Raw genomic sequence first — 56890 nt, forward strand, 5'->3', positions numbered from 1 at the left:
CACCGCGCGGAGCCGGAGGGTGCGTCGGTGGCGAGGGGGCGAGCGCGCGGAGGCCCGAAGGGCTGAGCACGGTCGTCTCCTCGCCACCGGCCTAGGCACCCGGAGGCGGAGCGCCGACGAAGCGCCGACCGAACCGGGTGGGGGACGATGGTGCGCATGCCCTCCGGAAAGACCCCCGCCAGGCCCTTCACCCCGCTGGACTTCCAACTGGTGCTGCTGCGCCGCATGGCCGACCACCAGCCCGGCCTGGTGGAGGACGCCCGCCACGAGCTGGGCGTCTCGGTCGCGGACATGCGCGAGGCCAACCGGCGCTGGCAGGCGATGGTCCGCTCCCCGCGCTCCCGCACCGCCGCCGCCCGCTACCGCTCGGTCCTGGGGCCGCCCGAGTCGGTCCTCAGCCGCAGGATCGGCGACCTGGAGTGCGAGGCCCGCCTGTGGCCGCTCCCGCTCTGGCCGGATCTCCGCTTCGAGGTCCTCCTCGCCCCGAACGGGGCCGTCTGGAACGAATGGCTGATCCGCGCTCCGGGTGCGGCGGGCCCCTCGCTCCGGACCCTCGACGACCTCATGCCCTGGTCCTGCACGGTCGACGAGGCGGCCCGCGCCTTCGCCCCCGCCCGCCCGCTCCAGGGGTCGGCCCCGACCCGATGGGGCCTGGCCTTCACGGCCCCGGACGGTCAGGGGGTGCGGCGGGAGGTCGTCGCCGAGTTCACCTGGGGGTTGCTGCAGCGGGTGGCGGTCAGCGGGTAGCCGCCGCCAGCACGGCCTCGACGACGGCCGGCACCGACCCGGGATGCAGGAACAGGAACAGGTTCGGCTCCACCAGTTCCAGCTCCATCACGAGGGGCTCGCCGTCCTCCCCGTCCACCAGGTCGACCCGGGCGTACAACACCTCCCGCGCGTCCGGTACGGCGGCCAGGGCACGCTCGGCGACGGAGCGTTCGGCCGGGGTCGGGGTCCAGGGCTCCAGTCCCGGGTGGGCGACCTTGTCCGCGTCGAAGGCGGTGCCGGGGGCGAGGACGGCCCGCTTGCGGCTGGCGTGCAGCAGGCGGCCGCCGAAGAACTGGAGCGCGCGTTCACCGCCCGCGTCGATGCCACGCATGTAGGGCTGCACCATCGCCGTGAGCCCTTCTTGGTGCATGTGCGCGAGGTGTCGTACGGCCGTCTCGTGCTGCTCGGGCGCGTAGCGGGCTGCGTACCGGGCGCCCGCGCCGGAGGCCGGCTTGATGACGTACTCGCGGTCGTCGGGGAGGTCGGCCGGGTCGCCGGGCGCGAGATAGCCGGTGGGGACGACGGGCACTCCGGCCGCCGCCAGGTCGCCGAGGTAGCGCTTGTCGGTGTTCCACCGCACGACGTCCGCCGGGTTCGCCAGGCGGGTGAGCTTGGCGCAGCGCTCCGCCCACGCCACGAACTCGGCGGCCCGCCAGCTGTAGTCCCAGGTGGACCGGATGACGGCGATGTCGTAGCCCGCCCAGTCCACGCCGGCGTCGTCCCAGAACACGATGTCGGTCTCGGCGCCGGCCGCGCGCAGCGCCGCCCGCAGCACGGGCAGATCGGCGTCCTTGCCGGGCTGCGGCCCGGGGTCGTAGGTGACGAGGGCGACTCGGGGCACGGTGGGCTCCCTTTCTCGTACGGCTCGGCTGGCAGGCTAACCGCCCGGCCCGCAACCACGGCAACCCGTTTGACCTTCCCCTTCGGTGAAGCCCCAGCATCGGTGGCGGGAACGGACGAACCCGGGGGTACACATGCGCACGGACCTGCTGACGATCGGCGCCTTCGCGAAGGCCTCCCGGCTGTCGCCCAAGGCGCTGCGACTCTACGACGAGCTGGAGTTGCTGCGCCCGGCGCGGGTCGACCCCGACACGGGATACCGGTACTACGCGGTCGAGCAGCTGGAGCGGGCGCGGCTGGTCGCGTGGCTGCGGCGGATCGGGATGCCGCTGGCCCTGATCCGGGAGGTGTGCGCCCTCGGGCCGCCGGCCGCCGCCCGGGAGATCCGCGCGTACTGGGCGCGGGTCGAGGCTCAGACGGCCGTGCGGCGGGATCTCGTCGCGTTCCTCGTGGACCACCTGACCAAGACACCGAGGAAGGACACCGACATGCTGGAACTGCGCTACTTCGCCCACTCGGACCGGGGGCGGGTCCGCCCCGAGAACCAGGACACGGCCTACGCGGGCACCCGACTGCTCGCGGTCGCCGACGGCTTCGGCCCGGCCGGCGCGCCCGCGAGCAGCGCCGCCGTGGAGGCGCTGAGGTTCCTGGACACCCAGGAGGTGCCGGCGGGCAACGTCCTCAACCTGTTGGAGGACGCGGTGCGGGGCGCGACGGAGGCCGTTCGGGACGTCGCCGGGGGCGCGGACGACATCGGCACCACCCTGACGGCCGTGCTGTGGACGGGATCCCGGCTGGCCCTGGTCCACATCGGCGACTCCCGTGTCTATCTGCTGCGCGACGGCGGCCTCTTCCGCATCACCCACGACCACACGCTGGTCCAGTCGCTGGTCGACGAGGGCCGGCTCACCCCCGAGGAGGCCACGGCCCACCCGCAGCGCTCCCTGCTCCTGAAGGCCCTGCCGCCCACCGCTCCGGCGGCCCCGGACCTGCGACTGCACGACGCCCTCGCCGGGGACCGCTACCTCCTGTGCTCGGACGGCCTCCCCACCGTCGTCCCCGACGCCCGCGTCCGCGCCCTCCTCGCCGCCGCCCCGACCCCGGAGGAGGCCGTCCTCACGCTTGTCCGGGAGGCGAACGAGAACGGCGGCCCGGACAACGTGAGCTGCGTGGTGGCGGACGTGGTGGAGGGGGTGGTGGAGGGGGTGGCCTGAGCCTCGGCGGGCGGCACGAGCGCCGCCGCCGGCATCGGCCTCGTGGACCGGCGGGTCACGCCGCGCGCCGACCGAGGGCGTTTCGTCAGGCAGTTGATGGTGTACGGAGGCATCGTGGTGGCGGTGGTACCCGCGGTGGCGTGGCTGGTGATGGTCGTGCCCGGCTGAGGGTAGGCCGTGCCCGGCTGAGGGTAGGCCGTGCCCGGCTGAGGGTAGGCCGTGCCCGGCTGGGCGTAGGCCGCGCTCGGTGACAGTTGGCTCGGTGACAGTTAAGGAGTACGACGCGTGTCCTCTCTCTTCCCGGCCCTGACGGTCGGCCCGGCGGGGCGCGATGCCCTGCGGTTCGGCGACCGTTCCCTGACGTACGGCGAGCTCGGCGCCACCACCGGTGCCCTCGCGGCACGGATCGGCGGGGCGGGCAGGGTGGCCGTGTGGGCCACCCCCACCCTGGAGACCGCCGTGGCGGTGCCTGCGGCGCTGGAGGCCGGCGTCGCCGCCGTCCCGCTCAACCCGAAGTCCGGGGAGAAGGAGCTCGGGCACATCCTGGCCGACAGCGCGCCCGAGCTGGTGCTGGCCGCCCCCGGTGACGAACTCCCGCCCGCGCTGGCCCACCTGGAGCGCGTCGACGTCGACGTCCGGGCCACCGGCCCCGCCCTCACCCCGGACCCCGCCCCCGGCGCGCGGGCGTCCGACGAGCACCCCGCCCTCGTCGTCTACACCTCCGGCACCACCGGCCCGCCCAAGGGCGCCGTCATCCCGCGCCGGGCGATCGCCGCCACCCTGGACGCGCTCGCCGACGCCTGGCAGTGGACCGGCGACGACGTGCTCGTGCACGGGCTCCCGCTGTTCCACGTGCACGGCCTGGTCCTGGGCGTCCTCGGCCCGCTGCGGCGCGGCGGTTCGGTCCGTCATCTGGGCCGGTTCAGCACGGAGGGCGTCACGCGGGAGCTGCACGACGGCGCGACCATGCTGTTCGGCGTGCCGACGATGTACCACCGCATCGCCCAGACCCTGCCCGACGACCCGGGGCTGGCGAAGGCGCTGGGCCGCGCCCGGCTGCTCGTCTCCGGCTCGGCCGCCCTGCCCGTGCACGACCACGAGCGCATCACGGCCGCCACCGGCCGCCGGGTGATCGAGCGGTACGGCATGACGGAGACGCTCATGAACACGAGCGTGCGGGCGGACGGTGAGCCGCGCGCCGGAACCGTCGGCGTCCCGCTCCCGGGCGTGGAGCTGCGGCTCGTGGAGGAGGACGGTTCGCCGATCACGCCGTACGACGGCGAGACCGTGGGCGAGATCCAGGTGCGCGGCCCCAACCTGTTCACCGAGTACCTCAACCGGCCGGACGCCACGGCCGCCGCCTTCACCGACGACGGCTGGTTCCGCACCGGCGACATGGCGGTGCGCGACCCCGACGGCTATGTCCGCATCGTCGGCCGCAAGGCCACGGACCTGATCAAGAGCGGGGGCTACAAGATCGGGGCGGGTGAGATCGAGAACGCGCTGCTGGAGTACCCGGGGGTGCGGGAGGCCGCGGTGACCGGCGAACCGGACCCGGACCTGGGCGAGCGGATCGTGGCGTGGATCGTGCCTGCGGACCCCCAGTCGCCGCCGACGGCACAGGAGTTGGCCGACCATGTGGCGAGCCGTCTCGCCCCGCACAAGCGACCGCGGATCGTCCACTACCTCGGTGGCCTGCCCCGCAACGACATGGGGAAGATCATGAAGCGGGCACTGACCCGTGACTGACCGCGCCACGGCTCGCGAGATCCTCGCCGCCGTCACCGACGACTTCTCCGAACTTCCCCACCCGGCCCGGGAGTCCACGCCGGACGGCCCGCTCGCCTGGCGGGGATACGACGCCTCGCACGCCCGCGCCGCCGAACGCACCGGCGAGACGGAGTCCGTCGTGTGCGGCACCGCGCACGTCGAGGGCACCCCTGCCGTCCTGATCGCCTTCGAGTTCGGCTTCCTCGGCGGCTCGCTCGGCGAACGCACCGGCGACCGGCTGGAGGCGGCGTACCGCCACGCCCGCGAACACCGCCTGCCGGTCGTGCCGTTGGTCGCCACCGGCGGCAGCCGCATGCAGGAGGGCATGCTCGCGCTGACCCAACTCCAGCGCGTGGCACGGCAGTCGGCCCTGACCCGGGAGGCCGGCCTGCCGCAGATCGCCGTCCTGCGGGACCCGACCACCGGTGGCGGCTGGGCCACCCTCGGTGCGGGCGCCGACGTGATCCTCGCGCTGCCCGGCGCCCAGGTCGGTTTCGCGGGCTCCCGGGTCCGGCCGCCGGACGCCGACCCGGCGGCGTACACGGCCGAGGCCCAGGTGGCGGCGGGCGCGGCCGACACGGTGGTGCCTTTGGCGGAGCTGCGGGAGACGCTGGGACGGTGGCTGCGGCTGCTGACGGGCGGGACGGCGGGGACGACTCCGGCGCCCTCGGGACCAGGCGCCGCGGCTCCCGGCTCTCCCTTGGAGATCGCCCTCGGCTCTCCCTCGGAGGTCGCCCCCGCCCCGGTCCCGGCCGCCCTCGGGGCCACCGGTCTTCCCGCCACCGGCTGGGAGGCGGTCCAACGGGCCCGTGCCGCCGAACGTCCGCGTGCCGAGGCCTACTTGGACGCGTACTTCGCCCACCGCCTTCCGATCAGCGGCGATCGTTGCGGCGGCACCGACCCCGACGGCATGCTGTGCGGCTTCGGCGAGCGCGAGGGCCGTACGGTCGCGTACGCCGCCCAGACCGGCACGGCGACCCGCCCCGCCGGCTACCGCACCGCCGCCCGCCTGATCCGCCTCGCGGGCCGGCTCGGCGTCCCGGTCCTCACCCTGGTGGACACGCCCGGCGCGGCCAACGACGCGGACGCGGAGCGGCAGGGCGCGGGCGCCGCCATCGCGGACGTGTTCGACGCGGTGGCCACGGCCCGCACGCCGGTCACCACGCTGGTCATCGGCGAGGGCGGCTCGGGTGGTGCCCTGGCCCTCGCCGCGCCCGGCAACACCTGGGCCACGCCGGACAGCTACTTCTCGGTCATCGCACCCGAACTCGCGGCGGCGATCCTGAAGCGCCCACCGACGGAGGTCGAGACCACGGCCGACCAACTGCGCATTCGTCCGCAGGACTTGGCCGATCTGGGGGTGATCCAGCGTCCGAGAGGACGGTGAGCGGATACGGTACGGCGGCCGGGCGGACCGGGCCGGAGTCGCTGGTTGGTGGACCGGTGGGCCGGTGGGCCGGTCGGCCGGTCGGCCGGTCGGCCGGTGGGCCGGTGGGCCCGTGAACCGGTGGACGCTACGCCTGGTCGGCCGGTGGTCGCTACGGCTGGTCGGTCGCGTGGGCCTGGCCGGCGTATGCGGGAAGCCGTGAATGTGCGGACCGCGGAGCGGAGCCGTACCGCCTCCCCTGGCGGGTGGGCGCGGACGCAGCGACGATCTCACCCTGCTGACACCGCGGCACCCCGCCTGCCCGCCGCGCGCCCGGCGCTCTCCCGCCGCGCCCGGCACTCTCCCGCCGCGCCCGCCTCCACTTCGCGAGATCACCGTGCCGTCGCTCACCCCACCTGCCGGGGTCCGCCCGGGCTATCTGACGACCCCTCATTCCCCCGGCTTCCCACGCCGGTATTCGACCTGACGGAGAGAAACCCCCATTCAGCGGCACCCCGCCCGGCCCACCACAAGGCGCGCCCGCTCCCCCGCCCCCCGCACGATGCCTAAGAGGCCGGCCAGCCGGCGGCCGCCACGGTCTGTGCTCTCGGGAGGACCTGCCATGACCGCCAGTCTGGAGCAGCTGCGCCGCTGCCACTTCGCCGTCGACCTGGGGGCGGCGCGGACCCGGGTGTACGTCAAGGGGGCAGGGCTCGTCGTGGACCAGCCGTCCGCCGCCGCCGTGAACACCCGTACCGGCGCGCTGATCGCGGTCGGCGAGTTCGCGGAGAAGATGACGGGTCGTACGCCCGACTACATCCGTGTGGTCAGGCCCGTCTCCGGCGGCACGGTCGTCGACATCGAGATGGCGCAGCGCATGCTGCGGCACCTGCTCGGTGACAAGATCCGCCGCGCGCTGCGCCGCAAGCCCCGTCTGCGGGCCGCCGCCTGCACCCCGCACGACGCCGACCCGCTGGCCCAGCGGGCGGCCATCGAGACCCTCGTCGGGCTCGGGGCCCGCCGGGTGGAACTGGTCGACACGCTCATCGCCGCCGCCGTCGGCTGCGGACTGCCCGTCGAGCGGCCCGAGGCCACCATGATCATGGTGTGCGGGGCCGCCGCCACCCAGGTCGCCGTGCTCTCCCTCGGCTCGATCGTCACCGCCGAGCGCATCCCGGTCGGCGGCGAGGCCGTGGACCACGCGATCGTGCAGCACCTGCGTCACGAGCACGAGCTGATGCTGCCCAGCCAGTCGGTACGGCCCCTGCAGCTCGCCCTCTCCGGCAACGGCCTCACCCCGCAGGGCCCGGCGTCCACCGAGATCCACGGCCGGGACGTGGCCACCGGCCTCGCCCGCTCCGTGCAGGTCGACACCGCCGCCGTACGGGACGCCATCGAGACCCCGCTGACCGCCGTGCTGGACGGCATCGGCCGGGTGCTGCGCAACTGCCCGCCCGACCTGGTGGCCGACCTCGCCGACCGCGGGATCATGATGGTCGGCGGCAGCGCCCTGCTGCCCGGCTTCGACCAGATGCTGCGACAGGCGACCGGCATGCCGGTGCACATCGCGGAACGGCCGGACGTGTGTGCCGCCCAGGGTCTCGGCTACATGCTGGAGGGCAAGATCGAGCCGCTGGTCCTGGACCCGCTGGCCACCTGAACCCGGCGGCGCCGGTCACGCCCGGTCACGCCCGGTCGCGCTGTCAGCGTGCCGAGCCGCGTCCCGGGCGAAAGCCCGCTGCCGGCCGGCTCACCGCACGAACCAGCACCGCACCGTCGTCCCGTCCTCGTCCGTGTGCACCCGCACCAGGTCCGCGACGAGGTTGACCATGAGCAGGCCCCGGCCGCCGCGCTGGTCGCGGGCCGCGGGGCGGCGGCCCGCCAGGGGGTCGACGAGGCGGCCCTTGTCGTGGACCTCGCAGACCACGTAGGTGTCGTCGGCCCAGATCCGCAGCGAGCCCGAACCGCCGCCGTGCACCACGCTGTTGGTGGTCAGTTCGGCGGTGACCAGGGCGAGGTCCTGCAGCCGGACGCCTTCGAGGCCGAGCCGCGCGGCCACCTCCGTAGCCATGTGCCGGGTCTGGGAGAGCGACTCCGCGTCGAAGTCGCAGGGCGGGACGTCGGCGACGGGCGGGAGCGGCTCGTTGTAGCGGGCGACGATCTGGTCGGGGTCGTAGGCCCCGCTGTCCAGTTCGGGGCCGGAGCCGGCGTGGATGACGGTGGGGTGGGTGACGTACGCGTCGGCGATGACCTGCGGGGCCAGGGCCCGGACGTCGTAGGGGCACAGGATGCTCACCGTGCGGCCCTGGAAGGCCGCGTTGATCAGCGCCTCGTGCTGGACGCAGGCGGGGTACTCGGTCTCCGAGCGGCCCGCCCAGATCGGCTCGCCGATGATCCGCACGCGGCGGCCGGGCGGCTGGGCGTCGGCGAAGGCGCGCAGCACACCGGGGATGATCCGGCCGGGGTTGCGCCCGGCCTCCTCCATGTTCAGCAGCCGTACGGCGTCGGCGTCCGCGCCGAGCCCGTCCCGGATGAGGGCGAGGTTCGCCGCGGGCACGGCGACCGCGACGGGGTCCCCGGCCTCGAGCCCGGCGCGCACGAAGGACACCGTGCCGGCGAGGTACTCGCGCTCGTCGCCGTAGAAGAGGGCGGGGTGGACGAAGGGTTCGTGGAGTTCGGCCGCGGCACTCATGACATCGACACCTCGATCGACGAAAGGTCGGGCCAGAACATCTCCAGCACGCGTCGCAGTGCGTGAGGCGGCCGGTTCAGCACGATCCGGCGGCCGTCGCCCATCCGCTGGGCGGCCGCGGCGAGCGCACCGGTGCCGGCGACGTCGACGAAGGTCACGGACGACAGCTCCAGGTGGTAGACGTCCCCGTCGCCGCGTACAGCCTGTTCCAGCGCACCTTCCCACACCTCGTACGTCGCAAGACCGACCTCCCCCACCACCCGCAGGCCGCTGCGTTCGGCCAGCGGGGACACTTTCAGCTCCGGGACCGTGCCCGCGGTCCCGGTAGGCGCCAGGTACCGGATGGCCACGCCGTCTCCCCATTCTTCCCGGACGGGATCGCACATACCCCGCACCGCATCCGGCATACGTGTGGACAGTGTGTAGTACGCCGCACGGCGGGCAGGCGCTCAGTCAGCACCGCCGGGTCCCAACCTACCGGTCCGGCGGACGGGGGCGCGCAATGTCATGAAGACGGGGTTCGACAAGGCGGGGACATGACCTCAGCGGCACACACACCTCTCGCGGGGCGGCTCAACGCCCTGGTCATCGAGAGCCGGGTGGACGCGGACCGAGCCGTGCTCGCTCCGCGCGGTGAGCTCATCCACGGAAGCGCGGCCGTTCTGGCCGAGGCGCTGGCCGGGCTGCCGGCCGGGACCGGCCGGGTGGAGCTGGACATGACCGCCGTGACCTTCATGGACACGGCGGGACTGCAGTTCCTGGAGACCCTCGGCGACTACGGTCACCGGCACGGGATACCGGTCACGACCGTGAACTGGGACGTCCAGCCGCGCCGGATCCTGCGCCTGGCCGGTCTGGACACCACCGATCCGCTGCACGCCCGGGACGCCCGGGACGGCGCGTCCGCCCCCGAGCCGCACGACCCGCCCGTCCCCTTCGTGCCGACGGCCCTGGAACGCGCGGAGCAGGTGCGCCGACTCCAGCAGGAGGTCGACCAGCTCCGCCAGGCGATCGTCTCCCGGCCCGTGATCGACCAGGCGCGCGGCGTCATCATGGCCACCCACTCCTGCACCTCCGACGAGGCCTGGATCATCCTGCGCGAGGCCTCCCAGCTCTCCAACACCAAGCTGCGCACGGTCGCCGCGGCGATCACGACCAGCACCGGCACCAACGGCCCGCCGCCCCCGGAGGAGGTCCGCACGGCCCTGCGCACTGCGGTCACCCGTCGAGGACGCTGACCCCCGTTCCGGGCGATGTGTGGCGGCGCCGATCGGGGTGACTCGGGCGGTGCCCGACCCGAGACCCGGGCGGTGCCCGACCCGTGACCGGGCGGTGCCCCACCCGTGAAGTGACCGTCCGCCCCGAAGGGAGACCCGATGGAGAACCAAACGGCCGACCTCGACGAAACCCGTGAGGAAACCCACGAAGACACCCGCGAGGACCTGCTCGGGATCTACCTCAACGACCACCTCGCCGGCGCCACCGCCGGCGTCGAACGGGCCCGGTATCTCGCCGAGGCCGAGCAGGACCCGGTGATCTCGGCCGCCGTGCGCCCGCTCGCCGTCGAGATCACCCAGGACCGCGCAAGTCTCCTGGAGATCATGCGACAGCTGGACGTCCCGGTGCACCGGTACAAGCTCGCAGCGGGCCGCCTGGCCGAGAAGGCGGGCCGCCTCAAGACCAACGGTCGTCTGGTACGCCGTTCCCCGCTCACCTCGCTGGTCGAGCTGGAGGCACTGCGGCTGGGCGTCTCGGCCAAGGCCGCCGGATGGGAGACGCTGCGCCGCCTGGCCGACGAGGACGAGCGCCTCGACGCCGCCCGGCTGGACGCCCTGCTGGGGCGCGCCCGCACGCAGCTGCGCACGCTGGAGGATCTGCACGAGACGCAGACCGCTGAGACCTTCCGGACGGCCGCCGCCTGACCCATCGACCGTCACCCCCGCCACCGGAGCCGTCGGCCCCCCGGTTCGAGGCCGTCGTCCCACGGTCCGAGGCCGTCGGCCCGCAGTCCGAATACGCCGTTGATCGACACCCGGCCGGACCATAGGTTCAACAACCATGACGAACCTTCGGATCGGTGTGATGTACGACCGCGACTGGGCTCCCGAGGGGCTGCCCGGCTTCGCACGGCAGGCCGAGGCGCTCGGCGTGGACGACCTGTGGGTGGTCGAGGACCTCGGCTGGAACGGCGGGGTGTCGGCGGCCGCCGTGGCGCTGGGCGCGACGGAAGGCCTCCGGGTGGGCATCGGCATCACTCCCGCCCCGTTGCGCAGCCCGGCCCTGCTGGCGATGGAACTGGCAACACTGGCCCGGGTGTTCCCGGGCCGCCTGGTCGCCGGCATCGGTCACGGGGTGCGTGAGTGGATGGAGTCGGTCGGTGTGGCGCCGCGCTCACCGCTCGCCCTGCTGGAGGAGACGACGACCGCGGTGCGCGCGCTGCTGCGCGGGGAGCGGGTCGAGCTGGAGGGCCGCGAGGTGCGGCTGGACGGCGTCAAGCTCGTGCACCCTCCCGCCGAACCGCCGCCGGTGGTCGCGGGTGTCGTCCGGCCGCGCTCGCTGGAGCTGTCCGGCCGGGTCGCGGACGGCACGCTGATCGCCGAGGGCCACGGCCCGCGCGACCTGGAGAACACCCGGGCGCTGACCGCCAAAGGCGGGGCCGACGCCGACCACACCCTGACGGTGCTGTCCTTCTGCTGCGTGGGCGAGGACCCCGATCGCGTCGCCGAGGCACTGCACCCGCACACCGAGGGCCATGGCGCCTGGCTCGGCCGCCCGCAGGAGGAGGTGTTCACGGTCTCCGGCAAGCCCGCGGAGGCCGCCGCCCGGATCCACGACCTGGAGGCGGCCGGGGCGGACACGGTCGTACTCCGCTTCATCGGCCCCGAGCCGCTCGTCCAGCTGCAGTCCGTACTGGCGGCCCTCGGCCGCTGAGCCCCACAGCCACCGGCGCGCGTCACGCGAGAGCGAGAGGCAGGGAGAGGCAGGGAGAACCCGGCGGCCGTCCCGCGCACGGCGCCGGTCCGGCGGGAGCCGTCCCGCCCGGGCCGCCCCGGCGCGCGGGGTCGCCCGGGTCGGGCAGCCCCTGTGCGTACACCGGATCCGGCCCCGGTCCCGGCCGCAGCCGCAGCCGGACGCCCGCGTGGAACACCGCGACCGATTCCTTGCCCGATTCCTTGACCGATTCCTCGTCCAGCGCTCGGTCGGCCAACGCCGACGCCGTCCGGCCCCCGCCGCCGTGACCCGGCGGCGCCGCCGTGGACCCGGCTCAGGAGTGGAGATACCCCGAAGAGGGAGGCTCTGTCCGTGCTTTCCGTGTTTTCTCCCGGCGGGCCGTATCTCGCTGCGACTCTGACGCCACGCGTCGAGACAAGGGAGAACGCATGCAGCGCGCAAGGCGTTGGGCCGTCGCGGTGTTGGCGGGGGCGGGTTCGTTCTTGATCTGTCTGTGGTCGGCACGGGCCGCGCCGTTCGGTTTCCTCCCCCGGGCGGAGACCGACCGGTGGCTGGTGGCGACGGCGTTCGCGACGACGGTGGCCACGCTGGTCGGAGCGGCGGCCGCCCGGTGGGCGGGGTCGGAGGGGCGTCCCGGCTCGTTTCCTCCGGACAACCGCTCGCCGGAGATGCCGGACCCGCCCGGAACCGACGGGCAGGCGGTGCGGCAGGGGGCCACGGCGTCGGATGCCGCCCAGGTCACCCAGGTCGCGGGGCACCGAGGCCGGGGGCACGCCGCTCCCCGAGAGCGCCCCGGCCGGGTGACGCAGCGCGCCACGGCATCGGGCCGGTCCCGTGTCACCCAGGTCGGCGGGAACGACGGCACGGCGGGTCCCGAGCGCGGTGATCGGTAGGAGCAGGGCCGGGCAGGCACAGGCCGCCACGGCTTCCGGACACGGCCATGTCATCCAGGTCAGCGGCAGCGGCAACGTGGTCTGCGCGTCGGGCGCCGCGGACCCCTCGCCGATGCTGCGGCTCCCCGCGGAGCCGACGCACCTGGCGGGCCGGGAGAAGGATGCCGAGGCCGTCCTGGCGCTGCTCGCCCCCTCGTCCCGTGCGCGGGCCGCCACCGTCGTCTCGGTGCTGTCCGGGCTGCCCGGCATCGGCAAGACCGCTCTGGCCCTCCATGCCGCCCACCGGGCCATGGCTCGGGGGTGGTTCCCCGGCGGCGCCGTCTTCCTTCACCTGCGGGGCTACGATCCGGGCGGGCCGGTCGGCGCGGAGGAGGCCGTCGGCACGCTGGCGCGGGCGTTGTGCGTGGACGACGCGACGACACCGGACGAGCAGGCGGCCCTGTGTCAGGCCGCGCTCAACCGGCTCGCCGACGAGGGCAGGGCGGTGCTGCTGATCGCCGACGACGCGTCCAGCGCCGCGCAGATCGAGCGTCTCGTTCCCGCCCGCTCCGAGCACCGGCTGCTGGTGACGTCCCGTCACCTGCTCACCGGCCCCTCTCTGCGGGCTCGGCTGATCGGCCTGGACGAACTGACGCCGCGCGGCGCCACCGACCTGCTGGCCGAGGCGCTGCTGTCCGCCCGGCCCGACGATCCGCGCCCGCGGCGGGAGGCCGACGCGCTCGCCCAGCTCGCCGCCCACTGCGGCCACCATCCGCTCGCCCTGCAGATCGCCGCTTCCCTGCTCACCACCGACGCGGGGCGGCCCATCGCCGCCCTCGCCGCCGAACTGGCCGACGCCCACACCCGCCTCGACGTACTGTGCTACGAAGACGGCGGGCACACGACGGCGGTCCAGGCGGCGTTCCGCCTCTCCTACCAGCGGTTGCCCACGCACCACCGCCAGTTGTTCCGGCAACTCGCGCTCAATCCCGGCCCGGACATCAGCACGGACGCGGCGGCGGCACTGTGGGGACGGCCACGGGCCCGGACCCGGGACGCCCTTGCCGCGCTCGCCAGAGCCGGACTGCTGGCGGAGCAGCCGGTGGGCTCGGGACGCTGGCGGATGCACGACCTCCTCCGTGTCTACGCGGCCACGCTGGTCGAACACGACAGTGCCAAGTGGCGGAGCGCCGCCTTCACCCGCCTGCTGAAGCACTGCCGGGAACTCGCGCACGCGGCCAACGCCCATCTGCACAACTCCGCCGCCGGCCCGTTGCCGGGTGACTTCCGGGACCGCGCACACGCCGTGCGGTGGCTGGAGGAGGAACGGGCCAACCTGATGGCGCTCATCGCCCGGGCCGCGGCCACCGGACACCCGCGTGCGGTACTGGACCTGCAGGAGAAGTTGCGGCTGTTCCTGCTGAGCCGGGGCAGTTACGCCGCCGACGCGGTGACCGCCGCGGAGCTCGCCGTCGACTGCGCCCGTGAGATCGGCCATCCCTGCTGTGAGGCCACCGCCCTGCACTTCCTGAGCGAGGCCCTCCCCCACTGTGGGCGACTGGCCGAGGCCGTGGAGGCCGCCATCAGGGGCCTGGACATCTGCCGGGCGCGGGGCGACCGGCAGCGCCAGGCCGCGGCACTCACCAACCTCGGCTCCTCGCTCCGGCGGGCCCAGAGGTTCGAGGAAGCCGCGAAGGCCCACACCGAGAGCCTGGCCCTCAGTCAGGAACTCGGTGACCAGAGCGGCATCGGCAAGGCACTCATGGGCCTTGCCGACACGCTTCGCGACACGCACCAGTACGAGGAAGCCGCCGACGTGCTCACCGAGGCCGTACGGCACTTCGCCGAGGTGGGCGACTGGCATGCCGAGGGCCTCCAACTCATGCGTCTCGGCGACACGTTGTTCGCGATGAAACGGTCCATCGAAGCCGTCGACACGTACCGCCGCGCCCTCGTCCTCTACCAGGAGCGCGGCGACGAGCACCACCAGGCCATCGCCATGCAGCACCTGTGGGCGGTGAGCGACATGAGCCCGGAGGAGGCGGTGGACAACTACGAGAGACTCGTGACGATCTGCCACAAGGTGTGCGACCGCGCCCTGGAGGCCGTGGCGCTGAACGCCCTGGGCAACAGGCTCCAGCAGCTCGGCCGGTACGACGAGGCCGTCGCGGCCCATCGCGGGGCGGCGGCCATCCACGAGGAGCACGACGAGGAAGGCCCGTTGCTCAGGGTGCTGGACAACCTCGGCACCGCACTGCGCGCGGCCGGCCGCCTCACCGAGGCAGCGGAGGTGCACGAACGAGAGCTCGCGCTGCTCCGGGCCCGCGGCGACCGGCACAAGGAGGCCGAGGCACTGGAACGCCTCGCCACGACGCTGAGAAGCGGCCGCCGACGGCCGCGAGCGGTGGAGGCCTCCGCCGCAGCGGTCGGCATCTACCACGAGCTGGAGGACGCGTGGTGCGAGAGGAGAGCACTGAGCGACCTGGGTCTGCCCGTTGGCAACACGCCAGGAGCCGAGACGGCCATGGCCGTGTACACCCGGATCCTGGCCGGGCTGCCGAAGGACGACGGCCTCGACCAAGGGCTCAGGATCCTCTTCGCCCTCGCCGCCGCACAACAGCGAGCCGGTCGCCTCACCGCCGCTCTCCGAACCTGGGCGGGCCTGGCCAGGATCATGTGGAGACTGCTGGACGAGGACAACGACCTGGCTCTGAAGCCCTACTTCGGCGCCTTGAAGCACCTGCTGAGGACTTTCCGCCCCCGCCTGACGCTCAGCACCCTGCGGACCGGACACCGCCGCGGGACACGCTGAGCCCCGGGTGCGAAGGACCACGTCAGCGCGACCCTCACCAAGCTGCGGGTGACCAGCCGGATGCGGGCCGCGCTGCCGGCGCGGCGGGCCGGACTGCTCGTGCTCTCGCGCCGGGTTCAGTCGCGGGCGGAGTCGAGGTGCCAGACGACGGCCTTGTCCAGCTTCACCGAGCCGTTCTCGGCGAAGACCTGCACTCCCTGGCTGACCGGGTCGGGGAAGATCTGGTCGGTGATCACGGCTTCGCCGCTGCCGCCGAAGACCTCCACGGACGACCAGTCGACGAGGATCCGCAGTTTGACCTTGCCGTTCTCGGCCTTCAGCGGCGCGGTCTGAATTCCGGGGAAGGTGCTGTTGAAGTCGACGGCGCCGGAGTTGGTGCGGTCGACGTACAGCTCCTGGGCCGTGGTGTCATAGCCGATGACGGTCTCCTCGCCGTTCGCTCCCGTGCGGACCTTCAGACCGAAGCGGTCGGCGTCCTTGAGGGAGAAGGTCGCCTCGATGTCGAGGGCCTTGCCCTCGGCCGCGGGGCCGATCAGTGCCTGGGAGGTGTCCTTGACGGTGACGCCGGACGCGGACACCGCCTGCGGCTGCCGGAGGGATTCCAGGCTGCCCACCGGCTTGCTGGTGAGCCGGATCCGGCCGTCGATCGTGCGCAGTGCCATCTCCCGGGGGATGCTCTGCGCACCGCGCCAGGGGGAGGTGGGGATCGCGCCGCCGTAGTCCCAGTTGTTCATCCAGCCGATCATGTACCGCTTGCCGCCGGGTGCGTTCTCCCAGGACACGGCCGCGTAGTAGTCCTTGCCGTAGTCGGCCCAGTCGGCGCGCTGGACGACGGACTTGGCGGCGGTGTCGGCCTCGGTGAACCGGTCGGCCAGGATGTGGCCCCAGCCGGCCCTGTTCATGTCGACGATCTGGATCTTCGCCTTCCTGCCCGCGTAGGGACGCAGGTCGAAGGAGGCCCAGTCCATGCTCTCGCTGTCGGCGCCGGTGGCGCTGCGGACGACCTGGCCGTCGACGATCAGGTTGACGGACGTCTCCTGGGAGACGGGCCGGGCCTGGGCGTCGGACAGCACGATGTGGTCGACGTTGAGGTGGCCCCAGCCGCCGGTGTTGTCGTCGACGATCCTGATCTGCGCCTGCTTGCCGGTGAGATCGCCGACGTCCCAGGACGCCCAGTTGAGCGCCTCGCCGTCCCTTCCGGTGGCGCTGCGCACCACTTCGCCGTCGACGACGAGTTCGAGCGCGGTGGGGTCGGCCGAGCCGGCGGGGTGGTTGCCGCCTCCGATGAGGAAGTTGACGTGCTTCTTGTCGATGGTGAACTCGGGTGAAGTGAGGGTGCCGGTGGTGGAGTCGCCGTTCAGGAAGGTGTTGACCAGGCCTCTGCCCAGGTACCCGGAGACTTCCTGCTGGTTGGGGAGGGTGCCGGCGGCCGGTGCCGAGCCGAAGGCGTCTCCGGTCGCCGTCCAGTCGCCGTAGCTGCCGCCTTCGAAGTCGGCGAGAACCGTCCCCGCGGGCGGCGGCCCCTGCTCCATGACGGTTCCGGACTCGTGCGGATGCCGCCCGCCGCCGACCTTGAAGTTCAGGTAGGGGCTGTCCACGGTGAATTCGGGTGAGGTGAGGGTGCCGGTGCTGCCGTCACCCGAGTGGAAGCTGTTGGCGAGGCCCTGGCCGTCGAAGCCCTCCACGGTCCCCTGCCCGGCCACCGCCCCGGCCGCCGGTCCGTCACCGAAGGCGGTGCCGGTGGTCGTCCACGTACCGAAGTCGGTGTTCTCGAAGTCCTGCACCACCGTGCCGGCGGGCGGGGTGTAGGTGCCCTTGTCGTCGGCGGTGAACTTCTCGCCGTCGAAGTCGCCTACGAAGTACTGGGCGGCCGAACCGCCCGCGATACCACCGGGGTTGATGTTGACGACCAGCACCCACTTGATGTTCCTCTTGTCCCCGTCGACCGCGAGCGGGAACAGGTCGGGGCACTCCCACACCCCGCCCGTCGCACCGGCCGGCCCGAACTCGCTGAGCAGGTCCCAGTCCTTGAGGTTCTTCGACGAGTAGAACCGCACCTTGTGCTCGGTGGACAGCGACACCGTCATCAGCCAGCTCTTGGTCGGCTCGTACCACTGGACCTTGGGGTCGCGGAACTCCTTGGAGCCGATGTCGATGACCGGGTTGCCCTGGTACCTGGTCCAGGTCCGGCCCCGGTCGGTGCTGTAGGCGAGCGACTGGGCCTGGACGTTCGTGTCCTTGGCGTGGCTGGTGTAGATCGCCACCATGGGCGGGTTGTTCTTCGTGCCGAACCCGGTGGTGTTGTCCCAGTCGACGACCGCGCTGCCGGAGAACACCATCTCCTCGTCGTCGTGCGACAGGGCGAGCGGCAGCTCCGTCCAGTGCACGAGGTCCGTGCTCACCGCGTGCCCCCAGGACATGTCGCCCCACGAGTTCCCGTTCGGGTTGTACTGGTAGAAGAGGTGGTACTCGCCCTTGTAGTACACGAGGCCGTTGGGGTCGTTCATCCAGTTCTTCTCCGGCGTGAAGTGGAACTGGGGCCGGTAGGTCTCGGTGTACGGCGGGGTGTCGGCAGCGACGGCTGAAGGAGCCAGTGGGGCTGCGGACAGGGCGCAGACGGTCGCCACCGCCGCGATCATCCGGGTGCGGGCATGCCGGGGTACACGTCCAGAGCTCATAGTGTCTCCTGTGCTGCGGGCCGTCAGCGCGGCCGAGCCTGCCGGCCGGCCGGCGCGGACCGACCGAGAAGTCGTGCCTTGCAGCGCCGTCGTCCACGGCGGTCGGCAAGGAATGTCATCGTTGACTTGTGTCATCGATGACATCGAGTGGCCCGATAATGGAGGCGATCCGGCCGATGCGTCAACAGCCCGGGAGCAACGCGATTCCTGAGGGCTCGACGTTCCGGCACGGGCGGGCGGCTGTCGCGAGCCGCCCCAACCGGCCCTGCGCCAGCGGACCTTCCCGGCAACCGAGCAGGTCAGACCGTTGGGGCCAACAGGCGGAACTCCCTGGCCACAGGGCGTCGTCGGGGGCGAACCCCGCCGCCACCCTGGACCGCGCGCGTGCGCGTTGCCCGCGGATTCCACTTCCAGCACGCAGAGGCTCTGCCCACGCGGGGCAGAGCCTCAAGGCCGCCACGGTCGACTTCGCCATCCGCTCCGCCGACACCGCTGGAATCAGCGTCGCGATCGACTCAGCCTCTGTCTCCCCGTTCGCCGGCTCGTCGCTTCCCGGTCAATGCCCCGCAGATGACCACCGCGGTGACGCCACAGCCGGCCCACCCTCGGATCTTCACACGCGGAACCGTAGCGCCTCCACGTCCCTCCTTACTCAGGTTGAACTCGTGGAGTCCGGTGGTCCGGTGGCCGGTGAGCCGCAGCGATAGGTGTCACCAAGGCAGCGTGTCGCCCCAAGGACTGTCGGCCCCTGTCAGGGGTCAGGCGGTGAGTGCCGTGCGCAGGGTGGTGGCCATCAGATCGATGGCCTCCTTCCCGGCCGGTACCGGGCCGGTGTGGGTGAAGTAGTGGTCGACACCCTCGAAGCAACGGTGGGTGACCGGAACGCCGGCGGCTTCCAGGGCCTTGGCGTACGCATCGCCCTCGTCGCGCAGGCGGTCGTTCTCCGCGGTGATGACCAGGGCGGGCGGCAGCCCGGCGAGGTCGTCGGCCAGTCCGGGCGACACCAGCGGATGGGCCAGGTCGGCGGGATCAGAGACGTAGGCGGCGGTGAAGATCCGCATGAGCTGAGGGGTGAGCAGGGGCTTGACGATGGGTGACTGCTTGGTGGCCGGGTCGGCGACCTGGTCGAGCAGTGCCGAGTCGATGATCTGGAGGCGGGGCGTGAAGGTACCGCGGTCCCGAGCGGTGCGGCAGACCGCGGCGGTCAGGTTGGCCCCGGCGCTGTGTCCGCCCACGGCGAGTCGTGAACCGTCCCAGTTGTTGGCGGTGCCGTTCTCGGCCACCCAGGCGGTGACGTCGTACGCCTGGGTGACGGGTACGGGGTACGGCCGCTGCGGGGCGACGGCGTAGTCCACGTTGATCACCACGCAGCCGGCCGTGGCGGCTATGTAGCGGCAGATGTGGTCGTCCTGCTGGGGGCGGGTGATCACGAACCCGCCGCCGTGGAAGTTGACGTACACGGGGGCAGGGGCCGCAGCCTCGGCCGACGGGCGGTAGACGGTGCACGTCACCAGTCCGGCGCGGGTCTCCACCCGGATGGATTCCGTGCGCTTCGGGATGTCGGTGAAGCGCAGATCCTTGTGCACGCGGCTCATCACTCGGCCGAGCAACAGCTGGACCCCTCTGGCCTGGATTCTGGGCCTGAATGACATGACGGGACCCCATCGCTACAAACTTAAAGTATCAGGATTCCTGATAATGGAGGCTCGTCGCTGATCGCGCAAGGGGGCAACCGCGAGCCGACCGCGCACCGCACGGGAGTCGATGACGGCCGTGAACGGCGTCACCGGCACCGCGCGAAAAGCACCCAGAGATCGAAGGACTTCTGTGGCGGTCGAGCACGACATCAGGTCGAGAAAACGACGACGAGACCCCCCGACCCCTGCCCGCGACAGGCGACGCCGCGGCGATCGAGGCCGTGATGCGCGATCAGCTGGCAGCAGCTGACGCCGAGTAGGGCAACACACGCGAGCCCATCGATATACAATCGATCATGTATATTGATATACGCCGCAGTGTGCATGAGGAGGCCCTCTTGAGCCGCACCGTGATCGACCTCGACGACGAGGCGCTGGAAGAAGCCGCCAAGGAACTCGGCACCACCACCAAGCGCGACACCATCAACACCGCCCTACGCGAGGTCACCGCCCGCTACCGGCGCCTGCGCGCACTCGAGGACGCCCGGCAACTGGTGACCGACGGAGCCCTGGACATCGACGTTCTCCTGGACAAGAACCAGTACCGGCCGTGACGGTCGCCGACTACCTCATCGACACCTCCGCCCTCGCCCGCGTCCTGCTCCGCCAGAACACGACCGAGTGGGACGACAGGATCGGCGCCGGCCTCGTCGCGATCTGCGACATCACGGAACTCGAGGTCCTCTACTCCGCCCGCTCAGCCGCGGACCGCGCGCGACTGAAGGCCGCACTCGACGCCCACTACATGTGGTGCCCCATGCCGGACGGCATCTACCGCCGCTCCCGCATCGTCCAGGAACAACTGACCACCAAAGGGGAACACCGCAGTGCGGGCCCCGTCGATCTCCTGGTGGCCGCCGCCGCGGCAGAAGCAGGCCTCACCCTGCTCCACTTCGACCGCGACTTCGAAACCATTGCTCGCACGACGGGGCAGCCGGTCCGCATGATCGACCTCAGGCAGTAGAGTCCGCGCGATCGCACGGACGGGCGTCAACAAGGAGTGCCCTGGGGTCCGGTTCCGCCCGGAGAACCCGTCGGCCGGCTGCCGTCGGATCCTGGCAGGGTCTCTTCCGACAGGGTCGGAAAACAGCGCCCAGCGCCTCCTCGACGGGCGCGAGCTCCGGGTCCAACGGGGGCCGGGTGGCCCGGGCACCGAAAAGGTCCGTGGCTGACGTCGGGGAGGGCCAGTGCCGCCTGGCGGGCGGTGTCCTGGAGGCGGTCACCGGCCGTGTTCACGGGCCGCTCGCGTGCCGGTGCCGTAGGTGTGCGGGTCGACAGGCCGCTCGGCCCTGGGCAGACGGGCGACGACGAGCAGATAGGAGTCCGTAACGAGCTCCTCGATCAGCTTCTTGTCGACGCCTTCTCCGCTCTCCAGGGTGATCCAGTGCTTCTTGTTCATGTGGTAGCCGGGGGTGATGTGGCTGTACTGCTCCCGCAGGGCGTGGGCCTCGGCGGGGTCCGCCTTGAGGATCACGACGGGACGCCCCGGGACTTCGGTCATCAGCATGAACACCTTGCCGCGTACTTTGTAGACCTCCCAGTCGGGGCCGAAGGGGTACTCCAGCTGGGCTCCGGGGAGTTCCTCCGCGCAGTCGGCGGCGGTCTGGTGCAGGGCCGATCCGTTCATGGGTGGGGGCCTTCTCGGGTGGTGACGGACTGTGGCATCGAAGGAGGCGGAGGGCGCGCCACGGGGCGCGGTGGCAGTCCCATCCTTGCGTCGACGCCAACGGGAAGGGCGGTAGGCTGCGGACACGTGATGGTCGACAAGCGACACTCCGGGCCGAGCAGGCAGGCCGGACCAGCTGCGGTTCCGCTGTACGGTTTCCAGCCCCCGGTCGGTACTCCGTACGGCCTTGAGGTGAGCACCGTCGAGGACTTCTTCGCCCAGCACGACGACTGGCCGTGGAACCCGCCCCGTCCGGGCCGTGCCACCTTCCACTACCTCATCGCGGTCACCGAGGGTGAGTTGCGGCACGACGTCGACCACGTCACGCGGACCGTCGCCCCCGGCCAGTGGCTGTGGGTGCGTCCCGGGCACGCGCAGTGCTGGCATCCGCCCGGCGCGGCCCGCGGCCCGTTCATCCTGTTCGAACCGGACGTACTACGGCCCGACCTCGCCCGTCTCCTGGCCCCGCTCACCGCGCACGAGGCCCCTGCCGTGCTCAGCCCGCACCCCGACGACACCGCCTGGCTCCAGCAGACGGCACTCCAACTCCTGGACGAACACCGCGCACTGGGGCGCCGCCCCCTCGACATCCACCACGCCCTACGCCGCAGCCTGCTCGAATCGCTACTGCTGCGCCTGGCCAACTCCCCGGACATCGCCCCCATCGGCACGGCCACGGCCGGCACCGGCCGCGCCGACAGGTACGCACGCTTCCTGGACGCCCTGGAGCTGCACTTCCGCGAAATGCACCAAGCCGCGGACTACGCCGAGCTGCTCGGCTGCTCGGTCCGCACCCTCAGCCGTGCCGCCCGGGACGCCACCGGCATGGGGGTACGTGAACTCATCGACGAGCGGCGCCTCCTGGAAGCCCGGCGCCTGCTGAGAGGTGCCCGGTGGGATGCCCGGGCTGTGGCCGTCCACCTCGGCTTCACCGACCCCGCGAACTTCGGCCGCTTCTTCCGCGACCGCACCGGCCTCACCCCGGCCGCCTTCGCGGCCGGCGAGGCCACGACCGTCCCCCCTCCGCTCCCTGGTTGACGATCCCGGTGGTTTCCGGCTGGGTCTCAGTCGACGGCCTCGATGGTGACGTCGACCGTGCCGTCGTACTGCTTGAAGGCATCGGCCCCCGAGTCGATTTCGCCGAGAATGACGATGCCGGGGCGGGGATGGACTGACCGTCGTGGTCATAGAAGTCCCAGACGAGGTTTGGGCCGGCCCGGGCCGGGGTGGAGTGTGGAAGTTCGCACCCCGGCCCGGGTCTCATCGCAGGTGCTTCGCAGGCTTGGTGGCGGCGTTGAGCAGGTACTCCAGGGGGCCGCGGCGGAAGAAGCGGGACCAGATCGCGGCGAACAGGACGGCTCCGAGGACGTACATGATCAGGGGCAGCCAGGTCTGCTGGGTGCCGGTTCCGGCGGGCGTGGACAGCGCGGTCTGTGCGAGGAAGTGGCCGACGTAGGCGGTCAGGGACATGGTGCCCACGGCGATGACCGGCTTGGCCAAGCGGCGCAGTCGCGGCAGGCGGTCCATCGCCACCGTCGCGCCCACTATCACGAGGATCGCGATTCCGACGCTGCCGATGATGTCGAACGTGGTTCCGCTGTGCGGCCCGGCCGTCAGGAGAAACGACGCGGGCATGTCGGGGAACGACCCTGCGTCAGTGGGCATCGACCCGCTGCCGGTGGGCATCGAACCGGAGCCGCCGGACGACGGCCCGTCTTCCGCGAGGCTCCGCAACGCGCCCTTGCCGGCGAGCAGCAGGGACATGCCGTAGGCGGCCGCGGTGAGGGTGGCGCCGAGCGCGGCCAGGCGCTTCAGGATGGTGCCGCAGGAGAGGTCGAGGCGGCCCAGCGCCATGCCCGCGATGACGAACGACATCCAGGTGAGCGCCGGGTAGAAGCCGGTGAACAGCAGATCGAGGACGCCGACCTCGCTGAGGTGACGAAGCGGGTCGTAGGTGTTGACGCTCTGCTGGACCGACGGGGTCAGCAGCGAGGTGAGGACGAACGCCAGCTGCGGTGTGACGAGGGCGAACGCGGCCGCGATGATCGCGAGGGTCCTGGCGCTCAGTCGCACCAGGGGCAGGGCGAGGAGGAAGTAGACGCCGTAGAAGCCGAGGATGATCACGCCCCCGTACTCCATCGCCATCACGGTGCCCAGCGCCAGCAGGATCACGGCGCGGATCGCAATGCGGGCCCTCGCCTGCCGGCCCGCCTGGCCGGTCTTGGGCTCGCGGCGGCCGGCGAGCAGCATCAGGGAGAACCCGGCGAGGGTGGCGAACAGGACCGACGAGTGACCGTCCGATATGTATCGGATCCAGCTGCCGACGCCAGTCGTGGCGGAAAGCGGGGGGCCGATGTGCACGACGTACATGCCGAACACCGCCAGCGCGCGGGCCAGGTCCACCCCCACGAGGCGTCCCATCGAGGGACCGGGCGAGGCCGGGGACTCGGGGGAGGTCCGGGGCGGCGGAGGCGAGTTCTCCTGCGGAGCTGATGTCTCCTGCGGCGGCTGTGTCTGTGTCATACGGAGAACCTCGCGTGGACGTCCGGGGGCGGACCATCCGGCAGTCTTCGGGCTCTCCCCCGCCGATCGGCGGGTACCGCCCTGCCGACAGGCGGAGTCTCGTCCTGACCGGTCGGTCCGGTGCGACCGGACGGGCGGTGTTGTTCGGCCACTTGGCGGGGGTGGACCCGACGGTTGCCGGATGGGCCCGTGGCGGCCGGGCTCGAAGACTGGAGGCATGACAGACCGCGCCGACACAAGGTGCGCGAGGACTGCCCCGGCACTTCGGCCCGCGTACCGGGTTGTGACGCCACGACACCGCAGAAGAAAGGAACTTCGTGAACACCGCATCCGCTCCGACGACGGATGAGCCGTCCCCGACGGATGAGCCGTCCCTGTCCGCGCGGGAGACGATCAAGGCACTGGGCGCGTATGTGCGGCCGCACCGGTGGGCGGTCACCCTCGGTCTGTTGTGCGCCCTGGTCGGGGCCGCCGGGGGGCTGCTGCAGCCTCTGGCCACGAAGGCGCTGGTGGACCGGCTGGCCTCCGGTGAGACCATCGCCGGGATCCTGATCGCGCTCACCGTCCTGGTGGTGCTGGGCACGGCGGTCGAGGCGCTCGGCGCGTACGTGCTGGAGCGGACGGCGGAGTCGGTGGTCCTGGCCGCGCGGCGCACCCTTGTGGGGCGGCTGTTGCGGTTGCGGATCTCGGAGTGGGAGCGGATCCCGCCGGGTGATCTGATGTCCCGGGTCACTTCGGACACCACGCTGCTGCGGGCGGTCAGCACCCAGGCGGTCGTCTCCGCGGCCACCGGCGCGGTGGCCTTCGTCGCGGCGGTCGTGGTGATGGCGTTCCTGGACGTCGTGCTGCTGGGTGTGACGCTCGGTGTGATCGTGTTGGTCGGTGGGGCCGCCGCGCTGGTGATGCCGCAGATCGCGCGGGCCACCGAGCGGTCGCAGAAGGCGGTCGGGGAGATCTCCGTCGGATTGGAGCGGTCTCTCGGGGCGTTTCGCACGGTGAAGGCGTCCGGTGCCGAGGAGCGGGAGACCGCTCGGGTGGTGGCGGCGGCGCGGCGGGCGTGGCGGCACGGTGTGAAGAGCGCGAAGTGGGAGGCCGTGGCGGGCTCGGCCGACGAACTCGCCGTACAGCTGGCCTTTCTCGCGGTGCTCGCGGTCGGCGGGGCGCGGGTGGCGTCCGGGGAGATCCCCGTGTCCACCCTCATCGCCTTCCTGCTGTACCTCTTCTATCTGATCGAGCCGGTGTCCAAGCTGGTCGACGCCGTGACCTCCTATCAGGAGGGGGCGGCCGCGGCCTCCCGCATCGCGGCCGTGGAACGCCTCTCGACGGAATCGCCCGCTCGGCAGGCGGACGCCCTGCCCCGGCAGGGGACAGCCGCGCCGGGTCCGGCGTCGGTCCGTTTCGAGGACGTGTCCTTCCGCTACCGTCCGGGCCTGCCGTACGTCCATCAGCGGGTGCGTTTCGAGGTACCGGGTGCCGGGATGACGGCCTTCGTGGGCCCCTCGGGTGCGGGCAAGTCGACGATCTTCGCGCTCATCGAGCGGTTCCACGAGGCCACCGGTGGCCGGGTCCTGGTCGACGGCAAGGACGTACGGCACTGGCCGCTGTCCCAACTGCGGTCCGCCATCGGATACGTCGAGCAGGACGCCCCGGTGCTGGCCGGCACGCTCCGCGAGAACCTCGTCTTCGCCGCGCCCAATGCGACGGACGACGCCCTCCGCGATGTCCTGGCCCGCACGAAGCTCGACACCCTCGTCGAGCGTCTGCCCCACGGCCTGGACACCCCGGTCGGCCACCGCGGCTCGAAGCTGTCGGGCGGTGAGCGGCAGCGCATCGCCATCGCCCGCGCCGTACTGCGCAAGCCCCGCCTGCTGCTGTTGGACGAGGCGACCTCGCAACTCGACGCCGTCAACGAGCTCGCGCTGCGGGACGTCATCGCGGACGTGGCCCGGGAGACCACAGTGCTGGTGGTGGCCCACCGCCTGTCGACGGTGACAGGCGCCGACCGGATCGTCGTCATGGACGCCGGCCGGGTCCGGGCCGTGGGCACTCATGAGGAACTGGTGGACCAGGACCGGCTGTACGCGCGGCTGGCGGCCACCCAGCTCCTGGCCCCCGCGCGATGACCCACCACACGCAAGGTTGTCCGGTCGTCCACTGTCCCGGTCCCGGCCGGACAACCCCACGTTCGCTCACCGCGATGCTCAGGGCCATCCCGGCATACGGGGAGTGGTGCGCGCAGTCCTCGCCGAATGGCCGCTGGTAGTGGCGGCGTTGCCCACCACACTGCTGCTGTGGGGGGCGGGCCTTGGCTGGTGGCACTCCACAGGCATCGAGTACGTCGCCTTCGGAATCAACACCGTCCTGCTCCTGGGCTGGGGCCTGCTCGCCTCCCGGGCCGCAGGTCGTACGTGGGGACGAGCCGTCAGGATCGGCGGTACTGACGCGCTCTTGGGAGTGGCCGTCGCCTTGGTCGGCACCCTGCTGAAGTGAGGCGGCGATCAGGGCTGTCAGCCTGGTTCCGGCATCCTCACCGGGCTGACGCGGCACCGGACAGGTCAGGACGGGGAGCTGGACAAAAGGCAAGCCGGCGGAGCACGGTCCAGGGGCGTCGGCGTGCGCTGCCGGTTGAGGCTCACGTGTGAGCCGCAAGCCGACAGCCGACAGCATGTCAGTCCGCGCTCAGGGGAACCCTCAGCCGCACCCGGTAGCCGCCCTGAGCAGTCGGGCCCGCGTCCAGGGTGCCGTGCAGGATCTCGGCCCGTTCCCGCAGGCCGACCAAGCCCTGCTGCGAACCGGGCAAGGAGAGGGAGGGGCGCGTGGGAGGGGTGTTGGTGACGGTCACTCCAATACCGTCCCCGTCCTGCCACAGCTCGACGCGAGCGCTGGCGCCTGGGGCGTGCTTGCGGACGTTGGTCAGCGCCTCCTGAACCGTGCGGTAAAGGGCGCGTTGGGCGGGTGTGCCCACGGTGGGCGGCAGCTCACCCGTCAACTCCGTGTGCGTTCCGCTGGATTCGACCAGTCTGCGCAGGTCGGCCAAGGTGGGCTGCGGCGTCAGCTCGGTGGATTTGCCGCCGGAGGCGCGCAGCAGCGTGACCATGGTGCGCAGCTCGTCGAGGGTGGTGACGCTCAGCGAACGGATCGTGCGGGCGGCCTCCTTGGCGTCCGCGTCCCGCGCGGCGACCTGCAACGCCCCGGCCCGTACGGCGATCAGGCTGACCTGGTGGGAGACCACGTCGTGCATCTCGCGGGCCAGCTGGGCGCGTTCACGGGCGAGCACGGCCTGTGCGTGCAGGGTCCGCTCGTGCTCCCTGGCCTCCTCGACCTCGGCCAGCCGCCGCGCCAGGTCCCGTCGTGCCTGGAGAAGCTGGCCGAAGAGGACCGGGGCGACGCTGGTTGCCAGGCCGTACACGAAGAAGACCAGCGTCATGGTCCGGTCCGCCTCGGCCAGGGGCCACGGAGTACTGCTCGCGACGGCGGCCAGGACGACGCACACCGCGAGGAGACGGCGGTTGCGGGAGCGTTCGGCCAGCGTGAACAGCGCCGCGAGCACAGCGACGGCGACGTCCTGCATCAGCGCGATGGGCAGGGTGAGCAGGAAGACGCCGAGCGGGAACCTGCGCCGGAACGCCAACGCGGCGCAGCCGACCGCGGCCAGCGTGACCTCGGGACGCGTGTGCTCCCACATGTCCACCACCAGCACATCCACGGCCGCCACCGCCACCAGGACGATGTCGACGACCGGCGCGGGAACCCGCTGCCATACGGCACGTGCACGGCTCATCGGCCGGCTTCCGACCGCGGGCGCTCGTCGAGCAGCCCGGCCCGCTGCGCCAGCAGCGCGGCCTGCACCCGGCTCGTCACCCGCAGCTTCGTGAGAATCGCGCTGACGTGGTCCTTCACCGTGCCCGCCCCCAGGTGGATACGCGCCCCGATATCGGCGTTCGACAGCCCCTCCGCCACCAGGACGAGGACGTCGCGCTCCCGCGCGGTGAGCAGCCGGACCCGCGCGGCCTCCTCGTCGACGGCCGCCTCGGTGCCGGGGTGGCTGTGCAGCAGCGTCCGCGACGCCTTGGGCGACAGCACCACACCGCCCGCGACCAGGGTCCGCACCAGGTGGGCAAGCTGCTCCGGCTCCGTGTCCTTGAGCAGGAAGCCGGCCGCGCCGGAGTTCAGCGCGGTCAGGATGTACTCGTCGGCGTCGAACGTGGTCAGCATCGCCACCACCGGCGGATCCGGCATCGTCCGCAGCTCGCGCAGGACGGTGAGCCCGTCGACGTCCGGCATCCGGATGTCCAGCAGCACCACGTCCGGCCGCTCCCGCCGGACGGCCTCCACCGCGTGGCCGCCGCTCGCGGTCGCGACGACCTCGATGTCCTCGGACGCGCCCAGAATGAGTTCGAAGCCCGAGCGGACCAGTGCCTCGTCGTCGACCACCACTACCCGGATCACGCGCTCCGCCTCACCTTCGTTCATGCCGTCCGGCCCATGTCGACTCGACCCTAAAGCCACGTAGAGCTCTTGCGGCCCGGCGAGCGGCAGCTCCAGCCACACGGCGGGGTAGCACCCTCCACTCGGCAGGGACACGGCAGCCTTCTGCCGGATAGTCCATGATCGGCCCGGGTCTCCAGCCTGAGGGTCATGACCCGTCACCCGGACTCCCCGCCGCCTACGGCCGACGCGCCGTCCCCCGAACGCGAGCGCAGCGGGCCCTCGGCCGGCGCGCCCGGCGTGGGCCGGCTGATAGGGCTGGACCTGGCCCGCGGCCTGGCCGTCTTCGGCATGTACGCGGTCCACGTAGGCCCCGCCCCCAGCCAGGGCGGAGTCATCGGCTTCCTGATGGAACTGGCGCAAGGCCGCTCATCCGCCCTGTTCGCCGTCCTGGCCGGCTTCGCGGTCGCCCTCATCACCGGCCGCCGCACACCGAAGACCGGCCTGGCCGGCCGGCAGGCCGTCGCCAAGGTGATCATCAGGGCCGTGATCCTGCTGGCCCTTGGCACCGCCCTGACCCTGACGGGCACCCCGGTCGTGCCGATCCTCGCTTTCTACGGACTGTTCTTCCTGCTCGTGCTGCCGCTGTACCGGCTGGGCGCCAAGCCACTGGCGTTGATCGCCGCAGGATGGGCCCTGGTAGGTCCGCAGCTGCTGTACGCGCTGAAGCCGGTGGTCGGCGGCCGCGTGTTCCTCTCCTACGGCCAGGCCGACGGCCCCGTCTCACTGTTCTTCACCGGCGGTTACCCGGCCCTGACCTGGGTCCCGTTCGTGATCGCCGGTATGGCTGTCGCCCGCTGCGACCTGGCTGCCAAGGCTGTCCGGATGCGCCTCGCCCTCACCGGCGTCGCCCTCGCCGTCACCGGCTACGGCGGCTCCTGGCTCGCGGTGCGTCTCGTACCCGGTGCCGCCGAAGCCGTCCGGAAAGCCGAAGAGGGGCCGGGCAGGTCGTCCGTGTCGTCCGTGCCGCCCGACAGCATCGGCATCTTCGGCGACACCCCCGCCGGGATGCTGGCCTCAGCCCCGCACAGCGAGGCGACCCTGTCCATCATGGCCGCCACGGGTGTGGCGATCCTGGTGATCACCGCGTGCCTGGCCGCCATGGACGCCGTCCCCCGGCTACGCCGCCTGGCCAAGCCCGTCATCGCGGTCGGCTCGATGTCACTGACGGCGTACGTCTACCACATCGTCGCCATCTGGCTCCTGGACACCGAGACATCGGCCGTCCCGCCGCTGCACATCCTGCTCGGCCTCATCGCGTCCGTCACCGTCCTCGCCACCCTCTGGTCCCGCTTCGTGAAGCGAGGGCCGCTCGAATGGCTGATGGGCAGGGCGACCGGACTGGCCCGACACATCCGATAACCCGGAAAGTCCGTACACCGAAGGTGACTGCTGCTCAAGATCACACCCCTGCCGGTTCTGGTCCGGCCAGCGTCCAGAATCCGGCACCCAAGGCCTCGTGCACGCCACCCGCGGAAGCCTGCCTGCCCCATTGCCGGACCACGACATCTACACAGGTCAGAGCGGTGTGGACTCACGCTGACCGCCACGGAGCCGAACTCACGCGCAGCGGATTCATTCCGCTCAGGCAAAGTTGACGATCCGACAGGACAAGGTGAACGTTTCCGCAGGTCAGAACCTTGCCGAAGTGGGGCGGGTGGGACTCGAACCCACGGCCGACGGATTATGAGTCCGCTGCTCTAACCGGCTGAGCTACCGCCCCATAGCGGCGTGTCGCGTACAGCTGTGCGCGCCGTCTGCCGCAGCATAGCCGCTCATACGATCTCCTGCTTCGTATGGTCGACTTCGCATGCCCTAGAGGACCACGCCGTGACCTGCGCGGTTCCACCGCACATGAAAAAGGACCCCTTCGGGGGTCCTCCTTCAGCATGCTCTCCCGACTGGACTCGAACCAGTAACCTGCCGGTTAACAGCCGGCTGCTCTGCCAATTGAGCTACGGAAGATCGAAGCTCCCCCGACTGGACTCGAACCAGTAACCTGCCGGTTAACAGCCGGCTGCTCTGCCAATTGAGCTACGGAGGAATGCCTCGTTGCATCGAACGCACCTACCTGGGTATTCGCCAGGGGGCGGGCGTCCGCTGCGACACATACATTAGCGCAAGCAGGGGGGTGCTCCGCCAATCGGTTCCCCCCTGGCACCGATGCCGCGCCGGAGACCTACACGAGGGAAGGGTGGCGCCATGCGCTACAAACTCACGTTCGTCGTCGGGCTGGCTCTGGGTTACGTGCTGGGCACGAAGGCCGGACGCGAGCGCTACGAACAGTTGAAGAAGTCCGCGCGCCAGGTCGCGCAGAACCCCGCCGTCCGCAACTCCGCGGAGACCGCGGCACAGCAGGGGCGGCAGTTCGCGGGCAAGGCGTACCACGTGGTGAGCGACAAGGTCGGCGACCGGGTCCCCGACTCGGTGGCCCAGCGGGTCCGCTCCCTGCGTGATCGCAACGCCAATGGAGCAGCGGACGACGACTGGGGCTCGAGCAACACCTGACCGAGCCCCCTCGACGCCGGACAGAGCGACGCCACGAGGGGTGCGGGCGACCGTGCGACCAGGCACGACGAACCGGCACCCGCCGGACCACCCGCACCCCGACGGCGCCCATGGCTACGGCGAGCGCGTCGGTACGGCAGAATTTTGGCCATGGGGATAGTCGCCGGGTTGGACAGTTCGCCCGATTTCACTCGTATCGTCGTCTGCGACGCGGACACCGGTGCCGTGCTCCGGCAGGGATACGCACCGCATCCGGTCGAAGGCGCCGAAGGCGGCTCGCGGCCCTCCGATGTGGATCCGCAGGCCTGGCTGCTGTCCCTCGGTGAGGCCGCCGGCGGCGGACTGCTGGAGGGCGTGCAGGCCATCGGCGTGTCCGCGCAGCAGAACGCGGTGGTGCCGCTGGACTCGCAGGGCAACACGGTGCGGCCGGCGATGGTCGGTGGCGACAAGCGGGCGCAGGTCGCGGCGGCCGATCTGGTCGACGCCCTCGGCGGGCGCGAGGCGTGGGCGCAGGCCGTGGGCTGTGTGCCCACGGCCGCGCAGCCGGTGACCAAGCTGCGCTGGCTGAACAAGACCGAGCCGGACAACGCCCTGCGCACGGCCGTCCTGCTACAGGCGCACGACTGGCTGGTGTGGCAGCTGCTGGGGCGGCCGGTCCGCCGGACCACCGACCGCGGCGGGGCCTCCGGGACCGGGTACTGGTCCGCGGCCACGGGCGCCTACCGGCCCGACCTCGTCGAGGTGGCGCTCGGCCACCAGGTCATGCTGCCCGAGGTGATCGGGCCCTCCGACGCGGCCGGTACGACGCCGGAGGGGCTGCTGATCTCCGCGGGCACCGGCGAGACGATGGCCGCCGCCTTCGGGCTGGGGCTCGGGCTGGGCGACGCCGTGGTGTCGCTCGGGGCCTCCGGGTCCGTGATGGCCGTACACCCCGAGGCGCTGGTCGACCAGAGCGGAATGATCACGTCCCTGGCGGACGCCACCGGCATGCATCTGCCGGTGGTCACCACCCTGAACGCCGTACGGACCCTGCGTGGGGCCGCGGAGCTGCTCGGGGTCGGGGACCTGGAGAGCCTGTCCGAGCTGGCGATGAAGTCGACGCCGGGGGCGCACGGGCTGGTGCTGCTGCCCTATCTGGAGGGCGAGCGGACGCCGCATCTGCCGCACACCGCCGGCACTCTGGTGGGTCTGCGGCGGGAGTCGATGAAGCCGGAGCACCTGGCGCGGGCCGCGTTCGAGGGCATGCTGTGCGGTCTCGCGGACGCACTCGACGTGATGCGCGGCCGGGGCGTGGAGGTGCGCCGGGTGTTCCTGCTGGGGGCCGCGGCGGAGCTGTCCGCGGTGCAGGCGGCGGCGCCCGCGCTGTTCGGCGCGCAGGTCGTCGTACCGCAGCCGGCGGACTACGCGGCGATCGGCGCGGCCCGGCAGGCCGCCTGGGCGCTCGGCGTGTCGCAGGGCACCCTCGATCCGCGCAACCCGCCGGCCTGGCAGGGGGCGGCGGCGCAGGTCCTGGAGCCCGGCGAGGAGCTGGCGGTGGGGCAGGCCGTGCGGCAGCAGTTCGTGTCGGTGCGGGAGCAGACGCACCCGGGGGCGTTCCGGTCCTAGGGACGCCGGGAGTGGAACGTAAGAGTCCGGTGGGAGCCGTACCCGGAAGGCCCTGTGAAGCACTGCTGTCGGCTTAATCGGTTGAGGTAACACGGGTGGAGTGTCCGACGATAGGGGCCAGGGGCAACCAAACCCCGCCCCCACCGCCGACTCCGAGAGACCGAGCGTGCTCATACGACTGCTGCGGACCTATCTCAGGCCCTACAAGAAGCCCATCACCCTTCTGGTGCTGCTGCAGTTCCTGCAGACCTGCGCCACTCTCTACCTGCCCACGCTGAACGCGGACATCATCGACAGCGGCGTCGTGAAGGGCGACACCGGGTACATCCTCTCGTTCGGCGCCCTGATGATCGGCATCTCGCTGGTGCAGGTCGTGTGCAACGTCGGGGCCGTGTACTACGGCGCGAAGACCGCCGCGGCGCTCGGCCGGGACCTGCGGTCCGCCGTCTTCGACCGGGTGCAGTCGTTCTCGGCGCGTGAGGTCGGGCACTTCGGCGCGCCCTCGCTGATCACCCGGACGACCAACGACGTCCAGCAGGTCCAGATGTTGGCCCTGATGACGTTCACGCTGATGGTGTCGGCGCCGATCATGTGCGTGGGTGGCATCGTCCTGGCGCTCGGGCTGGACGTGCCGCTGTCCGGGGTGCTGGTCGCGGTGGTGCCGGTGATGGGGATCTGCGTGACGCTGATCGTCCGCGCCCTGCGCCCGCTGTTCCGCTCCATGCAGGTGAAGCTGGACACGGTGAACCGGGTGCTGCGCGAGCAGATCACCGGCAACCGGGTGATCCGCGCCTTCGTGCGGGACGAGTACGAGCAGGATCGCTTCCGCAAGGCCAACGCCGACCTGACGGACACGGCTCTGGGCGCCGGGAACCTGCTGGCGCTGATGTTCCCGATGGTGATGACGGTGGTGAACCTGTCGTCGATCGCGGTGGTGTGGTTCGGCGCGCACCGCATCGACGGCGGCGAGATGCAGATCGGCGGGCTGACCGCGTTCCTCGCCTATCTGATGCAGATCGTGATGTCCGTGATGATGGCCACCTTCATGTTCATGATGGTGCCGCGCGCGGAGGTGTGCGCCGAGCGCATCGAGGAGGTTCTGAGCACGTCGTCGAGCGTGGTGCCGCCGACGGCTCCCGTGTTCGAGCTGCGCCGGCACGGTCATCTGGAGGTCCGCGGGGCGGGCTTCCGTTACCCGGGTGCCGAGGAGCCGGTGCTGAGGTCGGTCGACCTGGTGGCCCGGCCCGGTGAGACGACCGCCGTCATCGGCTCGACCGGCAGCGGCAAGTCGACGCTGCTGGGGCTGGTGCCGAGGCTGTTCGACGCCACCGACGGCGAGGTGCTCGTCGACGGGGTGGACGTGGCGAGCATCGACCCGGTGCTGCTGGCGAAGACGGTCGGCATGGTGCCGCAGCGGCCTTACCTGTTCGCGGGCACGGTCGCCAGTAACCTGCGCTACGGCAATCCGGACGCCACCGACGAGGAGCTGTGGCACGCGCTGGAGGTGGCGCAGGCCAGGGAGTTCGTCTCCGGCCTCGAGGGCGGGCTGGACGCGCCGATCGCGCAGGGCGGGACGAACGTGTCGGGTGGACAGCGCCAGCGGCTCGCGATCGCCCGCACCCTGGTGCAGCGGCCGGAGATCTACCTCTTCGACGACTCCTTCTCCGCGCTCGACTACGCGACCGACGCGGCCCTGCGGGCGGCGCTGGCCGCGGAGACCGCCGAGGCGACCGTGGTGATCGTGGCCCAGCGGGTGGCGACCATCAGGGACGCCGACCGGATCGTCGTCCTCGACGAGGGGCGGGTCGTGGGCACCGGACGGCACCGGGAACTGATGGCGGACAACGAGACCTATCGGGAGATCGTGCTCTCCCAGCTGACGGAAGCGGAGGCTGCCTGATGGCGGGGCCGGCGGGGCGCATGATGGCGGGGACCGGACCCGACCACCGTTCGATGGACTTCAAGGGGTCCGGCAAGCGGCTCATCACCCATTTCAAGCCCGAGCGGCTGACCATCTACGTGCTGCTGCTCTGTGTGACGGTGAGCGTCGCCCTGTCGGTGGTGGGGCCGAAGATCCTCGGCAAGGCCACCGACCTGGTGTTCGCCGGGATCGTCGGACGGCAGATGCCTGCCGGGGCCACCAAGGAGGAGGCCCTGGAGGCGATGCGGGAGCGCGGCGACGGTTCGGTCGCCGACATGCTCAGGAGCACCGACTTCACCCCGGGCAAGGGCATCGACTTCGGTGCCGTCGGCGAGGTGCTGCTGCTCGCGCTGACCGTGTTCGTGGTGGCCGGTCTGCTGATGCTGGCGGCCACCCGGCTGGTGAACCGGGCGGTCAACCGGACGATGTACCGGATGCGCGAGGACGTGCAGACGAAGCTGTCGCGGCTGCCGCTCGCGTACTTCGACAAGCGCCAGCGCGGTGAGGTGCTCAGCCGGGCCACCAACGACATCGACAACATCGGGCAGACGCTCCAGCAGTCGATGGGCCAGCTCATCAACTCCGTCCTGACCATCATCGGCGTGCTGGTGATGATGTTCTGGGTGTCCTGGCTGCTGGCGCTGGTCGCCCTCGTGACCGTGCCGCTGTCGTTCTTCGTCGCCACCCGCGTCGGCAAGCGGTCGCAGCCGCACTTCGTGCAGCAGTGGCGCTCCACCGGCAAGCTGAACGCGCACGTCGAGGAGATGTACACCGGGCACACCCTGGTGAAGGTGTTCGGGCGCCAGGAGGAGTCGGCGCAGCAGTTCGCCGAGCAGAACGAGGCGCTGTACGAGGCCGGGTTCAAGGCGCAGTTCAACAGCGGGATCATGCAGCCGCTGATGATGTTCGTGTCCAACCTGACGTACGTCCTGGTCGCGGTCATCGGCGGGCTGCGGGTGGCGGCCGGTGCGCTGTCCATCGGTGACGTGCAGGCCTTCATCCAGTACTCGCGGCAGTTCTCGATGCCGTTGACGCAGGTCGCGTCGATGGCGAACCTGGTGCAGTCGGGCGTCGCCTCGGCCGAGCGGATCTTCGAACTCCTGGACGCGGAGGAGCAGGAGGCGGATCCGGTGCCGGGTGTGAGGCCGCAGGAGCTGCGCGGGCGGGTGGCGCTGGAGCACGTGTCGTTCCGGTACGACCCCGACAAGCCGCTGATCGAGGATCTGTCGCTGAAGGTCGAGCCGGGGCACACGGTCGCGATCGTCGGGCCGACGGGGGCGGGCAAGACGACCCTGGTGAACCTGCTCATGCGGTTCTACGAGGTGTCCGGCGGGCGGATCACCCTCGACGGTGTGGACATCGCGAGGATGTCCCGGGACGAACTGCGCGCCGGGATCGGCATGGTGCTCCAGGACACCTGGCTGTTCGGCGGCACGATCGCCGAGAACATCGCGTACGGCGCCTCGCGCGAGGTCACGCGCGGGGAGATCGAGGAGGCGGCGCGGGCCGCGCACGCCGACCGGTTCGTGCGGACGCTGCCGGACGGCTACGACACCGTGATCGACGACGAGGGCAGCGGGGTGAGCGCCGGTGAGAAGCAGCTCATCACCATCGCCCGGGCGTTCCTGTCCGACCCGGTGATCCTGGTGCTGGACGAGGCGACGAGTTCGGTGGACACACGGACCGAGGTGCTGATCCAGAAGGCGATGGCGAAGCTCGCGCACGGGCGTACGTCGTTCGTGATCGCGCACCGGCTGTCGACGATCCGGGACGCCGACACGATCCTGGTGATGGAGAACGGGTCGATCGTCGAACAGGGCGCGCACGCCGACCTGCTGGCGGCGGACGGGGCGTACGCGCGGCTGTACAAGGCACAGTTCGCGCAGGCGGTCGCCGAGATCGACTAGCCGCGGGGGCCGCTCGCCGCGGTGAGCGGCCCCGCCTCAGTCCAGGTATCCCCTCAGCTGGTCCGCGAAGGCGTGGTCCCGCAGCTTGTTGAGGGTCTTGGACTCGATCTGCCGTATCCGCTCCCGGGTGACGCCGAAGATGCGGCCGATCTCCTCCAGGGTGCGGGGACGGCCGTCGGCCAGGCCGTAACGGAGCTGGACGACCTTGCGTTCGCGCTCGCCGAGCGTCGACAGCACCGCTTCGAGGTGCTCCCGCAGGAGCAGGAACGCGGCCGACTCGACGGGGGACGCGGCGTCGCCGTCCTCGATGAGGTCGCCGAGGGCCACGTCGTCCTCCTCGCCCACCGGGGCGTGCAGGGAGACGGGTTCCTGGGCCAGGCGCAGGACCTCGCTGACGCGTTCCGGTGCCAGGTCGAGGTGGGCGGCGACCTCTTCCGGCGTGGGTTCGTAGCCCCGCTCCTGGAGCATGCGGCGCTGGACACGGACCACCCGGTTGATCAACTCCACCACGTGGACGGGGACCCGGATGGTGCGGGCCTGGTCGGCCAGGGCCCGGGACATGGCCTGGCGGATCCACCAGGTGGCGTACGTGGAGAACTTGTAGCCGCGGGCGTAGTCGAACTTCTCGACCGCCCGGATGAGGCCCAGGTTGCCCTCCTGGACGAGGTCGAGCATGGTCAGTCCGCGGCCGACGTACCGCTTGGCGACGGAGACCACCAGGCGCAGGTTCGCCTCGATGAGGCGGCGCTTGGCCATCCGGCCCATGACGACCAGACGGTCCAGGTCGAGGGCCAACTGGCTGTCCGGGTCGGGGGTGTTGCTCAGTTTCTCCTCGGCGAACAGGCCGGCCTCGACGCGGCGGGCGAGTTCGACCTCCTCGGCCGCGGTGAGCAGCGGGATGCGGCCGATCTCCCGCAGGTACTGGCGGAACAGGTCCGAGGAGGGGGCGGAGGTGTCGGCGCGGCTGCGGGGCGGTTCGGGAACCTCGACGGGTTCGGGGGTCTCGGTGCTCTCCAGCTCGTCGGCCGGTGGGGCCTCGGGCTCCGCTTCGGGGTGGTGCACGGCACGGTTCTGCGGCGGGACCGCGCCGAGTACGTCGGTCTCGGCGTCCGGTTCCGTGCCGTCCGTAGCGCTGTCGGTCTGGGTGAGGGTCTGGGTCTGCACGGGGGCGACCTCCAGGGTGATCGCTGCTGAGGTGTGCGGCAGCGCTGCTTCGGGAGCGGAGTCGACGGCCTCGCCGCTGTCCGTCCCGTACGCGATGAGCGGAACCGCGGGTGTGTGGGACCCGTTGGGGACGGATCGGCCGCGCTCCGAGGACTCAGGCACCGGAACCCAGTGTGGAGTACGACACATCGCCGCCACGAGGGGCGTGCGGGGACTTTTTGGGTCCGGTCCGTGACCGCGTGGTTACCCTGCCGCGGGCGGCCTCTCAGAGGGCGGCGGCTCCGTGCCCGCGTAGTGCCTGGTCGTACTGCTGGAGGACCCACAACTCGTTCTGTACGGCGGCCAGCTGGGCCGGGTCGCCGTGGGTGCCGAGGCGGGTCAGGGTGGACTGGATGTCGCGGATGCGGCGCTCGACCGCGCGGCGGCGGACCGTGACGAGCTGGTCGCCCGCGTAGTTCTCGTCGACGGTCTTGCGCAGGATCGCCTCGACCGCGAGCTCGGTGACCATCGCGCGCACGGCGTCGTCGGGGGCGGCGTCACGGACCCTGACCAGGTACTCCTGCGCGTCCTTGAGGCCGTACTCCGCGCCGCCCGCGTCCATGATCGCCTGGCGTACGGCCGCGTAGGGCGGGGCGGTGAACTCGTCGACGCCGTACGCGTCGAAGGCCGGGGAGACCAACTCGGGGCGCTGCAGGGCGAGTTTGAGGAGCTCGCGTTCGGTGGCGTAGACCGGGTTGCGGAGGTTGAGTGCCGGGCCGGCGACGGCGGGGCGGGAGGGGCTGTCGTACTGCTGGGGGCCGCGCTGTGGCGCCGGGCCCTGGCCGCCCCGGTCCCGGGCCCAACGGGCCAGCTGCGCCACGCGCTTGACGACGAACTGGGTGTCGAGGATGCCGAGCATGCCGGCGAGCTGCACGGCGACCTCGTGCTGGGCGCCGCTGTTCTTGATGCGGGCGACGATGGGGGCGGCCTCGTCGAGCGCGGCCGCGCGGCCCGCCGGGGTGTCCAGGTCGTAGCGGACGACGATCTGGCGCAGGGCGAACTCGAAGAGCGGGGTCCGCGGTTCGACCAGGTCGAAGACCGCTTCGTCGCCCTTGGCGAGGCGCAGGTCGCAGGGGTCCATGCCGTCCGGGGCGATGGCGATGTAGGTCTCGGCGGCGAACTTCTGGTCGTCCTCGAAGGCGCGCAGGGCCGCCTTCTGGCCGGCCGCGTCGCCGTCGAAGGTGAAGATCACGCGGGCCGAGCCGTTGTCCATCAGCAGCCGGCGGAGGATCTTGATGTGGTCGCTGCCGAAGGCCGTGCCGCAGGTGGCGATGGCGGTGGTGACGCCGGCGAGGTGGCAGGCCATGACGTCGGTGTAGCCCTCGACCACGACCGCGCGGCTGCTCTTGGCGATGTCCTTCTTCGCCAGGTCGATGCCGTAGAGGACCTGGGACTTGCGGTAGATCGCGGTGTCGGGTGTGTTGAGGTACTTGGGGCCGTTGTCGGCCTCGTACAGCTTGCGCGCGCCGAAGCCGACGACCTCGCCTCCGATGTCGCGGATGGGCCACATCAGGCGGCCGCGGAAGCGGTCGATGGGGCCGCGGCGGCCCTCCTGGGAGAGGCCGGAGAGGAGGAGCTCCTTGTCGGTGAAGCCCTTGCCGCGGAGGTGGCGGGTGAGGTGGTCCCAGCCCTGGGGGCTGTAGCCGACGGAGAAGTGCTCGGCGGCGGCCTGGTCGAAGCCGCGCTCGGCGAGGAACTTGCGGCCGGTGTCGGCCTCGGGGCTGGTCGCCAGCTGTTCCACGTACCACTGGGCGGCCGCCTTGTGGGCCTCTACCAGGCGGATCCGCTCGCCGCGCTGGTGGGAGGGGTTGTACCCGCCCTCCTCGTACCGCAGGGTGATGCCGGCCTGGGCGGCGAGACGCTCCACCGCCTCGGAGAAGGAGAGGTGGTCCACCTTCATCACGAAGGTGATGGTGTCTCCGCCCTCCTGGCAGCCGAAGCAGTGGAAGAGTCCCTTGCTCGGGCTGACCTGGAAGGACGGCGACTTCTCGTCGTGGAAGGGGCACAGGCCCTTCAGGTTCCCGCCGCCGGCGTTGCGCAGCTGGAGGTACTCGGACACCACGGCGTCGATCGGGACCGCGTCCCGTACCGCCTTCACGTCCTCGTCGTTGATCCGTCCTGCCACGCGGTGAGTCTACGGGGCGGAACCGACACTCATGGGGCGAGGTGACCGGCCACGGGCGATCGACCTCGCGGGGTCACGAGGTGAGGCTGTCCAGCGGAACGTGCGGGTTCGCGAGTGCCTCGGTGTCCACCCGGGCCTTGCCACGGATCAGCTGCTGGATGGGCTCTGTGACGTCCCACACGTTCACGTTCATCCCGGCCAGCACCCGGCCCTGCCTCACCCAGAACGCGATGAACTCCCGCTTGCCGGCGTCTCCGCGGATCACCACCTCGTCGTACGAGCCCGGGGGCGCCCAGCCGCTGTACTCCATCCCCATGTCGTACTGGTCGGAGAAGAAATAGGGCACGCGGTCGTAGGTGGTGTCCTGGCCGAGCATCGCGCGGGCGGCGGCCGGTCCGCCGTTGAGCGCGTTGGCCCAGTGTTCGACGCGCAGCCGGGCGTCGAAGAGGGAGTGGTGGAAGGAGGCGATGTCACCGGCCGCGTAGATGTCGGGGTCCGAGGTGCGCAGGCGCTCGTCGACGACGACACCGCCGCCGTGCGCCCGGTCGGCGATCTCCAGGCCCGCGGCCTCGGCGAGAGCCACCCGCGGGGCCGCGCCGACCGCCGCGAGGACGTCGTGCGCCGGGTGCTCCTCGCCGTCGTCGGTGCGGGCGGCGAGAACCATGCCGTCCTGGCCGATGATCTCGGTGAGCCGCACGCCGAAGTGGAAGCGGACACCGTGCTCGCGGTGCAGCTCGGCGAAGAGGTTGCCGATCTCGGGGCCGAGGACGTGGTACAGCGGGGTCGGCGACGGTGCGACGACGGTGACCTCCGCGCCGTACTCGCGGGCCGCCGCCGCGACCTCCAGGCCGATCCAGCCGGCGCCGGCGATCACCAGGTGCCCGTTGTCCCTGCCCAGGGCCGCCAGGACGCCCTTGAGGCGCTCGGCGTGGGCGAGGCGGCGCAGGTGGTGGACGCCCGCGAGGTCCGTGCCCGGGATCTCCAGGCGGCGGGGTTCGGCGCCGGTCGCCAGGAGCAGTTTGTCGTAGTGGACGAGTGTGCCGTCCTGGCCGAAGCGGACCGTCTTGGCGGTCCGGTCGACGGCGTCGACGGTCTCGCCGAGGTGCAGCTCGATGTCGTGGCGCGCGTACCAGGCGGGTTCGTGCACGAAGACGCTGTCGCGCTCCTCCTTGCCCAGGAGGTAGCCCTTGGAGAGCGGCGGACGCTCGTACGGGTGGTCGCGTTCGTCGCAGATCAGTATCACGCGGCCGGTGAAGCCCTCCGTTCGGAGCGTCTCGGCCGCCTTCGCACCGGCGAGACCGCCTCCGACGATGACGAATGTCTGATCCGCGTCGACCACTTGATGCCTCCTCGTAAGGGTGCCGCCACATTGGAGCGTCCCGCACGGAGCGTGATGGGGGAAGAGGGAGTGGCCCGATCAGGCCACGGAGGGTCACCTTCGGGCGGGTTTCACGTCACGCGAGCCTCTCCCTGCTCGTGCGCTGTGCTCATGCGCTCCGCTCATGGATCGCATGGTCACGGATGCCCCGTCAGGTGCGCGTGAAGCGAGCGGGCCGCGGCGTCGGTGAGGGAGGCGATCTGGTCGACGATCACCCGTTTGCGGGCACGGTCGTCGGCGGCCCGGTCGAACAGCGCCCGGAACTGGGGTTCCAGGCCGTCGGGAGCGCGCCGGGTGAGCGCCTCGGCCAGCTCGGCCACCACGATCCGCTGGTCGGCCCGCAGCAGCTCCTGCTCGGCCCGCTGCATGACGTACCGGTCGGCGACCGCCTTGAGGACCGCGCACTCCAGGCGTGTGGCACGGGGTACGACGAGTTCGGCGCCGTACCCGGTGAGCCGGCCGGTGCCGTACGCGGCGCGGGTGGCGGCCTCGGCGGCGAGGCAGAAGCGGCCGATGAGCTGACTGGTGGCGTCCTTGAGGCGGGCCTGGGCGACGGCCGAGCCGTCGTAGACGTGCGGCCACCAGGGCTGGTCCTGGAGCCGGTCGAGGGCCTCGGCGAGTTCCGCGGGGTCGGTGTCCGCGGGCACGTAGCGGCCGAGGGCTACCTCGAAGACCGCCTGCCGTTCGGGCTCCGCGCGCAGGGAGTCGGGGTCGAGGTGGCCGGCGTGCAGGCCGTCCTCGACGTCGTGCACGGAGTAGGCGACGTCGTCGGACCAGTCCATGACCTGGGCCTCGAAGGTGGTGCGGGTGCCGGGGGCGTCCTTGCGGACCCAGTCGAAGACGGGGCGGTCGTCGTCGTAGACGCCGAACTTCGAGGACTGGGGGTCGGTGGGGTGGCCGCCGCGGGGCCAGGGGTACTTGGTGGCGGCGTCCAGGGCGGCACGGGTGAGGTTGAGGCCGACGGAGCCTTCCGCGGTGAAGCGTTTGGGCTCGATGCGGGTGAGGAGTCGCAGGGACTGGGCGTTTCCTTCGAAGCCGCCGCAGTCGTGGGCGAACTCGTTCAGTGCCTGTTCGCCGTTGTGGCCGAAGGGGGGGTGGCCGAGGTCGTGGGACAGGCAGGCGGCCTCCACGAGGTCGGGGTCGCAGCCGAGGGCCGCGCCCAGCTCGCGGCCGACCTGGGCGCACTCCAGGGAGTGGGTCAGGCGGGTGCGGGGGCTGGCGTCCCATGCCTCGTTGCGTGTGCCCGGTGTGACGACCTGGGTCTTGCCGGCGAGTCTTCTCAGCGCGGAGGAGTGCAGGATGCGGGCCCGGTCGCGTTGGAAGGCGGTGCGGCCTGGGCGTTTGTCGGGTTCTGTGGCCCATCGCTCGACTGACGCCGGTTCGTAGCCGGGGGGTGGGATGTGGTGTTCGCCTTCCATGACCTCGACAGTACGGGCACGTACTGACAATTGGGGTGCGGCGGTGCGGTCGCGCGTCTGACGGGTGGTGTGTTGTCGGGCGGCCGCGGGTGCGTCGTGGCTGGTCGCGCAGTTCCCCGCGCCCCTGGAGGGCGACAGCCCTTCCCGGCATTTCTAGGCCGAGGCCAGTGGCGCGTCCGTCGGGGCTGATCGCGCCGTTCCCCTCGCCCCTGGAGGGCGTCGGTCCTCGCCGGTGCTTCCGAGGCGGGTCGAGTGCCGGTGCGTCGGGGCTGGGCGCGCAGTTCCCCGCGCCCCTGGAGGGCGTCGGTCCTTCCCGGCGTTCTTAGGCCGAGGCCAGTGGCGCGTCCGTCGGGGCTGATCGCGCCGTTCCCCGCGCCCCTGGAGGGCGACAGCCCTTCCCGGCATTGCTAAGCCGAGGCCGCGGGGCTGGTCGTGCCGTTCTCCGCGCCCCTGGAGGGCGTCGGTCCTTCCCGGTGTTTTTCAGGCCGAGGCCAGTGCCGGTTGCGTCCTGGGTTGGGTTGCCAGGGCCTGGTCGTAGCGGTGTAGGACCAGGTGGGCCATCGCCGGGTGGGTGCCCAGGGGGGCCGAGGCTATCCAGGGGGCCTTCTCCGCGCACTGGGTGGCGAAGAGGCCGGGGGCCGTGAAGTAGGAGGCGACGGCGACGCGGTGGCGGCCGCGGGCGGCGAGGGCGCGGAGGGCCGTGTCGACCGTCGGGGTGGCCGCGGTGGCGTAGGCGGGGACCACCGGCACGCCCAGACGCTGGGAGAGCAGGCGGGCGGTGCGGCCCGTGTCCACCGCCGACTCGGGGTCGCGGGAACCGGCCGCGGCGAGGACGACCGCGCTGGCACGGCGGGTGGCCTCGTCCATGCGGGTGCGCCAGCCGGCCTCGACGAGCCGGGCGTGCAGGGTGTCCACGAGGAGCGGGTGCGGGCCGAGCGGGGCGGCGATGCGGGTGCGGGCCAGGGCGGCCGCGGCCATCTCGGGGATGTCGCGCTTGACGTGGTAGCCGCGGCTGAGGAGCAGCGGCACCAAGACGGCCTCGCCGGTGCCGAGGGAGGCGAGGGTGTCCGGGAGCAGGGGCTCGTTCAGCTCGATGTGGCCGAGGCGCACGGGCAGCCCGGGGCGCAGTTCGCGCACGCGCTCCAGGAGCGTGTGGACCGTGTTCAGCGTGCGCGGGTCACGGCTGCCGTGGGCCACGACGACGAGCGCGGGCGGCTCGGGGCGCCGCCTGCCGTCGAGCGAGACGAGGCTGAGCTGGTTGGCGAGCTGGCTGCTGATCCGGTTCATGAGGTGCGCCGTACTGTCGAGGTCGGCCCCCGGGAGCGGCTGGGCGCCGGGGCGGGTCGTGGTCTTCTCGCGCGGAACGTTCGACTTTCTCGTCGCCGTCATGAACCGATGGTGGCGGCGCGAGGTTGCCGCCCCGTTGCACGGGAATGACGGGTTTTTTCCGGGGGTTCACGGTGGGGTACAGGGGGTGTGTGAGGTGGCTTGACCTGCGGTTTCGATGTACGGAGTGAAGGTGGTCACATAGGCGGGAGTGAACCGTCGGCCCCGGCGGGGCGTCTCTGACTGTCGACATGCCGACCGGGGAGGGACCGTCCGATGCGACTGCCGAAGCCGCGCAGACCACGCCTGCCGCGCACCCGTGCCGGGCAGCGCCGGCTGGTGCAGGCCGTGATGGCCGGGTGCGTGCTGGCGCTGCTGCCGGCGACCTGGATGTACACCGTGGCGGGCGACCGGCTGCGGACGGCCGCGGACGTGCCGCGCACCGAGGTCGCCGTGGTGTTCGGCGCCGGGCTGTGGGCCGGGGAGCCGTCGCCGTACCTGGCGCACCGCCTGGACGCGGCGGCGAGGCTGTACCGCGACAACCGGATCGAGGTGGTCCTCGTGACGGGTGACAACAGCCGCGAGGACTACGACGAGCCGGACGCCATGCGCGCGTACCTGACCCGGCACGGGGTGCCGGACGGACGGATCGTCAGCGACTACGCCGGCTTCGACACCTGGGACTCCTGTGTGCGCGCGAAGAAGATCTTCGGCGTGGACCGGGCGGTGCTGATCAGCCAGGGCTTCCACATCCGGCGGGCGGTCGCGCTGTGCCAGGCGGCGGGGGTGACGTCGTACGGCGTCGGGGTCGAGGCCAGGCATGACGCGACCTGGTACTACGGGGGCGCCCGGGAGATCTTCGCGGCGGGCAAGGCGGCCCTGGACGCGGTGTTCGAGCCGGACCCCCGGTTCCTCGGACCGAGGGAACCGGGGGTCACCGAGGCGCTCGCTAGCGGCCGGTGAAGCGCGGGGCGCGCTTCTCCAGGAACGCGGTCATGCCCTCCTTCTGGTCCTCCGTCGCGAACAGGGCGTGGAAGACCCGGCGTTCGAAGCGGACGCCGTCGCGCAGGCCGGTCTCCAGGGCCCGGTCGACGCACTCGCGGGCCGCCCTGACCGCCGTACGGCTGTAGGAGGCGACGGTCGCCGCCGCTTCGAGGGCCTCGGGCAGGACGCGCTCGTCGGGGACGACCCGGGAGACCAGGCCGGCGGCCTCCGCCTCGCGGGCGTCCATCGTGCGGCCGGTGAGGACGAGGTCCATCGCCTTGGCGCGGCCCACCAGACGGGTCAGGCGCTGGGTGCCGCCGATGCCCGGGATCACGCCGAGCTTGATCTCCGGCTGGCCGAAGACCGCCGATTCCCCCGCGATCACCAGGTCGCACATCATCGCCAGTTCGCAACCGCCGCCCAGGGCGTGCCCGGCCACGGCCGCGATCTTCGGGGTGCGGAGGTCCGCGAACTCCTCCCAGGCGGCGAAGTAGTCCTCGGCCGCCATCTCCACGGCCGTCTTCGACGCCATCTCCTTGATGTCGGCGCCCGCCGCGAAGATCCGCTCCGAGCCTGTGACGACGAGGCAACCGACCTCGGGGTCCGCGTCCAGCGGGCGCAGGGCGGCGAGGAGTTCGGCGAGGAGTTCGCCGCTCAGCGCGTTGCGGACGTGCGGGCGGTGCAGGCGTACGGTGACCACGCGGTCGTGCCGTTCGATCTTGATGGTGTCCATCGGTTTCCCCTCTCGGGTCTACGAGTCCCAGATCGCGCCGTACGCGGGAATCCCGCGCCGTTCCAGGCCGTGCACCACCTGCCAGGTGAGCTTCTTGTTGGAGATGCAGATCACCGCCTCCGCCCCGAAGTCGCGGTAGGCCTCGTAGGCGAGGCGCACCATGTCGGGTTTGCCGTCGCGGGAGGTGTCCCAGATGAGGGCGTGCGGCTGGACGGCGAGGATCTCGTCGACGAGGGCGTCGCCGTAGGTGGTGCGCGGGTCGCGGGTCGCCCAGACCAGGCGGGAGGGGACCTCGGCGGCGAGGAGGTGGGGCAGGCAGGGGCCGATGCCGCTGCCTGTCGCGACGTAGACGACCTTGGTGAAGAGGGTCTCGATGTTGGCGACACCGGCTGTGGTGATGCCCTTCACCCAGACCCGGGACGGCATGTCGTCGATGAACGAGCCCGTCCAGTCGCCGGCCCGGGAGATCGTGAGCCGGAAGCCGGACTCGCCGGGCGTCGGGACGTTGGCGAAGGAGTGCCATTCCTTCAGGGGGCTGCGGCTGACCGCCGTGGAGGAGCCGGCGAAGGGGGTCTCGCCGTGGTCGAAGCGGGCCAGGACCACGTGGGACGAGGGGCGTTCGACGCGTACGTCGACCTTGCGCAGCCGCAGCCAGGGCAGGGCGACGCTGAAGGTGACCACGGACAGGACCGTGAGCGGGACCGGCCCCGGCGTGGACAGCAGGGTGTGCGTCCAGAAGAGGGCCAGTGCCGTCCAGCCGCCGAAGCGGTGGATCTTCTCGAAGTGGTCGTGGTGGCGGGAGCGGAAGGCGGGCAGGGCGGTGGCGACGATGACGGCCAGGAGTGCCACCAGGGTCCAGCTCACCGCTGTCAGCGTGATGTCGCCGCCCTCCACGGTCACCGCGACCGTCAGCGCCAGGAACCAGCACGCGCCCGCGAGCGCCGCGCCCACGTGCAGTCCGCCGAAGTGGTAGACCTTGCCCAGCGTCCAGCGGACCCGCAGCGGCCAACGGGGCGACGGCCAAGTGGCGAGGCGGAACAGGAGGTTGATGACGTACTGCTGGCGGACGACGATCGCGAGGGCGAGGTTGGCGATCGAGGCGTGCCCCAGGGTCGGCGTCGACAGCGGCCAGCCGACGCCCAGGAACACCAGGTTGGCCAGGATCACCAGCGCCGCCAGGCGGTTGTGGTGCATCAGGCGCGGATGCTTGAGCAGGCGGCGGGCGGCGGGGAGCAGCGGGGGCAGCTCGACGGCCTCGACGGCCTCGCGGTCGAGTGAGGTCGTCATCGGGCCGCCTCCTGGAGAGCGGTCCGCTCCTCGGCCAGCCGCAGCAGCGCCTGCTTGTCGATCTTGCCGCGGTCGGTCACCGGGAGGAACGCGAGCGGCAGGACGTCCGAGGGCACGCAGTAGTAGGGCAGGGCATCCGCCACCGCGCGGCGGGCCACGTCCGGGTCGACGTCCGCCGGGCAGACGAAGGACACCAGGTTGCGCGCGTCCCTCCGCAACGTCACCGCGCGCCCGCAGCCCTCGACCGACTCCAGTACCGAGGAGACGGAGTCGAGTTCGACGCGGAAGCCCCGCACCTTGACCTGGTCGTCGGTGCGGCCGAGGTGTTCGAGTGTGCCGTCGGCGGTCCAGCGGCCCAGGTCGCGGGTGCGGAACATCCGGCGGTCGCCGCCGAGGAAGGGGTCGGGGGCGTAGCGCTCGGCGTTCAACCGGTCGTCGCCCAGGTAGCCGGCCGAGACGCAGTCGCCGCCCGCCCACATCTCGCCGACCTCGCCGACGGGCAGGGGCCTGCGGTCGGCGTCGAGGACGTAGACCGTGTTGTTGGGGGTGGGGCGGCCGATGGTCAGCAGCGGGTCGGCCGGGTCGTGACGGCCCATGGTGTTGACGATGGTCGTCTCGGTGGGGCCGCAGCAGTTGAAGAACGCCGCGCGGCGGGCCCAGCGGTCGGCGAGCGGGCGCGGGCAGGGTTCCCCCGCGACGGCGACCGTGTGGACGCGTGGGCAGGCGGCGGGGTCGACGCCGGACAGCACGGTCGGGGTGGCGATCAGCACGGTGGCCGTGCGGGCCGCCGCCGCGATGTCCCTGCCGCGGATGACGAGGGTGGCGCCGTGCGCGAGGCAGCCGAGGATCTCCCAGGCCGCCATGTCGAAGGCGACGTTGAGGAGCTGGGCCACGCGGTCGCCGGGGCGGATGCCGAGGCCGCCCGGCTGGGTGAGCAGGATGTTGGCGACGTTGCGGTGGGTGACCTTCACACCGTTGGGGCGGCCCGTGGTGCCGGAGGTGAACAGGACGTAGCAGCCGTCGTCGGGTCGGACGCGCGGGCGCGGGGCCCTGGGTTCACCGCCGGTGGCGCGGCGGGGGCCGGGCACGTACGGCAGCGGCTCGTCGAGGGCGATCACGCGGTGGCCGTCCGGCAGCGGAACGCGGTGGGCGTGTTCCGCGAGGGTGAGGACCACGCGGGTGCCGGCCGTGCGGACGACATGGGCGAGCTGGGACTCGGGCGCCAGGGCGACGTCCTGCGGGACGTAGGCGGCGCCCGCCTTCAGGATGCCGAGCAGGCCGACGACCATCGGGATCGAACGGCGGACGAAGAGTCCGACGTGGTCGCCGGGGCGTACGCCCTCACGGACGAGGCGGGCGGCGAGGGCTTCGGCGTACCGGTCGAGCTCGCCGTAGGTGATCGTCGCTCCGAGGTGCTCGGCGGCGACGGAGTGCGGCGCGGACGCGGCCCACCGGGCCACGGCGTGGTGGACGAAGGGGTCCGGGACGGCGACCGTGGGGCCATGGCCGTACCGCTGGAAAAGATGCCGGTCACGGGGGGTTAAATGGCGCAGGGGCATGTTGGGGGGACCTCCTGGCTGGCTGTTTCGATGAACGGCGGGCATGCCGGGTGTCGAACGCCGTACGGGGTCGCGCGCGGAGCCAGTGTGCAGGCCGGTCTTTCAACGCTCAACGAGGCGTGCTCGGCCAATCACGGAACGGAACGCGCCACATGTGACGCCTTTCACATCAACGGCAACTTCCGTACCCTCCGGCGGCGACTGAGTGCTGGGCAGGTGTGCGCCTCACGGCGGCGGACCGGCGACGGGGAGGTCGCCGTGCCGGGCGCGTAACAGGGAGCCCCCGTCCGCGTAACACGGTCGAAGCACGCTGGAGGACATGCAGAACTCCGCCACGCCCACGCACTGCCCGTACTGCGCCCTGCAGTGCGGGATGAACCTGACCCCCGCTCCGGACGGGACCGTCGAGGTCAGCGAGCGCGCGGACTTCCCGGTGAACCGGGGCGCGCTGTGCGGCAAGGGCCGTACCGCGCCGGCGGTGCTGTCGTCCCGGGTCCGACTGACCTCCCCGCTGGTGCGCTCCGAGGGCACGCTGGTGCCCGCCTCCTGGGACGAGGCACTCGACCGGATCGCCGAGGGGCTGTCCCGGACGCGCGCGGAGCACGGCCCGGACGCGTGCGGGGTCTTCGGCGGAGGCGGGCTCACCAACGAGAAGGCGTACACGCTCGGCAAGTTCGCGCGCGTGGTGCTGGGCACCTCGCAGATCGACTACAACGGCCGCTTCTGCATGTCGTCCGCGGCGGCCGCCGGCATCAAGGCCTTCGGCCTCGACCGGGGTCTGCCCTTCCCGCTGGAGGACATCCCGAAGTCGGGCTGCGTGATCCTGGTCGGGTCCAACCTCGCGGAGACCATGCCGCCGTCCCTGCGGTTCTTCAACGAGCTGCGGGAGAACGGCGGCACGCTGATCGTCATCGACCCGCGCCGCACGAAGACCGCCGAGCAGGCCGACCTGCATCTGGCGCCCCGGCCGGGCACCGACCTGGCGCTGGCGCTCGGGCTGCTGCACCTGGTCGTCGCCGAGGGACGGGTCGACGAGGAGTTCGTCCGTGAGCGGACCGTCGGCTGGGAGGACGCCCGGGCCGCCGCGATGGCGCACTGGCCGGAGTACGTGGAACGGATCACGGGGGTGTCCGTTCCGCAACTCCGCGAGACCGTACGGATGTTCTGCGAGCCGGAGTCCGCGATGGTGCTCACCGCCCGCGGACCCGAGCAGCAGTCCAAGGGCACCGACACGGTGGGCGCCTGGATCAACCTGTGCCTGGCGACCGGCAGGGCCGGGCGCCCGCTGTCCGGCTACGGCTGCCTGACCGGGCAGGGCAACGGACAGGGCGGGCGCGAACACGGCCAGAAGGCCGACCAGTTGCCCGGCTACCGCAAGCTGGACGACCCCGCCGCGCGACGGCATGTCGCCGAGGTGTGGGGCGTGGACCCGGACAGCCTTCCCGGCCCCGGGCGCAGTGCGTACGAACTGCTGGACGCGCTGGGTACGGACATCAGGTCCCTGCTGCTGATGGCGTCCAACCCGGTCGTGTCGGCGCCGCGCGCCGCGCACGTCGAGGAGCGCATCAGGTCGCTGGACTTCCTGGCCGTGTGCGACGTCGTGCTGTCGGAGACCGCCGCCCTCGCGGACGTCGTCCTGCCGGTCACCCAGTGGGCGGAGGAGACGGGCACCACCACGAACCTGGAGGGCAGGGTGCTGCTGCGCAGGCAGGCCATCACCCCGCCCGAGGGCATCCGCAGCGACCTGGAAGTGATGCGCGAACTGGCCGACCGGCTCGGCGTAGAGAAGGGCTTCCCGACCGACCCCGAGGAGGTCTTCGAGGAGCTGCGCCGGGCGAGCGCGGGCGGACCCGCGGACTACTCCGGGATCACCTACCGCAGGCTGGCGGAGGAGAACGGCGTCTTCTGGCCGTGCCCGGCGAACGAGTTGGCCGGCGCCGCGAACGACGTGGCCGGCACGACGAACGATGCGGCCGGCACGACGAATGACGTGGCCGGCGCCGCGAACGACGTGGCCGGCGCCGCAACCCACGCGGCCCGCGCCGCGAATGACCTGGCGGGCACAGCCAACGCCCCGGCAGACACCGCGAACGACCCGGCGGGCGCCACCCCGGGCGCCCCCGGCGGCGACGGTCCCGCGCCGGCCGGTGACCTCGGCGACGCACACCCCGGCACTCCCCGGCTCTTCCTCGACCGGTTCGCCACCCCGGACGGCCGGGCCCGGTTCGTCGCCGTCTCACACCGGGCGATCGCCGAGGAGCCCGACGACGACTACCCCGTGCTGCTGACCACCGGCCGGGTCGTGGCGCAGTACCAGTCCGGCGCCCAGACCCGGCGCGTCGACGAGCTGAACGCCGCCGCGCCCGGCCCGTTCGTGGAGCTGCATCCCCGGCTGGCGGAACAGCTGGGCGCCGGGGAGGGGGACCCGATCGCCGTCGTGTCCCGGCGCGGACGCGCGGTCGCGCCCGCCAGGATCACGACCGGCATCCGGCCCGACACCGTCTTCATGCCGTTCCACTGGCCGGGTGAGGGCCGCGCCAACACCCTGACCAACCCGGCCCTCGACCCGACCTCCCGCATGCCGGAGTTCAAGGCGTGCGCGGTCCGCCTGGAGGCCGTGCGCGGGTGAACGGGGGCCGGACGACCGGCCCGACCGTCACCGCCGTGCCGGCTGGGCCCGTCCGTGCCGGCTCGGCCCGCCGTCCGGCTCGGCCCGCCGTCATGCCCGCTTCAGCCGCGCACCAGCCAGTCGCCGCTCCCGATGGGTGTCCCACGGGCGCGCAGGCGTGCGGCCACTGAGGGCGCGGCGACGTACACCCACGCCCGCACGGCCCGCCCCTCTCCCCCGAGGGTCACCTCGCACTCCACGCGTTCGTAGAGGTTGCGCGGATCGCCCGGCACGTACTCCTCCAGGCGGTCCAGCGCGGCCAGCAACTCCCCGTACGCCTCGGGCAGTGCGGTGACGACCTCGCCGTGGACCACTCCCCCGCGTCCCCACACCGCGTAGGGATAGCCGGGCCCGTCGTACAGCACCGCGCCGACGAGCCGGCCGGGCTCCTCGGACCGGGTGCGACCGCGCAGGAAGAGGCCGTGATTGGCCTCGCCGGGGCGGAGGGTGCCGTAGACGAAGAAGGGCAGTTTCCGGTCGCTCACAGAAACGATTCTCACCCCTCACACACCTCCCCATTCGCTCCATGGACACGACATGTCGGGGGCACCTTGAATCGTCGTCAAGATCCTTGTCGCCGCACGCCCCCCACCTGCGCACGCCCCCACCTGCGCACGCCCATGCCCCCACCTGCGCATGCCCACCTTCCCCGGTTGCGCCCGCCCCACTGCGCACGCCCCCCACACCGCACGCCTTTCAGGCGTCCTCCCTAGGAGACCGATGAGCCGTATACGGCCGTACGCCCGAGGTTCCCGCCGTCTCGCCACCACCTCAGTCGCCGCCACCACCGCCACCCTGCTGGCCGCCGCGCTCACCCCCACCGCCGCCGCGGCCGACCGGCCCACCCGGGCCTCCGCCATCGAGAACGCGGCGGCGGCGCTCGTGCACCGGGCCGCGGCGCTGGGTCTCACCGACGCGCAGGGCACGGCCGTCCGGGACGTGGTCGTCGACGCGGACGGCACACAGCACATCCGCTACGACCGTACGTACCGCCATCTTCCGGTCCTGGGCGGCGACTTCGTCGTCCACCTGGCGCCCGACGGCAGCTACCGCGGCGCCGACCAGGCCACCCGGGGCGCGCTCTCCCTCGCGAGCGTCACCCCGAAGCTCGCCGCCCCCAAGGCCGCCGACCTGGCGGCCGCCGCGCTGCGCGCCGCCAACCTCGGTGAGACCCTGCGACGGATCACCGCCAAGCCGCAGCTGGTCGTCGACGTGCTGCACGGTGCGCCGAAGCTGGTGTGGCAGACCGACGCGGTGGCGCAGGACTCCCTCGGCAACCCGGTCGCGCGGACCATCCTCACGGACGCCGGCACGGGCACCGAGATCGACGCCTGGGACACCATCGAGACGGCCTCCGGCGACGGCAAGTCCCTGTACGGCGGCACGGTTCCGCTGCGGACGACGCTGTCGGGATCGACGTACCAGCTGAAGGACGCGACGCGCGGGAACACGTACACCGGTGACGCGGCCAACCAGAACGACCTGTGCCTGCTGACCGTCTGCCTGAGCCGGGCGCCCTCGACGGTGTTCACCGACGGGGACAACCACTGGGGCACCGGCACGGCCGCCGACCGCGCGACGGTGGCGGTGGACGCGCAGTACGGCACGGACGTGACGTGGGACTACTACAAGAACGTCCACGGCCGTAACGGCATCGCGGACGACGGCAAGGGGTCCTACAACCGGGTGCACTACGGGACGCGGTACAACAACGCCTTCTGGGACGACAGTTGCTTCTGCATGACGTACGGCGACGGTGACGGGACGCAGCTCGGTCCGCTGGTGTCGCTGGACGTGGCCGGCCACGAGATGTCGCACGGTGTGACGTCGAAGACGGCGGCGCTGACGTACTCGGGCGAGTCCGGCGGTCTGAACGAGGCCACCTCCGACATCTTCGGCACGCTGGTCGAGTTCCACGCCGCCAACAAGTCCGACCCCGGCGACTACCTGATCGGCGAGAAGGTCGTCCGCTCCGGCTTCGGGCGGGAAGCCCTGCGCTACATGGACAAGCCGTCCAAGGACGGGGCGTCCGCGGACTGCTGGACCGCGGGCCTGGGCGACCTCGACGTCCACTACTCCTCCGGCGTCGCCAACCACTTCGCGTTCCTCCTCGCGGAGGGCAGCGGCACCCGTACGGTGAACGGCGTCGGCTACAACTCGCCCACCTGCGACGGCTCTTCGGTCACCGGAATCGGCCGGGGCAAGCTGGGAGCGATCTGGTACCGCGCCCTGACCGTCTACATGACGTCCTCCACCGACTACGCGGGCGCCCGCAAGGCCACGCTGAGCGCGGCGAGGGACCTGTACGGGGCCGACAGCGCGGAGACCGACGCGGTGGCGGCGGCCTGGAGTGCGGTCGACGTGGGGTGAGCCGGGTCGACGCGTGAGGCGCCCCGCCTCCGCGGACGCTGTCGGCTGACGCAGACGTGGAGCCCGGTGCGAGTCGACGCTCGCACCGGGCTCCCCCGTCCCAGGCCCGTGGTCGCGGAACAGCGTCCCCAGCTCGTCCCGGACCCGGATCGCCAGACTCCTCTTCGGGAAGGCGGCCCCGCCACCCGCACGGTCAGAGATATCGTCAACAATTGGTTGTGGTCATTCAGACGGCGCACTCGCGGTCGTCCTGGTCACCCGTTCACACGCTCGCCCCGCACCCTTCGGGTTCTTTTCCGGGTACGCCACCGGCACGCCGGTGACCTGCCGAAACGCCGTCCACACCTCTGGGGTTCCCCCCGATCTGACACCCATTCACCACATTTCTGACGCTCTCTCAGGAAGCGGTCTCGGCGCGGTGCCACTTACCTCGGAAGGGCAGCCCACCGAAGTGCACCGCTGAGCTCGAGGGAGCATCGATGCGACGTACCGCCCGTCTGCTGTCCGGTACCGCGTTCGCCGTCGCCGTGGTCGGCGTCGGTGCCGTACCCGCGTACGGCGGCAGCGCCGGCCTCCCGGCGGCCCACCTCCGGGGCCCCTCGGCCGGGGGTCTGGAGGTCTACCCGACCTCCGTGGTGCCGGGCGGGCAGGTCACGGTGAACACGGCGGACTGCGGGGACGGCGGCACGGCGGCGGGCGACGCCAGCGCGGTGGGCGCCGGGGCGTTCACGCTGGCGCCCAGCACGCACGAGGGCGACGCGATCGGGCAGTTCCAGGTGCCGCCGAGTGCGCAGCCGGGGACGTACGAGATCGTCGCGACCTGCGCGGAGGGCGGCAGGCGGGTCACGGGCGACCTGGTCGTCACGCTGACGTCCGCGCGCGCGTGGGTGCATCCGCGCGGAAGTGTGAAGACGGGGGTCGGCGGCGCCCTGGGCCCCGATCCCGTGCAGACCGCGGCCGGCGTGGCGGCTCTCGCCGTCGCCGCCGCGGGCGGTACCTGGCTCCTGCATCGCCGGGCGAGAGGCGACGGGATCTGACGGACACCCTCCGCTGTCCGTCCGCCGGTACCGCACACCCCTCCCCCTCCGGGTCCGACGCCCCTCGCGGCCCGGAGGGGGAACGGGGCCGAGCTCTCCTGAAGAGGAACCGCCATGCCCAGGTTCGGCAACGCCGCGATAGCGGCGGTCACCGTCGCGTCCCTGTGCTCCGGTGCGTGGCTGCTGCGCAGCGGCGCCGAGACGCACGCACCGCCGCAGCCGTCCGCGGCCGAGGCCCGCGTCGACCCGCGCGCCCAGCGGTCCGCCGCGCCCGCGCTGCCGCCCTCCCCGCCGGACCGGATCCGCATCCCCTCGATCCGGGTGGACGCTCCGCTGACGGGCCTCGGCCTCACCGCGACCGGCAGCCTCGACGTCCCGCCCGCCGCGCGGAAGAACCTCGCCGGCTGGTACGAGGCGGGCACCACCCCCGGCGAGATCGGCACCGCGATCGTCGCCGGCCACGTCGACAACGCCGATGGCCCCGCCGTCTTCTACGGCCTCGGCGCGCTGAAGAAGGGCGCGGCCGTCGAGATCGACCGGCGTGACGGGGGCGTCGCCGTCTTCACCGTGGACGCGGTCGAGGTGTACGACGCGCGGGCCTTCCCCGACGCGAAGGTGTACGGCGCGTCCGCACGGCCCGAGCTACGGGTGATCACCTGCGGCGGGGGGTACTCCCGGTCGACCGGATACCAGGGGAACGTGGTGGTCTTCGCGCACCTCACCGGGAGCCGGTGACGCCGCGGCGGGAGGCGCCCGGCGCGGTAGCGTGGCGATCATGGTGGGGTGGGCTGTCCGGCCGGCGTCGGCGGCGGACGTGGAGGCGGTGGCCGAGCTGCGTGCCGTGGTGCTGCGGGCGGATCTGGAACGGCTCGGGCGCTACGACGAGCAGCGCGTGCGGCAACGGCTGCGCGACGGGTTCGACCCGGCCTGCACCTGGGTGATCGAGGTGGGCGGCGCGTTCGCGGGCCGCGTGGCGTTGCGGCCGGCCGCGGACGCGCACTGGCTGGAGCACTTCTACCTGGCCCCCGAGCTGCAGGGCGGCGGTGTCGGTTCGGGCGTGCTGCGCGGGCTGCTGGAGCGGTGTGACCGCGCCGGCGTCCTGGTCCGGCTGAACGTGCTGCACGGCAGCCCCGCCCGACGGCTCTACGAGCGCCACGGCTTCACCACGGAGACCGAGGACCCGGTGGACGTGTTCATGGTCCGCAAACCGGCGTGAGCGGGGACGCGGCCCTGTGCGCCAGCCGACCTGAGCGGGAACACGACCCCGCCACACGAACCGGCGAGACCGCAAACACGACCCCGGCACCCGAACCGGTCCGAGCCCGCCCGGGACCTGCGCGCGCTGCCTCCTTCAGCGCGCGCGGGCCCCAGGGCAGGCGACGGGCACCGCCGCGCGCCCGCCGCGCGCGCCCCCTGTGCCGACGCCGGCGATGGCGATGGCCTCGTCGGCCCACGGTCCGTACGCGCCCCGGGATGCTCGCCCGGAGCCGGCGGATGAGCACCGAAACCGGCACCGGCCCGCCGGCCCGCCGCCGTGCCCACCCCCATCCCGTCCCCCGTCCTCACCCCGTCCCACCGCCGGGACTGGATACATGCAGCGTCCACCGACAAGTCAGGACGGAGAGCCCGGGCCGCCCCGGACCGGGTCCGCGGCCCCGCCTCACACCGCGCACCCGGCGCCCGCCCCGAACCCTCACACCCACCCCCCGCCCCCGCTGAGGGCAGCGTTCCTCGCGGGAAACAGAGGTGATGCCACCGGGTAACACCGACCACGCACGCTCCTGGACATGACCTCGAATACGCGTGTGGTGGTGATCGGCGCCGGGCTCGCGGGCGTCCGTCTCGCCCGGCGGCTCGGTGAGCTCGGCGTGAGCGTGACCCTCGTCGGCGACGAGGAGCACCGGCCCTACAACCGGGTGCTCCTCGCCGAAGTGCTGGCCGGCCGCTACAGCCCCGACGTGATCGCCCTCCCGGCGCCCGCGGAGCTGACGCGTGCCCGGGTCACCGGCGTCGACCGGGCCGGCCGGACCGTGGAGTGCGCGGACGGTTCCAAGATCGCATACGACACGCTGGTCCTGGCCACCGGCTCCAACCCCGTACTCCCGCCCCTGCGCGGCCTGTTCACCCCCGACCACGAACTGCCCGAGGGTGTGCACGCCTTCCGCACGATGGACGACTGTCTGGGCCTGTCCAAGGCGGTCCGGCCGGGCGCGAAGGCCGTCGTCATCGGCGGCGGCCTGCTCGGGGTGTCCGCGGCCCGCGCGCTCGCCCTTCGCGGCGCCCAGGTCGTCCTCGCCCAGCAGTCCGAGCGGCTCATGGAGCGGCAGCTCGACCCGGCCGCCTCCCGACTGGTCCGGCGGCACCTGGGGGACCTCGGTGTCGAGGTCCACACCGACCTCCGCGTCCGTGACGTGCGCTGCGTCAACGGCGCGGTCCGTTCGGTCGAGATGGCCGACGGATACGCCCTGGACGCCGACCTCGTCGTCCTGGCCTGCGGGGTCCACCCGCGTGTGGGTCTCGCCC

General features: G+C 72.1%; 47 protein-coding genes, 3 tRNA genes and 1 pseudogene (1 of these 51 only partly in view). 29 read left to right on the forward strand and 22 right to left on the reverse strand.

Annotated features, from left to right (window positions below; genetic code table 11):
* The first annotated feature begins 156 nt into the window (after positions 1 to 156).
* Positions 157 to 747, forward strand: a complete 591-nt coding sequence (locus tag AQJ84_RS11875; RefSeq protein WP_053190312.1) for a hypothetical protein — start codon at positions 157 to 159, stop codon at positions 745 to 747.
* Here AQJ84_RS11875 and AQJ84_RS11880 read toward each other — a convergent pair.
* On the reverse strand, positions 737 to 1609 hold the full coding sequence (locus tag AQJ84_RS11880; protein WP_030043742.1) for an ATP-grasp domain-containing protein: 873 nt from the start codon (positions 1607 to 1609) through the stop codon (positions 737 to 739). The two genes, AQJ84_RS11875 and AQJ84_RS11880, sit on opposite strands and share 11 nt — an antisense overlap.
* 133 nt (positions 1610 to 1742) lie before the next feature.
* On the opposite strand from AQJ84_RS11880, the gene AQJ84_RS11885 reads away from it, so the two are divergent.
* The 4 genes from AQJ84_RS11885 to AQJ84_RS11900 all read left to right on the forward strand — a co-directional run bounded on the left by AQJ84_RS11885 (position 1743) and on the right by AQJ84_RS11900 (position 7618).
* Positions 1743 to 2822 carry a MerR family transcriptional regulator gene (locus tag AQJ84_RS11885; protein WP_053190307.1) on the forward strand — a complete coding sequence of 360 codons (1080 nt, stop codon included), beginning with the start codon at positions 1743 to 1745 and terminating at the stop codon, positions 2820 to 2822.
* Between the two features lie 285 nt (positions 2823 to 3107).
* Positions 3108 to 4571 (forward strand): acyl-CoA synthetase, encoded by a 1464-nt coding sequence (locus AQJ84_RS11890; protein ID WP_030043744.1) that lies wholly within the window; start codon positions 3108 to 3110, stop codon positions 4569 to 4571.
* On the forward strand, positions 4564 to 5979 hold the full coding sequence (locus tag AQJ84_RS11895) for a carboxyl transferase domain-containing protein (protein ID WP_079022598.1): 1416 nt from the start codon (positions 4564 to 4566) through the stop codon (positions 5977 to 5979). Before AQJ84_RS11890 ends, AQJ84_RS11895 begins: the two co-directional genes overlap by 8 nt.
* A 601-nt stretch (positions 5980 to 6580) precedes the next feature.
* The gene (locus AQJ84_RS11900; protein ID WP_030043745.1) at positions 6581 to 7618 is read left to right on the forward strand and encodes a rod shape-determining protein; all 1038 of its coding nucleotides are present in this window, start codon (positions 6581 to 6583) and stop codon (positions 7616 to 7618) included.
* 90 nt (positions 7619 to 7708) lie between these two features.
* Here AQJ84_RS11900 and AQJ84_RS11905 read toward each other — a convergent pair whose 3' ends face one another.
* Positions 7709 to 8650 carry a sensor histidine kinase gene (locus tag AQJ84_RS11905; protein WP_030043746.1) on the reverse strand — a complete coding sequence of 314 codons (942 nt, stop codon included), beginning with the start codon at positions 8648 to 8650 and terminating at the stop codon, positions 7709 to 7711.
* Complete coding sequence (locus AQJ84_RS11910; RefSeq protein ID WP_225889089.1) at positions 8647 to 9000, reverse strand: STAS domain-containing protein; 354 nt, start codon at positions 8998 to 9000, stop codon at positions 8647 to 8649. The genes AQJ84_RS11905 and AQJ84_RS11910 overlap by 4 nt, the downstream gene beginning before the upstream one ends.
* Positions 9001 to 9186: 186 nt before the next feature.
* On the opposite strand from AQJ84_RS11910, the gene AQJ84_RS11915 reads away from it, so the two are divergent.
* From AQJ84_RS11915 to AQJ84_RS11925, 3 genes are all read left to right on the forward strand, one after another.
* Positions 9187 to 9888 (forward strand): ANTAR domain-containing protein, encoded by a 702-nt coding sequence (locus AQJ84_RS11915; protein WP_053190309.1) that lies wholly within the window; start codon positions 9187 to 9189, stop codon positions 9886 to 9888.
* Positions 9889 to 10026: 138 nt separating this feature from the next.
* Positions 10027 to 10572 carry a hypothetical protein gene (locus tag AQJ84_RS11920; protein ID WP_225877400.1) on the forward strand — a complete coding sequence of 182 codons (546 nt, stop codon included), beginning with the start codon at positions 10027 to 10029 and terminating at the stop codon, positions 10570 to 10572.
* 136 nt (positions 10573 to 10708) lie between these two features.
* On the forward strand, positions 10709 to 11581 hold the full coding sequence (locus AQJ84_RS11925) for an LLM class flavin-dependent oxidoreductase (protein ID WP_053190310.1): 873 nt from the start codon (positions 10709 to 10711) through the stop codon (positions 11579 to 11581).
* A 22-nt stretch (positions 11582 to 11603) separates the two neighbouring features.
* On the opposite strand, the gene AQJ84_RS43015 is transcribed toward AQJ84_RS11925, so the two are convergent.
* Positions 11604 to 11858 (reverse strand): hypothetical protein, encoded by a 255-nt coding sequence (locus tag AQJ84_RS43015; RefSeq protein ID WP_128092352.1) that lies wholly within the window; start codon positions 11856 to 11858, stop codon positions 11604 to 11606.
* 172 nt (positions 11859 to 12030) lie between these two features.
* On the opposite strand from AQJ84_RS43015, the gene AQJ84_RS11930 reads away from it, so the two are divergent.
* From AQJ84_RS11930 to AQJ84_RS44075, 3 genes and pseudogenes are all read left to right on the forward strand, one after another.
* Complete coding sequence (locus tag AQJ84_RS11930) at positions 12031 to 12495, forward strand: hypothetical protein (RefSeq protein WP_030043753.1); 465 nt, start codon at positions 12031 to 12033, stop codon at positions 12493 to 12495.
* Positions 12485 to 15286 (forward strand): tetratricopeptide repeat protein, encoded by a 2802-nt coding sequence (locus tag AQJ84_RS11935; RefSeq protein ID WP_053190311.1) that lies wholly within the window; start codon positions 12485 to 12487, stop codon positions 15284 to 15286. The genes AQJ84_RS11930 and AQJ84_RS11935 overlap by 11 nt, the downstream gene beginning before the upstream one ends.
* A gap of 12 nt (positions 15287 to 15298) precedes the next feature.
* A pseudogene (locus tag AQJ84_RS44075) lies at positions 15299 to 15385 on the forward strand (DNA-binding response regulator); the annotation flags it as partial.
* 17 nt (positions 15386 to 15402) lie between these two features.
* On the opposite strand, the gene AQJ84_RS11940 reads toward AQJ84_RS44075, so the two are convergent.
* Together AQJ84_RS11940 and AQJ84_RS11945 are read right to left on the reverse strand one after the other, a co-directional pair.
* Positions 15403 to 17964 carry a glycoside hydrolase family 32 protein gene (locus tag AQJ84_RS11940; RefSeq protein WP_059198815.1) on the reverse strand — a complete coding sequence of 854 codons (2562 nt, stop codon included), beginning with the start codon at positions 17962 to 17964 and terminating at the stop codon, positions 15403 to 15405.
* 758 nt (positions 17965 to 18722) lie between these two features.
* Entirely contained in the window at positions 18723 to 19616 is an 894-nt protein-coding gene (locus tag AQJ84_RS11945) for an alpha/beta hydrolase (RefSeq protein WP_030043117.1), read from the reverse strand.
* Positions 19617 to 19999: 383 nt separating this feature from the next.
* On the opposite strand from AQJ84_RS11945, the gene AQJ84_RS11950 reads away from it, so the two are divergent.
* Together AQJ84_RS11950 and AQJ84_RS11955 are read left to right on the forward strand one after the other, a co-directional pair.
* Positions 20000 to 20215, forward strand: a complete 216-nt coding sequence (locus tag AQJ84_RS11950; RefSeq protein WP_030043116.1) for a type II toxin-antitoxin system VapB family antitoxin — start codon at positions 20000 to 20002, stop codon at positions 20213 to 20215.
* Positions 20212 to 20625, forward strand: coding sequence for a PIN domain nuclease (locus tag AQJ84_RS11955; RefSeq protein ID WP_030043115.1), 414 nt, complete (start codon positions 20212 to 20214; stop codon positions 20623 to 20625). Before AQJ84_RS11950 ends, AQJ84_RS11955 begins: the two co-directional genes overlap by 4 nt.
* Positions 20626 to 20880: 255 nt before the next feature.
* On the opposite strand, the gene AQJ84_RS11960 is transcribed toward AQJ84_RS11955, so the two are convergent.
* A complete protein-coding gene (locus AQJ84_RS11960; protein ID WP_030043114.1) occupies positions 20881 to 21288 on the reverse strand; it encodes an MmcQ/YjbR family DNA-binding protein in 408 nt (135 codons plus the stop codon).
* Between the two features lie 231 nt (positions 21289 to 21519).
* On the opposite strand from AQJ84_RS11960, the gene AQJ84_RS11965 reads away from it, so the two are divergent.
* Both AQJ84_RS11965 and AQJ84_RS43020 read left to right on the forward strand, forming a co-directional pair.
* Complete coding sequence (locus AQJ84_RS11965) at positions 21520 to 22365, forward strand: helix-turn-helix domain-containing protein (RefSeq protein WP_198536278.1); 846 nt, start codon at positions 21520 to 21522, stop codon at positions 22363 to 22365.
* The gene (locus AQJ84_RS43020; protein WP_157874930.1) at positions 22362 to 22502 is read left to right on the forward strand and encodes a hypothetical protein; all 141 of its coding nucleotides are present in this window, start codon (positions 22362 to 22364) and stop codon (positions 22500 to 22502) included. The genes AQJ84_RS11965 and AQJ84_RS43020 overlap by 4 nt, the downstream gene beginning before the upstream one ends.
* A gap of 85 nt (positions 22503 to 22587) precedes the next feature.
* Here the strand turns inward: AQJ84_RS43020 and AQJ84_RS11970 are convergent, their stop codons facing one another.
* Positions 22588 to 23850 (reverse strand): DUF418 domain-containing protein, encoded by a 1263-nt coding sequence (locus AQJ84_RS11970; RefSeq protein WP_030043112.1) that lies wholly within the window; start codon positions 23848 to 23850, stop codon positions 22588 to 22590.
* Positions 23851 to 24167: 317 nt separating this feature from the next.
* Here AQJ84_RS11970 and AQJ84_RS11975 point away from each other — a divergent pair, with 317 nt between their 5' ends.
* The gene (locus AQJ84_RS11975; protein WP_053190587.1) at positions 24168 to 25973 is read left to right on the forward strand and encodes an ABC transporter ATP-binding protein; all 1806 of its coding nucleotides are present in this window, start codon (positions 24168 to 24170) and stop codon (positions 25971 to 25973) included.
* A 106-nt stretch (positions 25974 to 26079) separates the two neighbouring features.
* Positions 26080 to 26340: a hypothetical protein gene (locus tag AQJ84_RS11980; protein WP_198536277.1), complete on the forward strand. Its 261-nt coding sequence runs from the start codon at positions 26080 to 26082 to the stop codon at positions 26338 to 26340.
* Between the two features lie 178 nt (positions 26341 to 26518).
* Here AQJ84_RS11980 and AQJ84_RS11985 read toward each other — a convergent pair whose 3' ends face one another.
* Both AQJ84_RS11985 and AQJ84_RS11990 read right to left on the reverse strand, forming a co-directional pair.
* Complete coding sequence (locus tag AQJ84_RS11985) at positions 26519 to 27631, reverse strand: sensor histidine kinase (RefSeq protein WP_030043110.1); 1113 nt, start codon at positions 27629 to 27631, stop codon at positions 26519 to 26521.
* Complete coding sequence (locus AQJ84_RS11990; RefSeq protein ID WP_030043109.1) at positions 27628 to 28323, reverse strand: response regulator; 696 nt, start codon at positions 28321 to 28323, stop codon at positions 27628 to 27630. The genes AQJ84_RS11985 and AQJ84_RS11990 overlap by 4 nt, the downstream gene beginning before the upstream one ends.
* Positions 28324 to 28488: 165 nt before the next feature.
* Between AQJ84_RS11990 and AQJ84_RS11995 the strand changes: the two genes are divergently transcribed.
* Entirely contained in the window at positions 28489 to 29700 is a 1212-nt protein-coding gene (locus AQJ84_RS11995; protein WP_053190585.1) for a DUF418 domain-containing protein, read from the forward strand.
* Between the two features lie 287 nt (positions 29701 to 29987).
* Here the strand turns inward: AQJ84_RS11995 and AQJ84_RS12000 are convergent.
* The 3 genes from AQJ84_RS12000 to AQJ84_RS12010 all read right to left on the reverse strand — a co-directional run bounded on the left by AQJ84_RS12000 (position 29988) and on the right by AQJ84_RS12010 (position 30382).
* Positions 29988 to 30061, reverse strand: a tRNA-Ile gene (locus tag AQJ84_RS12000).
* A 169-nt stretch (positions 30062 to 30230) separates the two neighbouring features.
* A tRNA-Asn gene (locus AQJ84_RS12005) sits at positions 30231 to 30303 on the reverse strand.
* 6 nt (positions 30304 to 30309) lie between these two features.
* Positions 30310 to 30382: transfer RNA gene (locus AQJ84_RS12010), tRNA-Asn, on the reverse strand.
* A 158-nt stretch (positions 30383 to 30540) separates the two neighbouring features.
* On the opposite strand from AQJ84_RS12010, the gene AQJ84_RS12015 reads away from it, so the two are divergent.
* From AQJ84_RS12015 to AQJ84_RS12030, 4 genes are all read left to right on the forward strand, one after another.
* On the forward strand, positions 30541 to 30846 hold the full coding sequence (locus AQJ84_RS12015; protein WP_030043106.1) for a hypothetical protein: 306 nt from the start codon (positions 30541 to 30543) through the stop codon (positions 30844 to 30846).
* A 150-nt stretch (positions 30847 to 30996) separates the two neighbouring features.
* Positions 30997 to 32451, forward strand: coding sequence for a xylulokinase (locus AQJ84_RS12020; RefSeq protein WP_053190583.1), 1455 nt, complete (start codon positions 30997 to 30999; stop codon positions 32449 to 32451).
* A 166-nt stretch (positions 32452 to 32617) separates the two neighbouring features.
* Positions 32618 to 34351 (forward strand): ABC transporter ATP-binding protein, encoded by a 1734-nt coding sequence (locus tag AQJ84_RS12025; protein ID WP_053190581.1) that lies wholly within the window; start codon positions 32618 to 32620, stop codon positions 34349 to 34351.
* The gene (locus AQJ84_RS12030; protein ID WP_053190579.1) at positions 34351 to 36279 is read left to right on the forward strand and encodes an ABC transporter ATP-binding protein; all 1929 of its coding nucleotides are present in this window, start codon (positions 34351 to 34353) and stop codon (positions 36277 to 36279) included. Before AQJ84_RS12025 ends, AQJ84_RS12030 begins: the two co-directional genes overlap by 1 nt.
* A gap of 36 nt (positions 36280 to 36315) precedes the next feature.
* On the opposite strand, the gene AQJ84_RS12035 is transcribed toward AQJ84_RS12030, so the two are convergent.
* The 5 genes from AQJ84_RS12035 to AQJ84_RS12055 all read right to left on the reverse strand — a co-directional run bounded on the left by AQJ84_RS12035 (position 36316) and on the right by AQJ84_RS12055 (position 43690).
* Positions 36316 to 37605: an RNA polymerase sigma factor gene (locus tag AQJ84_RS12035; protein WP_030043103.1), complete on the reverse strand. Its 1290-nt coding sequence runs from the start codon at positions 37603 to 37605 to the stop codon at positions 36316 to 36318.
* 103 nt (positions 37606 to 37708) lie between these two features.
* Positions 37709 to 39607: a DNA primase gene (dnaG, locus tag AQJ84_RS12040; protein WP_030043102.1), complete on the reverse strand. Its 1899-nt coding sequence runs from the start codon at positions 39605 to 39607 to the stop codon at positions 37709 to 37711.
* Positions 39608 to 39680: 73 nt separating this feature from the next.
* On the reverse strand, positions 39681 to 40946 hold the full coding sequence (locus tag AQJ84_RS12045; RefSeq protein WP_030043101.1) for an NAD(P)/FAD-dependent oxidoreductase: 1266 nt from the start codon (positions 40944 to 40946) through the stop codon (positions 39681 to 39683).
* A 176-nt stretch (positions 40947 to 41122) separates the two neighbouring features.
* The gene (locus AQJ84_RS12050; RefSeq protein WP_030043100.1) at positions 41123 to 42403 is read right to left on the reverse strand and encodes a deoxyguanosinetriphosphate triphosphohydrolase; all 1281 of its coding nucleotides are present in this window, start codon (positions 42401 to 42403) and stop codon (positions 41123 to 41125) included.
* A 480-nt stretch (positions 42404 to 42883) separates the two neighbouring features.
* Positions 42884 to 43690, reverse strand: coding sequence for a sirohydrochlorin chelatase (locus AQJ84_RS12055; RefSeq protein WP_053190603.1), 807 nt, complete (start codon positions 43688 to 43690; stop codon positions 42884 to 42886).
* Positions 43691 to 44005: 315 nt separating this feature from the next.
* On the opposite strand from AQJ84_RS12055, the gene AQJ84_RS12060 reads away from it, so the two are divergent.
* Positions 44006 to 44692, forward strand: a complete 687-nt coding sequence (locus AQJ84_RS12060; protein WP_030043097.1) for a SanA/YdcF family protein — start codon at positions 44006 to 44008, stop codon at positions 44690 to 44692.
* Here the strand turns inward: AQJ84_RS12060 and AQJ84_RS12065 are convergent.
* From AQJ84_RS12065 to AQJ84_RS12075, 3 genes are read right to left on the reverse strand one after another with little or no spacing between them, the layout of a single operon-like run.
* A complete protein-coding gene (locus AQJ84_RS12065; RefSeq protein ID WP_030043096.1) occupies positions 44679 to 45446 on the reverse strand; it encodes an enoyl-CoA hydratase-related protein in 768 nt (255 codons plus the stop codon). The genes AQJ84_RS12060 and AQJ84_RS12065 overlap by 14 nt on opposite strands.
* 18 nt (positions 45447 to 45464) lie before the next feature.
* Positions 45465 to 46733: a ferredoxin reductase domain-containing protein gene (locus AQJ84_RS12070; RefSeq protein WP_053190576.1), complete on the reverse strand. Its 1269-nt coding sequence runs from the start codon at positions 46731 to 46733 to the stop codon at positions 45465 to 45467.
* Positions 46730 to 48292, reverse strand: a complete 1563-nt coding sequence (locus AQJ84_RS12075; RefSeq protein WP_053190574.1) for an amino acid adenylation domain-containing protein — start codon at positions 48290 to 48292, stop codon at positions 46730 to 46732. The genes AQJ84_RS12070 and AQJ84_RS12075 overlap by 4 nt, the downstream gene beginning before the upstream one ends.
* A 319-nt stretch (positions 48293 to 48611) precedes the next feature.
* On the opposite strand from AQJ84_RS12075, the gene AQJ84_RS12080 reads away from it, so the two are divergent.
* Positions 48612 to 50921: a molybdopterin oxidoreductase family protein gene (locus AQJ84_RS12080; protein WP_030043091.1), complete on the forward strand. Its 2310-nt coding sequence runs from the start codon at positions 48612 to 48614 to the stop codon at positions 50919 to 50921.
* 101 nt (positions 50922 to 51022) lie between these two features.
* Here the strand turns inward: AQJ84_RS12080 and AQJ84_RS12085 are convergent, their stop codons facing one another.
* Positions 51023 to 51454, reverse strand: coding sequence for a gamma-glutamylcyclotransferase family protein (locus AQJ84_RS12085; protein ID WP_053190601.1), 432 nt, complete (start codon positions 51452 to 51454; stop codon positions 51023 to 51025).
* A 226-nt stretch (positions 51455 to 51680) separates the two neighbouring features.
* On the opposite strand from AQJ84_RS12085, the gene AQJ84_RS12090 reads away from it, so the two are divergent.
* The 5 genes from AQJ84_RS12090 to AQJ84_RS12110 all read left to right on the forward strand — a co-directional run.
* Positions 51681 to 53330, forward strand: a complete 1650-nt coding sequence (locus AQJ84_RS12090; protein WP_030043089.1) for a M4 family metallopeptidase — start codon at positions 51681 to 51683, stop codon at positions 53328 to 53330.
* A 479-nt stretch (positions 53331 to 53809) separates the two neighbouring features.
* The gene (locus AQJ84_RS12095; protein ID WP_030043088.1) at positions 53810 to 54367 is read left to right on the forward strand and encodes a hypothetical protein; all 558 of its coding nucleotides are present in this window, start codon (positions 53810 to 53812) and stop codon (positions 54365 to 54367) included.
* Between the two features lie 114 nt (positions 54368 to 54481).
* The gene (locus AQJ84_RS12100) at positions 54482 to 55102 is read left to right on the forward strand and encodes a class F sortase (RefSeq protein WP_030043087.1); all 621 of its coding nucleotides are present in this window, start codon (positions 54482 to 54484) and stop codon (positions 55100 to 55102) included.
* Positions 55103 to 55142: 40 nt separating this feature from the next.
* Positions 55143 to 55583: a GNAT family N-acetyltransferase gene (locus tag AQJ84_RS12105; protein ID WP_030043086.1), complete on the forward strand. Its 441-nt coding sequence runs from the start codon at positions 55143 to 55145 to the stop codon at positions 55581 to 55583.
* 571 nt (positions 55584 to 56154) lie between these two features.
* Positions 56155 to 56890: the 5' portion of an NAD(P)/FAD-dependent oxidoreductase gene (locus AQJ84_RS12110; protein WP_030043085.1), read on the forward strand. 497 nt of this gene lie beyond the right edge of the window; only the first 736 of its 1233 coding nucleotides appear in the window; the start codon lies at positions 56155 to 56157; its stop codon lies off the right edge, out of view.

Source organism: Streptomyces resistomycificus (genome assembly GCF_001514265.1).
In the GTDB taxonomy this organism is placed as follows: Bacteria; Actinomycetota; Actinomycetes; order Streptomycetales; family Streptomycetaceae; genus Streptomyces; species Streptomyces resistomycificus.

Bases quoted from the DNA above. Each gene is read 5' to 3' on its own strand.
- AQJ84_RS11905 (WP_030043746.1), bottom strand. From the start codon at position 8,650: ATGAGTGCCGCGGCCGAACTCCACGAACCCTTCGTCCACCCCGCCCTC.
- AQJ84_RS11940 (WP_059198815.1), bottom strand. From the start codon at position 17,964: ATGAGCTCTGGACGTGTACCCCGGCATGCCCGCACCCGGATGATCGCG.
- AQJ84_RS11995 (WP_053190585.1), top strand. From the start codon at position 28,489: ATGACCCGTCACCCGGACTCCCCGCCGCCTACGGCCGACGCGCCGTCC.
- AQJ84_RS12050 (WP_030043100.1), bottom strand. From the start codon at position 42,403: ATGGAAGGCGAACACCACATCCCACCCCCCGGCTACGAACCGGCGTCA.
- AQJ84_RS11925 (WP_053190310.1), top strand. From the start codon at position 10,709: ATGACGAACCTTCGGATCGGTGTGATGTACGACCGCGACTGGGCTCCC.
- AQJ84_RS12015 (WP_030043106.1), top strand. From the start codon at position 30,541: ATGCGCTACAAACTCACGTTCGTCGTCGGGCTGGCTCTGGGTTACGTG.
- AQJ84_RS12065 (WP_030043096.1), bottom strand. From the start codon at position 45,446: ATGGACACCATCAAGATCGAACGGCACGACCGCGTGGTCACCGTACGC.
- AQJ84_RS12080 (WP_030043091.1), top strand. From the start codon at position 48,612: ATGCAGAACTCCGCCACGCCCACGCACTGCCCGTACTGCGCCCTGCAG.
- AQJ84_RS12055 (WP_053190603.1), bottom strand. From the start codon at position 43,690: ATGAACCGGATCAGCAGCCAGCTCGCCAACCAGCTCAGCCTCGTCTCG.
- AQJ84_RS11990 (WP_030043109.1), bottom strand. From the start codon at position 28,323: ATGAACGAAGGTGAGGCGGAGCGCGTGATCCGGGTAGTGGTGGTCGAC.
- AQJ84_RS11915 (WP_053190309.1), top strand. From the start codon at position 9,187: ATGACCTCAGCGGCACACACACCTCTCGCGGGGCGGCTCAACGCCCTG.
- AQJ84_RS12070 (WP_053190576.1), bottom strand. From the start codon at position 46,733: ATGACGACCTCACTCGACCGCGAGGCCGTCGAGGCCGTCGAGCTGCCC.
- AQJ84_RS11985 (WP_030043110.1), bottom strand. From the start codon at position 27,631: ATGAGCCGTGCACGTGCCGTATGGCAGCGGGTTCCCGCGCCGGTCGTC.
- AQJ84_RS11945 (WP_030043117.1), bottom strand. From the start codon at position 19,616: ATGTCATTCAGGCCCAGAATCCAGGCCAGAGGGGTCCAGCTGTTGCTC.
- AQJ84_RS11875 (WP_053190312.1), top strand. From the start codon at position 157: ATGCCCTCCGGAAAGACCCCCGCCAGGCCCTTCACCCCGCTGGACTTC.
- AQJ84_RS11920 (WP_225877400.1), top strand. From the start codon at position 10,027: ATGGAGAACCAAACGGCCGACCTCGACGAAACCCGTGAGGAAACCCAC.
- AQJ84_RS12060 (WP_030043097.1), top strand. From the start codon at position 44,006: ATGCGACTGCCGAAGCCGCGCAGACCACGCCTGCCGCGCACCCGTGCC.
- AQJ84_RS12090 (WP_030043089.1), top strand. From the start codon at position 51,681: ATGAGCCGTATACGGCCGTACGCCCGAGGTTCCCGCCGTCTCGCCACC.
- AQJ84_RS12095 (WP_030043088.1), top strand. From the start codon at position 53,810: ATGCGACGTACCGCCCGTCTGCTGTCCGGTACCGCGTTCGCCGTCGCC.
- AQJ84_RS11885 (WP_053190307.1), top strand. From the start codon at position 1,743: ATGCGCACGGACCTGCTGACGATCGGCGCCTTCGCGAAGGCCTCCCGG.
- AQJ84_RS12030 (WP_053190579.1), top strand. From the start codon at position 34,351: ATGGCGGGGCCGGCGGGGCGCATGATGGCGGGGACCGGACCCGACCAC.
- AQJ84_RS11930 (WP_030043753.1), top strand. From the start codon at position 12,031: ATGCAGCGCGCAAGGCGTTGGGCCGTCGCGGTGTTGGCGGGGGCGGGT.
- AQJ84_RS11970 (WP_030043112.1), bottom strand. From the start codon at position 23,850: ATGACACAGACACAGCCGCCGCAGGAGACATCAGCTCCGCAGGAGAAC.
- AQJ84_RS12100 (WP_030043087.1), top strand. From the start codon at position 54,482: ATGCCCAGGTTCGGCAACGCCGCGATAGCGGCGGTCACCGTCGCGTCC.
- AQJ84_RS11960 (WP_030043114.1), bottom strand. From the start codon at position 21,288: ATGAACGGATCGGCCCTGCACCAGACCGCCGCCGACTGCGCGGAGGAA.
- AQJ84_RS12105 (WP_030043086.1), top strand. From the start codon at position 55,143: ATGGTGGGGTGGGCTGTCCGGCCGGCGTCGGCGGCGGACGTGGAGGCG.
- AQJ84_RS11900 (WP_030043745.1), top strand. From the start codon at position 6,581: ATGACCGCCAGTCTGGAGCAGCTGCGCCGCTGCCACTTCGCCGTCGAC.
- AQJ84_RS12075 (WP_053190574.1), bottom strand. From the start codon at position 48,292: ATGCCCCTGCGCCATTTAACCCCCCGTGACCGGCATCTTTTCCAGCGG.
- AQJ84_RS12020 (WP_053190583.1), top strand. From the start codon at position 30,997: ATGGGGATAGTCGCCGGGTTGGACAGTTCGCCCGATTTCACTCGTATC.